The 57,671-nt window shown below is 36.0% G+C and carries 50 protein-coding genes and 2 pseudogenes (1 of these 52 running past the window's edge); 17 read left to right on the plus strand and 35 right to left on the minus strand.

Annotated features, from left to right (window positions below; genetic code table 11):
* Positions 1 to 79: 79 nt before the first annotated feature.
* Complete coding sequence (locus GX497_02140) at positions 80 to 826, minus strand: MerR family transcriptional regulator (protein ID HHY72029.1); 747 nt, start codon at positions 824 to 826, stop codon at positions 80 to 82.
* An 87-nt stretch (positions 827 to 913) separates the two neighbouring features.
* Here GX497_02140 and GX497_02145 point away from each other — a divergent pair, with 87 nt between their 5' ends.
* The gene (locus GX497_02145) at positions 914 to 1,378 is read left to right on the plus strand and encodes a GNAT family N-acetyltransferase (protein ID HHY72030.1); all 465 of its coding nucleotides are present in this window, start codon (positions 914 to 916) and stop codon (positions 1,376 to 1,378) included.
* Between the two features lie 23 nt (positions 1,379 to 1,401).
* Positions 1,402 to 2,046 carry a GNAT family N-acetyltransferase gene (locus GX497_02150; GenBank protein ID HHY72031.1) on the plus strand — a complete coding sequence of 215 codons (645 nt, stop codon included), beginning with the start codon at positions 1,402 to 1,404 and terminating at the stop codon, positions 2,044 to 2,046.
* A 605-nt stretch (positions 2,047 to 2,651) separates the two neighbouring features.
* Here the strand turns inward: GX497_02150 and GX497_02155 are convergent.
* From GX497_02155 to GX497_02165, 3 genes are all read right to left on the minus strand, one after another.
* Entirely contained in the window at positions 2,652 to 2,888 is a 237-nt protein-coding gene (locus GX497_02155) for an MGMT family protein (protein ID HHY72032.1), read from the minus strand.
* 2 nt (positions 2,889 to 2,890) lie between these two features.
* Positions 2,891 to 4,666: a hypothetical protein gene (locus tag GX497_02160; protein HHY72033.1), complete on the minus strand. Its 1,776-nt coding sequence runs from the start codon at positions 4,664 to 4,666 to the stop codon at positions 2,891 to 2,893.
* Positions 4,667 to 4,933: 267 nt separating this feature from the next.
* Positions 4,934 to 7,195, minus strand: a complete 2,262-nt coding sequence (locus tag GX497_02165; protein HHY72034.1) for a DEAD/DEAH box helicase family protein — start codon at positions 7,193 to 7,195, stop codon at positions 4,934 to 4,936.
* Between the two features lie 368 nt (positions 7,196 to 7,563).
* Here GX497_02165 and GX497_02170 point away from each other — a divergent pair, with 368 nt between their 5' ends.
* Together GX497_02170 and GX497_02175 are read left to right on the plus strand one after the other, a co-directional pair.
* On the plus strand, positions 7,564 to 7,824 hold the full coding sequence (locus GX497_02170; protein HHY72035.1) for a hypothetical protein: 261 nt from the start codon (positions 7,564 to 7,566) through the stop codon (positions 7,822 to 7,824).
* On the plus strand, positions 7,808 to 8,113 hold the full coding sequence (locus GX497_02175) for an aspartyl protease (GenBank protein ID HHY72036.1): 306 nt from the start codon (positions 7,808 to 7,810) through the stop codon (positions 8,111 to 8,113). The genes GX497_02170 and GX497_02175 overlap by 17 nt, the downstream gene beginning before the upstream one ends.
* 537 nt (positions 8,114 to 8,650) lie before the next feature.
* On the opposite strand, the gene GX497_02180 is transcribed toward GX497_02175, so the two are convergent.
* The 7 genes and pseudogenes from GX497_02180 to GX497_02210 form a co-directional block, all read right to left on the minus strand.
* Entirely contained in the window at positions 8,651 to 10,309 is a 1,659-nt protein-coding gene (locus tag GX497_02180; protein HHY72037.1) for a DUF3788 family protein, read from the minus strand.
* A gap of 73 nt (positions 10,310 to 10,382) precedes the next feature.
* Positions 10,383 to 11,969 (minus strand): annotated as a pseudogene (gene terL, locus GX497_02185) (phage terminase large subunit).
* A gap of 59 nt (positions 11,970 to 12,028) precedes the next feature.
* The gene (locus GX497_02190; GenBank protein ID HHY72038.1) at positions 12,029 to 12,238 is read right to left on the minus strand and encodes a hypothetical protein; all 210 of its coding nucleotides are present in this window, start codon (positions 12,236 to 12,238) and stop codon (positions 12,029 to 12,031) included.
* The gene (locus GX497_02195; protein ID HHY72039.1) at positions 12,231 to 12,845 is read right to left on the minus strand and encodes a DUF3990 domain-containing protein; all 615 of its coding nucleotides are present in this window, start codon (positions 12,843 to 12,845) and stop codon (positions 12,231 to 12,233) included. The genes GX497_02190 and GX497_02195 overlap by 8 nt, the downstream gene beginning before the upstream one ends.
* A gap of 171 nt (positions 12,846 to 13,016) precedes the next feature.
* Positions 13,017 to 13,403: a phage integrase family protein gene (locus GX497_02200; protein ID HHY72040.1), complete on the minus strand. Its 387-nt coding sequence runs from the start codon at positions 13,401 to 13,403 to the stop codon at positions 13,017 to 13,019.
* 57 nt (positions 13,404 to 13,460) lie between these two features.
* Positions 13,461 to 14,486 (minus strand): HNH endonuclease, encoded by a 1,026-nt coding sequence (locus tag GX497_02205; GenBank protein ID HHY72041.1) that lies wholly within the window; start codon positions 14,484 to 14,486, stop codon positions 13,461 to 13,463.
* 423 nt (positions 14,487 to 14,909) lie between these two features.
* On the minus strand, positions 14,910 to 15,179 hold the full coding sequence (locus GX497_02210; GenBank protein ID HHY72042.1) for a hypothetical protein: 270 nt from the start codon (positions 15,177 to 15,179) through the stop codon (positions 14,910 to 14,912).
* A gap of 144 nt (positions 15,180 to 15,323) precedes the next feature.
* Between GX497_02210 and GX497_02215 the strand changes: the two genes are divergently transcribed.
* Positions 15,324 to 15,794 carry a transposase family protein gene (locus tag GX497_02215; protein HHY72043.1) on the plus strand — a complete coding sequence of 157 codons (471 nt, stop codon included), beginning with the start codon at positions 15,324 to 15,326 and terminating at the stop codon, positions 15,792 to 15,794.
* Positions 15,766 to 16,896 (plus strand): transposase, encoded by a 1,131-nt coding sequence (locus GX497_02220; GenBank protein HHY72044.1) that lies wholly within the window; start codon positions 15,766 to 15,768, stop codon positions 16,894 to 16,896. The genes GX497_02215 and GX497_02220 overlap by 29 nt, the downstream gene beginning before the upstream one ends.
* Positions 16,897 to 17,242: 346 nt before the next feature.
* Here the strand turns inward: GX497_02220 and rlmD are convergent, their stop codons facing one another.
* From rlmD to cax, 5 genes are all read right to left on the minus strand, one after another.
* Positions 17,243 to 18,751, minus strand: coding sequence for a 23S rRNA (uracil(1939)-C(5))-methyltransferase RlmD (rlmD, locus tag GX497_02225; protein HHY72045.1), 1,509 nt, complete (start codon positions 18,749 to 18,751; stop codon positions 17,243 to 17,245).
* A 215-nt stretch (positions 18,752 to 18,966) separates the two neighbouring features.
* Positions 18,967 to 19,770 carry a delta-lactam-biosynthetic de-N-acetylase gene (gene pdaA / locus GX497_02230; GenBank protein ID HHY72046.1) on the minus strand — a complete coding sequence of 268 codons (804 nt, stop codon included), beginning with the start codon at positions 19,768 to 19,770 and terminating at the stop codon, positions 18,967 to 18,969.
* Between the two features lie 164 nt (positions 19,771 to 19,934).
* A complete protein-coding gene (locus GX497_02235; GenBank protein HHY72047.1) occupies positions 19,935 to 21,482 on the minus strand; it encodes a fumarate hydratase in 1,548 nt (515 codons plus the stop codon).
* Between the two features lie 185 nt (positions 21,483 to 21,667).
* A complete protein-coding gene (locus GX497_02240) occupies positions 21,668 to 22,504 on the minus strand; it encodes a hypothetical protein (GenBank protein HHY72048.1) in 837 nt (278 codons plus the stop codon).
* A 60-nt stretch (positions 22,505 to 22,564) separates the two neighbouring features.
* Entirely contained in the window at positions 22,565 to 23,623 is a 1,059-nt protein-coding gene (gene cax, locus GX497_02245) for a calcium/proton exchanger (GenBank protein ID HHY72049.1), read from the minus strand.
* Between the two features lie 219 nt (positions 23,624 to 23,842).
* Here cax and GX497_02250 point away from each other — a divergent pair, with 219 nt between their 5' ends.
* The gene (locus GX497_02250) at positions 23,843 to 25,264 is read left to right on the plus strand and encodes an FAD-dependent oxidoreductase (GenBank protein HHY72050.1); all 1,422 of its coding nucleotides are present in this window, start codon (positions 23,843 to 23,845) and stop codon (positions 25,262 to 25,264) included.
* A 371-nt stretch (positions 25,265 to 25,635) separates the two neighbouring features.
* Positions 25,636 to 25,797: a BH0509 family protein gene (locus GX497_02255; protein HHY72051.1), complete on the plus strand. Its 162-nt coding sequence runs from the start codon at positions 25,636 to 25,638 to the stop codon at positions 25,795 to 25,797.
* 71 nt (positions 25,798 to 25,868) lie between these two features.
* On the opposite strand, the gene GX497_02260 is transcribed toward GX497_02255, so the two are convergent.
* A complete protein-coding gene (locus GX497_02260; GenBank protein HHY72052.1) occupies positions 25,869 to 26,804 on the minus strand; it encodes a DMT family transporter in 936 nt (311 codons plus the stop codon).
* 297 nt (positions 26,805 to 27,101) lie between these two features.
* On the opposite strand from GX497_02260, the gene cadA reads away from it, so the two are divergent.
* On the plus strand, positions 27,102 to 29,015 hold the full coding sequence (gene cadA, locus GX497_02265) for a cadmium-translocating P-type ATPase (GenBank protein ID HHY72053.1): 1,914 nt from the start codon (positions 27,102 to 27,104) through the stop codon (positions 29,013 to 29,015).
* Positions 29,016 to 29,250: 235 nt separating this feature from the next.
* Here the strand turns inward: cadA and GX497_02270 are convergent, their stop codons facing one another.
* Together GX497_02270 and GX497_02275 are read right to left on the minus strand one after the other, a co-directional pair.
* Positions 29,251 to 30,060 carry a YihY/virulence factor BrkB family protein gene (locus GX497_02270; protein HHY72054.1) on the minus strand — a complete coding sequence of 270 codons (810 nt, stop codon included), beginning with the start codon at positions 30,058 to 30,060 and terminating at the stop codon, positions 29,251 to 29,253.
* Positions 30,061 to 30,067: 7 nt separating this feature from the next.
* Entirely contained in the window at positions 30,068 to 30,388 is a 321-nt protein-coding gene (locus tag GX497_02275) for a YtxH domain-containing protein (protein ID HHY72055.1), read from the minus strand.
* 235 nt (positions 30,389 to 30,623) lie between these two features.
* Between GX497_02275 and GX497_02280 the strand changes: the two are divergent.
* A pseudogene (locus GX497_02280) lies at positions 30,624 to 30,869 on the plus strand (sodium:alanine symporter family protein).
* A gap of 2 nt (positions 30,870 to 30,871) precedes the next feature.
* Positions 30,872 to 31,135: an alanine:cation symporter family protein gene (locus GX497_02285; protein ID HHY72056.1), complete on the plus strand. Its 264-nt coding sequence runs from the start codon at positions 30,872 to 30,874 to the stop codon at positions 31,133 to 31,135.
* Positions 31,136 to 31,160: 25 nt separating this feature from the next.
* Here GX497_02285 and GX497_02290 read toward each other — a convergent pair whose 3' ends face one another.
* Positions 31,161 to 32,264, minus strand: a complete 1,104-nt coding sequence (locus GX497_02290; protein HHY72057.1) for a hypothetical protein — start codon at positions 32,262 to 32,264, stop codon at positions 31,161 to 31,163.
* A gap of 241 nt (positions 32,265 to 32,505) precedes the next feature.
* Here GX497_02290 and GX497_02295 point away from each other — a divergent pair, with 241 nt between their 5' ends.
* Positions 32,506 to 34,062: an ABC-F family ATP-binding cassette domain-containing protein gene (locus GX497_02295; GenBank protein HHY72058.1), complete on the plus strand. Its 1,557-nt coding sequence runs from the start codon at positions 32,506 to 32,508 to the stop codon at positions 34,060 to 34,062.
* 44 nt (positions 34,063 to 34,106) lie between these two features.
* On the opposite strand, the gene GX497_02300 is transcribed toward GX497_02295, so the two are convergent.
* The 4 genes from GX497_02300 to GX497_02315 all read right to left on the minus strand — a co-directional run bounded on the left by GX497_02300 (position 34,107) and on the right by GX497_02315 (position 38,800).
* Entirely contained in the window at positions 34,107 to 35,798 is a 1,692-nt protein-coding gene (locus GX497_02300; GenBank protein HHY72059.1) for a formate--tetrahydrofolate ligase, read from the minus strand.
* Positions 35,799 to 35,974: 176 nt separating this feature from the next.
* Positions 35,975 to 37,540 carry a peptide chain release factor 3 gene (locus GX497_02305; protein HHY72060.1) on the minus strand — a complete coding sequence of 522 codons (1,566 nt, stop codon included), beginning with the start codon at positions 37,538 to 37,540 and terminating at the stop codon, positions 35,975 to 35,977.
* Positions 37,541 to 37,631: 91 nt separating this feature from the next.
* Positions 37,632 to 37,862, minus strand: coding sequence for an excisionase family DNA-binding protein (locus tag GX497_02310; protein ID HHY72061.1), 231 nt, complete (start codon positions 37,860 to 37,862; stop codon positions 37,632 to 37,634).
* A gap of 35 nt (positions 37,863 to 37,897) precedes the next feature.
* Positions 37,898 to 38,800: a LysR family transcriptional regulator gene (locus tag GX497_02315; GenBank protein HHY72062.1), complete on the minus strand. Its 903-nt coding sequence runs from the start codon at positions 38,798 to 38,800 to the stop codon at positions 37,898 to 37,900.
* 185 nt (positions 38,801 to 38,985) lie between these two features.
* Here GX497_02315 and gdhA point away from each other — a divergent pair, with 185 nt between their 5' ends.
* On the plus strand, positions 38,986 to 40,371 hold the full coding sequence (gene gdhA / locus GX497_02320) for an NADP-specific glutamate dehydrogenase (GenBank protein HHY72063.1): 1,386 nt from the start codon (positions 38,986 to 38,988) through the stop codon (positions 40,369 to 40,371).
* A gap of 218 nt (positions 40,372 to 40,589) precedes the next feature.
* A complete protein-coding gene (locus GX497_02325; GenBank protein HHY72064.1) occupies positions 40,590 to 42,623 on the plus strand; it encodes a methyl-accepting chemotaxis protein in 2,034 nt (677 codons plus the stop codon).
* 60 nt (positions 42,624 to 42,683) lie between these two features.
* Here GX497_02325 and GX497_02330 read toward each other — a convergent pair whose 3' ends face one another.
* Positions 42,684 to 44,132: a tryptophanase gene (locus GX497_02330; protein ID HHY72065.1), complete on the minus strand. Its 1,449-nt coding sequence runs from the start codon at positions 44,130 to 44,132 to the stop codon at positions 42,684 to 42,686.
* 412 nt (positions 44,133 to 44,544) lie between these two features.
* On the opposite strand from GX497_02330, the gene GX497_02335 reads away from it, so the two are divergent.
* Complete coding sequence (locus GX497_02335; protein ID HHY72066.1) at positions 44,545 to 44,961, plus strand: Hsp20/alpha crystallin family protein; 417 nt, start codon at positions 44,545 to 44,547, stop codon at positions 44,959 to 44,961.
* 34 nt (positions 44,962 to 44,995) lie between these two features.
* Here the strand turns inward: GX497_02335 and GX497_02340 are convergent, their stop codons facing one another.
* The 8 genes from GX497_02340 to hflB form a co-directional block, all read right to left on the minus strand.
* Positions 44,996 to 46,015 (minus strand): hypothetical protein, encoded by a 1,020-nt coding sequence (locus GX497_02340; GenBank protein HHY72067.1) that lies wholly within the window; start codon positions 46,013 to 46,015, stop codon positions 44,996 to 44,998.
* A 109-nt stretch (positions 46,016 to 46,124) separates the two neighbouring features.
* Positions 46,125 to 46,730: a methyltransferase gene (locus GX497_02345; protein HHY72068.1), complete on the minus strand. Its 606-nt coding sequence runs from the start codon at positions 46,728 to 46,730 to the stop codon at positions 46,125 to 46,127.
* A gap of 71 nt (positions 46,731 to 46,801) precedes the next feature.
* Positions 46,802 to 47,521, minus strand: coding sequence for a YebC/PmpR family DNA-binding transcriptional regulator (locus GX497_02350; GenBank protein ID HHY72069.1), 720 nt, complete (start codon positions 47,519 to 47,521; stop codon positions 46,802 to 46,804).
* Between the two features lie 113 nt (positions 47,522 to 47,634).
* A complete protein-coding gene (locus GX497_02355) occupies positions 47,635 to 49,161 on the minus strand; it encodes an acetyl-CoA hydrolase/transferase family protein (protein ID HHY72070.1) in 1,527 nt (508 codons plus the stop codon).
* 175 nt (positions 49,162 to 49,336) lie between these two features.
* Positions 49,337 to 50,020: a phosphoribosylaminoimidazolesuccinocarboxamide synthase gene (locus GX497_02360; protein ID HHY72071.1), complete on the minus strand. Its 684-nt coding sequence runs from the start codon at positions 50,018 to 50,020 to the stop codon at positions 49,337 to 49,339.
* A gap of 251 nt (positions 50,021 to 50,271) precedes the next feature.
* Positions 50,272 to 51,762: a DHA2 family efflux MFS transporter permease subunit gene (locus tag GX497_02365; protein HHY72072.1), complete on the minus strand. Its 1,491-nt coding sequence runs from the start codon at positions 51,760 to 51,762 to the stop codon at positions 50,272 to 50,274.
* 158 nt (positions 51,763 to 51,920) lie between these two features.
* Complete coding sequence (locus tag GX497_02370) at positions 51,921 to 52,688, minus strand: enoyl-CoA hydratase (GenBank protein ID HHY72073.1); 768 nt, start codon at positions 52,686 to 52,688, stop codon at positions 51,921 to 51,923.
* A gap of 96 nt (positions 52,689 to 52,784) precedes the next feature.
* Positions 52,785 to 54,599 (minus strand): ATP-dependent zinc metalloprotease FtsH, encoded by a 1,815-nt coding sequence (gene hflB, locus GX497_02375; protein ID HHY72074.1) that lies wholly within the window; start codon positions 54,597 to 54,599, stop codon positions 52,785 to 52,787.
* A gap of 207 nt (positions 54,600 to 54,806) precedes the next feature.
* Here hflB and GX497_02380 point away from each other — a divergent pair, with 207 nt between their 5' ends.
* Both GX497_02380 and GX497_02385 read left to right on the plus strand, forming a co-directional pair.
* On the plus strand, positions 54,807 to 55,253 hold the full coding sequence (locus tag GX497_02380) for a hypothetical protein (GenBank protein ID HHY72075.1): 447 nt from the start codon (positions 54,807 to 54,809) through the stop codon (positions 55,251 to 55,253).
* Complete coding sequence (locus GX497_02385; GenBank protein ID HHY72076.1) at positions 55,241 to 55,528, plus strand: YxcD family protein; 288 nt, start codon at positions 55,241 to 55,243, stop codon at positions 55,526 to 55,528. The genes GX497_02380 and GX497_02385 overlap by 13 nt, the downstream gene beginning before the upstream one ends.
* A 41-nt stretch (positions 55,529 to 55,569) precedes the next feature.
* On the opposite strand, the gene GX497_02390 is transcribed toward GX497_02385, so the two are convergent.
* The gene (locus tag GX497_02390; GenBank protein ID HHY72077.1) at positions 55,570 to 56,541 is read right to left on the minus strand and encodes a proline dehydrogenase; all 972 of its coding nucleotides are present in this window, start codon (positions 56,539 to 56,541) and stop codon (positions 55,570 to 55,572) included.
* A 78-nt stretch (positions 56,542 to 56,619) separates the two neighbouring features.
* A protein-coding gene (locus GX497_02395; protein ID HHY72078.1) for an HlyC/CorC family transporter crosses the window boundary here: on the minus strand, positions 56,620 to 57,671 show its 3' portion. Its footprint extends 274 nt past the window's final position; only the last 1,052 of its 1,326 coding nucleotides appear in the window; its start codon lies off the right edge, out of view; it ends in the stop codon at positions 56,620 to 56,622.

The following is a 57,671-nucleotide window of genomic DNA, read 5'->3' on the forward strand; positions in this document are numbered from 1 at the left end:
CAAGCTATCTAAATAATACCCCAGTCCTCGGCCTTGTAAAAGGTGGGGACTATTTGTCTTGGAGTATCTTAATAATAACTTAATCCTCATCTACGGAGTAGGTGGGGATAGTTTGACGCTTACCTTTAAAAAGCCGTTTATATGTTTTTGCTATAGTTTTTTCTAACCCAATATGATAACCAATAAGAAAATTTCCTTGAGTAGTTTGAAAATAGGGATATCCTTGCTTAGGATTAGGTTGTTTCATATATAAATAGCTGTAATTTGTGAATTCACCTTTTAATATTTGTTCACGCTTTGTTATGCCACCTATTGGGTATCCTGTATCGAGTTGGGACAGATATAATTCATCAATAAAATCAGAAACAACCTCTACAAACTTTTCATCAGATATATCTTTAATATTTCTACTCAAATAGAGTGTAGACTGTGGAAAGTATTCCAGTGTTATTTGATCAAAATTTAGATTTGACGCTTCTTCCATTAGACTAATCTTTGCCTCAATAATCTTTTCATTCATTTCAATTTCTTGCTTTTTTTGTGTGATTTCTGCTTTTTGCTTATACATCAAAGCTAAAAATTCTTCAGGAGATTTATTTTGAGTGTATTGTTGAATTTCATGTAGAGACATCCCTAAATCCTTCAACAAATCAATAACATTGAATAAATCTAACTGCCGAATTGAATAATACCGATATCCTTTAGAGTTCTTTAAAACAGGTGATAAAAGTCCAATTTGATCATAATAAAACAGTGTTTGCTTATTAACTTTACACAGCTTTGCAAATTCACCTGTTGTAAAATACTTAACGTTATTTTCTTTCATGTTTTTCAACTCTCCTCTTGACTATATAGTTACTATATACAATAAGATAAATTTGTAATCAATAATTTTAAGAAAGGTTATGACATTATGTTTAGGGAAATTCGAGACATCACAAGCTCGAATAAGAAAGAAATTTTGTTATTAAATATTGCTGAGGAACAACGCGGTTTTATTGAATCAATCCCTCAATGTTTAAAAGAAGCTAGGGAAGACTATCGTTTTGTGCCTGTTGGCTTATATGAAAATGGCACAGCGGTTGGCTTCGCAATGTATGGGAAGTTTGAAGAACAAGTTTGGTTGGATCGCTTTTTAATAGATGAGCGATTCCAAGGTAAGGGGTTAGGTAAATACTTCCTTCAAGAAATCATCCTATTTTTAGAGGAGAAATTTACGGGTCATGATATTTATTTAACTGTTTTTAAGGACAATACTCGTGCGATTCAATTATATAAACGATTTGGCTTTTTCTTCACTGGCGAAAAATATAAACGAAATGAAGAAATAATGCGGAAGAAAGTTGACATTGGGGGCAGTCCCCCTATTACGTTGTAAATACTCTAGCTGGAGGGTTTAAAATGAGTAATTTGGGTTACAGAAAGATTAGAACAAGTGATTATAGCAGGGTGAAAGAACTAATTAATGAAGCATTTAAACTTGATCACTATACTTCAAATCCAAACATGTTAGATATTGTTTTAGAAATGTATTTAAGAGGCTGTCTTCTTGAGCAAACCTATACTGAAGTTGTAGAAGAAAATGGAGAAGTGATTGGTTTATTATTTGGAAAAGTAAATGAGAAAAATCATGTTCTAAAAAATGCACCTCACCTCTGGGCTTTGTTTATCTGCAGAGTAAAACTATTATTTACGAATAAAAAAGAGAAAGCATCCTTACATGATTACAAAAAAATCACGAATTCCTATAGTCATCTAATAAAGGAATGCCATGATCATTTTGACGGAGAGGTCGTACTTTTTATCGTTGGCGAAAAATGCCGAGGCAAAGGGATTGGTAAAACGCTTATGAAACATTATTTAAATTTTTGCAAGGGGAAAGAGATTAAAAGTTTGTACCTATTTACCGACACAAAATGCAACTATGGATTTTATGAAAATAATGGCTTTATAAGAAGAGGTCAAAAGCTGATTAACATTAATACAATCAACGGACCATCTGATCTAGGCGTTTACTTATACTCTTATAGAATGAACGAAAAATAATTGATCATTTATAAAAAGTGACTTATCTAGATAGACAGTATTAAAAAATCCTTACAAATGAACACAAAGCCTATCGACCATTTCCATAGGGTTTTTACTTATTTCATCCATGGAGGCTTGCGCTGCTTTACGTATTTCATCGACGGATGAAAAAAATATATTATAGATTACAGATTTCTTTAACCATCCACATAGTCCCTCGACTAAATTCAGTTGTGGACTATGTGGATGATAGACAAGCCGTATTCTGTCTTTGTTTTGCTCCAAAAATGGCTAAATTCAATTCGCATGATGAATACGAGCATTTTCCAAAATTAATACCGTTTTTCCGTAAAGAAAAACGCAATGTCTGGAAACCCTTTGTTTATTAGCTTTTTCAGCCCTGCTATTTCTCCACCCTTGACATCAAGACAACACACTCGACGTGGCTCGAGAGGACATGATGAATGTCATTTGAGTTTGTCCGTTCTCGGAAATATATCCACTGCGTTTTTGGAACTATCGGTAGACGGGAACATATCGACTATATCGTATAAAAGAAAGATGCGTCTTAACTTCAAATTTAGATTGTACTTATAATCTCATTGACAAATTGGAATTTGTCACTATAATTCAAAGAGCACATTTTCATAGTTTTGAACGTAATATTTAATATTCTTCCTGCCCTTTTGAATAACTGTATGTCTCTCTGATTCCAGCATCTTTCTCTGCTTTTCCACACCACCAGGATACTTTGGATTCAATTCACCATTTGCTTTTAATGTTCTCCAATATGGTGTTTCATTCTCACTTCTTTGGTAACTTGCCCATTCAAAGCTGTCGTTGCTGAATTTATATAAAATCTTTAATCAATAAATTCCTTCAATGCTCCTCGGAAAGCGGTGTGCCGTGGGTATCTTTCCAAATACCTATTTATAACTATACTTTTTGCCATCCTCATGCCTAGAGACTCTTTTACTTCTCCCAATGCAGCTGCCAACAAAGCAACATCATTGTATTTATTTCTGTATTTTCCACCTACAATACCATCTATTCTTTTATCAATTATGGATTCAAGCCACTCAACATGTGAATTCAGGTCTTCCACAGTTATTACATAATTTAGTTTCCATAAACGAAAGATATTCCAAAATATTTCTTCACCTTTTTGCACACTCACTTCAGTTTCAAATAAAGAACTTTCTTCCATGAACAAAAGGTTTTTGTTCTCATGAAATCCTATTCTTCTTAAAACCCGGGTTGATATTTTTTTGCCTGCTTTTCTTAGATTATGATCCGCATATAGATACAATAGCATCAAATCTAACCCATGACTGATAAAATTACCACTCCAGCCCAAGGGATTTTTCTGTTCCGTACACCATTTTTGTATTTTATCAAAATATCCCGAAAAAAAGCATAGATATTTATACTCTATTTCATTAATATTATTTTTAGCTGTTTCAGATATGTGATTGTAGTGATTATTTGATATGCTCAAGGTTTTTATTCTTTTTTCTGCAAGATCTTTATATTCCCTTGTAACTTCTTCGTTCACAAAAATTCTTAAATAATTCGGTATCGTTGAATTGGAGTAAAATGCTTCATACCAACATTTTCTCATGAATTCAATATCATTGACACAATGTGATGCTTGGGCAGTCTTAATAGCAATTTCACCGCGTATTTTCAAATCATTTTCTATTCTATCAAGCGCCTCTTTTCCAATCTCTTTCATTTTCTCATAATCATGAGTCTTTTCATATTCCAATAGGGCTGCCAGATAAACGGATGGATGCTCTTTGTAGCCTTTTCTCGCCATTTCCAGCAAACCCTCTGTCCCTTTATAATATAATAATCCTTCCTTTAATAAACGTGCCGAAACCTCTCCGCTCTGTTTCATAAGAAAATTAATCCACGACTGAAAAAACAGATCAGTTTCTCTTAACTCTTCTCTACCTATCGAGAAAATGTCTTCAATATGAATCTCTTTAAAATAAGGGTATGTGAAATATGAATACAAAACACTTGCGCGTTGAACAGCCGCATGTAATTGATAATTTGAATACAGTACATCCAGTGCAAGCACCTTTAAGTTTACTCCAACCAATTTTTCATCGACCATTTCTTCAAGGTCTAATTCAAAAGAATCGCCGCCATCCTCATCTTTAACAAATATTGGGGTATCCATTACCAATTTAAGAATTGTCACTGCTTCTTCATATCTGCAATCATTCATACAGTCATGCGCAAATAAAACTGCTTCCTCAATTATCCTGCCAATACCCTCATTGTCCTCATATTCCCACATCCATTCACTTGACCAATATCCATTAGAATAATCTTCATATCCTTGGGCCGTTAAACACAATTCGCCATTTTCTATATCAGTAAAAATTTGCTTTATATCATTTATCTTTTCTTTTACTTTCTCATTAGGTATTAGTCTTTTATGCTGAAGCTTCTCCTTACTATCTTCCCGTTTATCTTGATTATAGCAATCTTCAAGTAGCTGTAGAAAAGACTTTCTCTCGCTTTCGGGTGTTTTCCTCGCAATATTATTTAGACATCTCCTTAATTCCTCTATGCCCATACTGTTTAATATTTCATTTGACTTCTGAACAAATATTTTCTGTTTCATTTTGCCCCCCATGTATCCCTCTGCTTCATATTTATCATAAAAATCTATAATTTTCTGCATCACATAATAATTAGCCAGTAATTCTTGTGATAGTTTCGTATCCCTTAATTAATACAACGTTTCATTTTTGCAAAATACCCCGCCAAAACGGTTGGAATCTCAATTACCGCCCAGTTGCATCCATTAGGTTTTTCCACACTACTTTTCCATTTAATTTAATAGTGATTGCCCGGACATGGCAACATAAGCATTAAATGCGTGATGATACTAAAATAACCTCATCTGCTCCGAAACTGATTTACTATTCTCAGTTACATACCCCATCGATTTATACCCGGCTAACCTTTTTTCATACATTGCCTTTAATACTGGGACATTTACGTCTACATAATCATACACTTGAACTTCTTGTTTACTATGGAAATGACGGTGAAGCCGACCAACATATTGTTGAAGAGTTCCCTTCCAAGATATTGGCATTGTTAAGAATAAAGTATCTAACCGTGCATCATCAAAGCCTTCTCCAATGTATTTTCCAGTTGCAATCACTAACCGCTCCTCATCTTTTGGAATAGCTGATAGACGTTCAAGCTCCTTTTTCTGATTTTTTTTCTTCATGTTTCCCGCTAACACAATGATGTTCTTAGCGAATCCACTAAATTGATTTTTCAATCTTTCCAGATGGTCGAGCCGTTCGGTTAAAATAATCGGAGAACGTCCCTTTTCCAGTGACTGTAATACGTCGTCAAAAATTTGAAGGTTTCTGTTTGAATCTGATGTGAGCTCCTCATATATCTCATGAAATTCAGTTTTCTTTGTACTAAAATTGGTTTCCTTCAAAATTAGCACATGGCTAAATGGACGAATTTTCGCCTGGTTTTTCTCATCAATCTTATAACGAATAGGCCCACACTGCATCATAATAATTGGGTGCATTCCATCTTTCCGTTTCGGTGTAGCTGTCAGTCCCAATACATATTTTGGGCGGATCTTTTTCAACACATTTTCAAAAGTGATTGCTGAAATGATATGGCATTCATCCACAATGATTTGTCCATATTGGGTAATAAAGGATTTTAACTGACCTCCGTAATTCAAACTTTGTATCGTTGCGACATCTACCCTTCCGGTTATTTTATTTTTCCCTCCACCAATTTGTCCGATCTCACCTCTTGGTATATTCAAAAATTCCGAAAGCCTCTCTACCCATTGCTTCATTAATTGATTCCGATGCACTATTACAAGTGTATTCACCTTTCTCTCTGCAATAATCGCTGTGGCAACAACCGTTTTACCGAATCCAGTAGTCGCGGACAGAGTGCCCAGATTATCTGCTAACAATGTATTTACGACCTCATTTTGTTGCGACGATAATGTCCCGTGAAAATTAACATCAACACTTTCGCCCTCATATTGATTGTCCACAATATCTAGGTTGATTGATTGCCCCGCAAGAAAATCAATTAACTCTTTCAAACATCCCCGCGGCAATATCAAGGAATCCTGTTCATCATCTGTGCATTGAATCCTACTCGGTATTTCGTGTGTAGATAACCTTTTGGCTTTTGCTTTATAATACTTTGGGTTATTAAATGATGCGATATTAGCCATTTCAGATAATAAGGCTAGAGGAATTCCAGTCTTCTTAATATGAATACCGTTTTTTAGTTCAATTTTTATTTCTCTAGGTGGCGATACTGGTGTTTCAACTTCATTTTTAAGAACGGAAAGAATACTATCCTCTGTCATTTTTCGTACTGTTGATAAATACAACCATTGGTCCGGATAAGGAATAAAATGCTCATCAACAAATAAACTATTTCCATTTCTCCTAGGTACCTTCTGAAGCGGAAGCGCAATAAGATTCCCGAAACCTCCTTTTGGCAAATTGTCTTGGTTAGGAAACATCCGATCAAATGATTCCAGAAGAAATCCATCATTTTCTTCCTTTGTTTTCTTTAACAGAACGATTCCCAATTTCCTTGTGATTGTTGCAGAAACCATTGACGAAAAGAAAATCCATATATGGGCTCCATTACCAGATCTGGACCTTTCAATGTGAAAAGGAATCCTCATCCACTTGCAAGTTTCAGAGAAAGCAATTACATCTTGTTCCCATTGCTTTTTATCAAAATCAACAGCCAAGAACGAGCAAGTTCCATCTGGTAACAATGGATAGATCCCAATAGTCTTTTTACCATCCAAATGGTCAATATATACTTGATCAGTCAGAGGTAGCAGTTTGCGATGTTGGCTCTGTTCACTTTGAACATCTAATCTTTGGAAGGTTGTTTTTTTAAACTCACGTGCAGGCATGTACCTTTTATTGCCATCTGCCGATTCCCAGCGTAAAGCATAGACATCTGTCCTGCCTTTAAATAAACCTTTCAGCAACTGTACTTTCTCTTCTAAAGATGATTGTTTCGTTACTATTTTACTAGTGTTAGCCGTGGTTTGATTATGCATCATTTTCGTCAATAATTGCTTCAGATAATGATTTTCCTTTTGCAATCGTTCGAATTCATTCATAATGATCCCTCGGAATTAGATTATGATTAATATCATTATAACCAATTTGTGTGAGAGAATATCAAACGAAAGCGAAGGATGAAACTAAAAGAGCCTAATTCTTCAACCGGAATTGGGCTTTGTACAACTTTTTCACTTTACCCATTTTGCATATCATAAAAAAACATCAATTTTAATTTCAACTGACACCTTTAACTAAATCCTATCCTATCTTCGATTATTTAAATAGTCGATTATTGGAATGTATGTTTTTAACTAATTTTTGTACATTTTTAGTGACACTTTTTCCAAAGTATCTTAAATATTGTGATAGCTGTATTGAAGGATGTTATAATAATGCTAACAATGAAAGGATGTGAGATAAATCCATGAAATGGACAGATGTTAGAAAATTGTATCCAAATCAATTTGTGAAACTTAAAGTGTTATCGTCCTATATTAAAAATCAGCAAGAAATTATTGAGGATGTAGCTGTTATAGCACCTGTATCGGACGAGTTGGCAACGAAAGAACTGTTAAAATCTAAAGGTGATGAATTGGTTTATCATACAATTCATGAGAGTATTATTCTTGAAATTCGTCAAGATGTGGGTATAAGGAGATTGGACTACCATGAAAATCAAGTATGAATCCGGGTTACTTCTATTAGATATCACTTTAACATTTAACGGAAAGAGTAAAGTAATTGAAAATATGGTGTTGGACACGGGAGCTGCTAAAACGCTTATATCCCAAGATGTTGTTGAAGATATTGGTCTTACAGTTGATTTAAATGACAGGATTGTTACCTACTTCGGAATTGGAGGGAAAGAACATGCATTCAGAAAGCAAGTTGAAACTATTGAAATTGGCGATTTTACCGCTGAAAATGCAGAGGTAGATTTCAATGATTTTGGATATAAAGACATTAATGGATAACTCGGATTAGATTTGTTATTGGAAGCCTGATTCATTATTGATTTATTCCAATTAAAGATGAACAGAAAAAATTAGTAATGTTCAAAAATACACTTCTGCCCCATGAGCCCCATAAGAATATCCACTTTTTTGGTTGATCCAATTTTCCAGATTCAACAATATTTATTAAAACGAATATAAGATTATTTTATGTCTTCTAGATATTTACTCCCAACATTGGTTAGAGCCGGCAACGAAAAAAAATCCCCGCTCTCTGCCACATCAGGCTAAAGCTAGGGTGATTTTTTTATTTATTGTTTCATAAAAGGAATTAGCGAAGATTATTATTTTAATTTTAGCAACACACAGCACTCAACATGGCTCGAGAGGACATGATGAATGTCATTTGAGTTTGTCCGTTCTCGGAAATATATCCACTGCGTTTTTAGAACTATCGGTAGACGGGAACATATCGACTATATCGTATAAAAGAAAGATGCGTCTTAACTTCAAATTCAGATTGTGCCCATAATCTCATTACAAATTGAAATTTGGCAATCACTTTTTATTAGGTCTTCTTTTGATAAGCAACAATTTTTCCATATCTGCAAATAAAGAAGTATCTATTAATTCAAACATCATCCATTTTCCGTCATGATAGGTCTTGGTCTCATCATAGACTTTTTGCACTTCAAGGGAATAATTTTGTTTATCTGTTTCAAATTTTGTCCGTTCATGTTTTCCCAAAATAACCATAAAGCCAAAGCAATTTTCTTTCGCATATAATGCACAAAGCGTTTTTCCACATCTGCGATATTTGTACTCATATTCCCATGCTTTGCCTCCATTGTTCCATAAATGTTCCATGTCATATTTTTGTTCAATCATGCCACATAATGCTGTCCAAACTTCAAATAATGGTTTCCCGATTAAAGCAATCAAATCCTCACTTGTGGGTACTTTATCCATTATTAACTGTTGACGTGAATCATAATACTGTGTTTTAGGAAAAGACGGGGCAATCTCAATGGCTGCCATTGAACCTTTTAATACAAGGAAACCATTATCCATAATTATTCCTTTCGCCTTCGCTCCTCTAGCCGCATGAATATAGAAATATCGTTCTTCCTCAATTGTCCAATTAACTTGAATATTGTTTTCTCTAACTCTTGACCTTTTACCGTAAAACGCCATCAAGCAAGCATTTTTAAAAGACTGCCATTGATTATCATTTAAATTTAAAATCTCATCCATCGTAAATCTTAAAATTTCACAATTGAAACTTTTAAAAATCCATTCTTCCGAATTTCCCCTTCGTTCTTCTGGCAATATTGAAACTAAATTTTCAACTTCTTCACTTGGATAAATTAATTGAACAAGATTTTCTTTGGTATATGGTAACAAAAATAATCTGTAATTCATAATATTACAGGCTATATTTGCTTTATTATTATTCAATGAATAACGGAAAGCACATTGTTCCCTTACTTCTTCAGGGATGTTTCTTTTTATCATCTCATATACAATTCTTATTTTTTCGGCATTCTTTTCACTTAAATTACACTGCTTGATTACAATATTTAATGCTTCGATTTCATCTAATATTTCTGTTTCATTAATTGCATTAACTTTTGATTGCAATTGATGGCTCATTTTTGGATTAATAATTTTCTTATTAGCGGTATCCAATTCTTTTTTTACTGTTGAAGCCACTTCCTTTTTAGCACCAACAGTTAAAAGTTCATTTTCAATATTTAACAACAATTGCTGATCTACAATTCCAGCACGATCCCACAACGAAGATAAATCTTGTGAAATCTGTTCAATTCCATCTTTAACTAAAACCCCATATTCGAGATTATGAAATAAGCCATTAGGTGTAAAATTAGCCGATGTAATAACAGCTTGTTTATTATCAAATAAATAAACTTTTGCATGTAGATTTGAAAAGTAGCGTATTTCAACATGATTTAGTTCCAGTAAATTGTAAATAGCATCTAAATCAGATGCATTTGTGAGAAAATCATGCAAGGATAACCTAGTTAAAACTCTAATTTTCCCCACCCTAAAATCGGACATCTTTTTAATCAAAGAATTCATTGAGATATAGGGTGCAACAATAAAAATTTCAACTTCCGATTGTTCAAATAGTTGTTCTAATTTTTCTCCAATATAATTATCATCATTTTTATGATTAGTTAAGAATTGTACAGTCATTCTGAAAACTCCAATCATTTACTGTGTGTAATATTATTTTCAACAATAACTGCAAAATCCCTTTCTTCATTTATCAAAACAACAACTTCCTATCATAAAACTTCAAACTCTTTACCGACTGTACTAATTGAACAGCACCATATAAACTATCTGGAGCATCGTCATGCTTGCAATGTTTGTTATAATCCTTTATTTGGTTACTATACCTTATATTTGAAGTATTGAATAGAATGTGTCCCTTCTTCACATCTGGCTCTAAACTTATGATTCTCTCATGTTTCTGCCCTTTCGTTTGCACACTTTCAATCGGTAAATGAATCTTGGCTTTCCACAATTCCTCTTCAAATTTCTGCTTCATATAACTTTGTGCTTGGTTCGTTTCAAAGCCAATTTTTTCAACAGGATATGTATTCAATTTATTAATCACTTCCTGAAATAAATCGTCAGGTAACATCTTATAAATACTGCCATCCACAACATATCGTTGCTTCGTTTTTCGATGTTGTCCTAATATCGTGATTGCTGAGTAATCATTTTTCTTCCCTGCTTTAATGGCTGGGTCAATATACATGACCACTTCCATTTCCTCAAATTCAGGCAACTCACTCCAATACTCCAAGTTCTGAAATATGTAATCATCGGTTGACCGTGGATCATTCTGCATTTCCTTATAGAATGACTTATCACCCATCGCTTGTTTCTTTTGCATCAAATAATAATAATCCAAATATTCATTCCATAAAATTTCTGTCCCCTCAAGCATCTCTTCTTTATGAGCATTAAAAAAAGACAGGGCTGTGTTTATCCTGTCTAAGTCTGATAAATCATTATAAAGTTTCTCCCATTTAGACCAGAAATCATCTCGTTCTGACCATTGAATAATCGCTGCCTTCTTAATACTTCTAACACCTGGAATTCTTCCTTTTAACAAATCGGACATTAAATCTTCTTCATGCAGAATTGTACCGACAACAAGAATATTCGTATCCCTAGTGCCAATTGGAATAACTACATCCCGAAATGTTGATTTAACTTGTTCACGTTTTGTTTCCGATTTTGCGGTATCATCTTTAAGCAAGTCATCCAGTAATACTAGTGTTGGTCGATGATGTTTATAATGGACACCCCGAAGCGAGCCATCAATTCCACGAATCATTATGCAACTATCCAAGCCACTTCTAGACTTAATCCAAATCTCATTGTTGTTCCAGCGGTTGCCTTTCTGAATACCAAAATCATCAATGAACAATTGGTTATTTTCTAACTCATCCTTAATCATATCGAGAAATGGCAAAGCAATTTGTTCTGTTGCTGAAATGATCAATGTGAATTGTGATTTATCATAAAGTGTGGCATATAGCGGAAATAAAAAAGAATTAATCGTACTTTTGCCATGCTCACGAGGTAAGCCAAAAGCGTTGATTAATCCTTTGTTATTAAGCATATATCATAATTCTGTAAATAGTTCCTGATGGAATTGACCAAATTGGCGATCAAAGTATTTAGGAAAATAGCATAATGCAAAAAATTCAATGTCCAACTCACCAAGTAGTTTACGAAGTTCTAAGAATGAAAATTCTTCGATGAGTAGTTTGATTTTATCATTATTGAAATGCTTTTGAAGATATTGCTTGAGAAGTTGATGTCCATCATTTTTCATAACGTATATGTCACCCCCATAATAAAAAACTCCTCCTAATGTAAAAATTAGAAAGAGTTTTAATGTACATATCCATTGACTTCATTGTTAATTCTTCGTGCCCAATATTCATCATCATAGTGCATAACATACTCTGGATTTTCATTTAAAGTTTTTATAAAACTTGAATTCCCAACGATTTTTTCAGCTTCACCTAAATTACAGTTAAAAAGCATTGCATAAGATTCCACCACATAATTTTTCATTTCTAAAATAGCTTGTTTACTCATTTATTACCTCACCCCACTTCATATATGAATAGCTTAAACAATTAATAGCTTCTGCTGTATGCAAAGAAACTTGATTGTACTTTTCTTTTGTAAATCTGTACGGCTGGATTCCCTTTTTAAATTCTTCCCAACTAATCAAACCCAAACTATACTTTTTAATCGTTGGAAACAAATTTGTATCTGCAACATCACCATAAACATAATCAAACATTTGATTCCAATTGTGATAATCAGATTTAACTTTATTTGCTCCTATACGATTATTGTAAATAAATTCAGCCCATTTGTCACTAACATGGGTAAAATATTCACCAGTTAATTTTGACAATTTATGGTCATCTAAATTATACGCTATTACTAAAGGAACTGCAAACGCTCGCTCAATATGTGGATTGTTTTGTCTAATTTGTCTGATTTCATTATTGTAGACCCCTGTTTTAACTTCTGCAAATTTCATAGCCTGTTCAAAATTTAATGTAACATAAAAGCCCCTTCCAAAATCAGTGTTAGGATTACTTTTAGATAAATCAATCCCATTTTTTAAGCTATGAAAATGTTCTGATACTGTACCATGATAGACGGTATTTGGCAATGTTATTTTAGTCACTTTATAACCCCATTTCTCCAATACTATTCTAACATCTATAAATAATACGAACTAGCCAAATAGATTAATTTCCCCATAAAATCATCAAAAAAATTTTCACACCTGTTGCTACCAACCACTTTTTTCAAAATAGAAGCACCCCACCCCTAGAACAAAAAAAGAGTGGCTTGTTTACCACTCAATATGCTCTAGGGCTTGCTCAACTTCCTTTGCTGTTGTTACTGTATAGATATTCGTTGTCTGGATATTCGAATGTCCAAATATTTGTTGGATCGTGGTCAGTTCCACTTGTTGTTTCACCAAAGTATATCCCAGAGAGTGCCTTATTTGGTGCGGAGTTACCTTTATATTTGTCCTGTCACCGTAATATTTCAATATTAGGTTAATGGCATTCCGTTTCAATGCTCCACGTTGACCAATCAATAGGTGTTCTTCGTCTGTTATCGGTCTAACTGCTAAGTATTGCTCAATGGCTTTCCTTGCATCTTTATTCAATGGTAGTGTTCTTTTTACATTACCTTTGCTATCACTATTATAAATACAACAAATTAAGAAGATTCTGTATTTTTAACAGGTATACGTCCTTCCCAGATGTTAAACCCCTAGGATATTTAACTATAAGATATTCAGGACAGATATTACTTTTCTCTTCTTTTGATTGATCCATTTTCTTGACATATCATGTGCTAAATTGTAGAAAACAATATCTCTTCTATTCTCTTTATCTCCTAGATATTGTATTGATAATGCTGTTTTTGGATATATAACGGTTACTAATAATGTCAGTTCTTTAATTTTTCTGATTACTGAATTATATATTGGGTTAACTTGGCTATCTGTATATAGTAAGTGCTGAATATGATTAACATCTGAATAGATTGTGATACTTCTAAGATGTATGTATTCGCTACGATTCTTTGTATCAACTAAATGATTCAGCGCATAAACTATAGCTAATAATTCTCCGTAAACGGAATTAACTGCCACTTCGACACTGAATACCTCTGATATAGTCCTTATTGACTGATTTTTGATAAAAACTAATCCAACACCAATCTTTTCCTGACTATACATTGAACAATCACAAAAAATTTTCAAAATCCTATTATCCCAAGAAGGTCTTGCTCTACTTTTTCTGATTCCTATTATTATACTTTCATCATTCTTACTTGGGTTGATTATTTGTTCACACTTTTCGCAAATACAGTGTAAGTTTAATGGTGTTCTTTTCCCACCATCTCTACTTGATTTTATCATTTCGATGTTATGACTCTCTTGTCCGCAAAATTGGCATCTGTAATCAGCTCTTGCTAATACTAAATCCCTTAGTTCTTCCTCATTAAATTGTTCAGAAATAGTTGACTTATCTTTAATAATTGCTCTACCTTGTTTAACATACAGTTTGGCATCGCTAATTTTTATTTTCCGTTTTTTCCCATCCTTTGTTTCCAATGTTATGACACCTTTTAATCGTTTTGTTCTGCGATTATAAGTAACCCCTTTATATATAAACGTTGTATTTCGGCTAGTAATCTTACATATATTACAAATGCGTGACCTCGAAGAAGTAAATTGGCTAATAAGTCTGTTTTTATTACAATTTATACATTCTTTTCTAAACTTAAGTTTTTCTCTAATCACTGGTAATCACCATCCTACATAGTATGCGATACCTGTCGGTTTCCTTTTACCATTAATTGTAGCATGTTTTCACTAAGAAAAGTTTATTGGTTATATATAAAACAAAATTCATCTACGAAAGCCTTATTTATATACCTCGTTTATCAGCTAGCGGCATTAAACATGCTTGCTAAAATTCAACATTACGTCTGATTGTTTTAATCAGTCATAACCATGACAAAAAGCACCTACATTTCTGCAGATGCCTTTATCACAACTAAATTACAATTCCGCTTTTACTTTAATCTCATTTTTTGATCTGTATACTCGTCATGCTTTAGCACTACGGAACATTTTCTATATATCATAAGACGATGAAGGGGGATATATCCATCCTAACATCTAATTGTGAATTCTAAATCCTCTGTCCACTTTTAGAAAACGCTATTTCCTTTTTAAAGATTGTATTTCTAATTCTAAACATTCAATTTCTAGACATAATTTAGATTTTTCTAGACATAATTTTGTTTTTTCCAAATCACATTCTTCTTTTCTTAATTTTAAAATGTTTATTGAATTTTTTAAATGAACTAAAATTACAGCAAAAAGAAACAATATAACACCAAAAGCTAGATAATCAATATAGCTAATATTCGAGAAATCAATTAATATAAAAGTAATTACAATCCATAAACTTAAGACAAAAATATGCATTAGCTCACACCCCTATTAACATATTATTCCACCCAAGTTTAATTATAACGTAATATTCCAAATTGGCTCTTACGACCTTTTGGGGAAGGCTCAAACTACACCTTTTGTGATATAATAATAGTAGCATGAAGGGAGGAATCTACCATGATTGAAATCCTTCATAGACTTGATAGGAATTTGAAATTGTTATATTCATTTCAAGGGGAAAATCGCCTAACCCTTATTTTAGAACTTGAAACAAAATCGGCGGCTTGTCCTTATTGCGGTCATTTTTCTTCACGCCCCCATAGTTCCTACACTCGGTCCGTTCATGATTTACCAATTCATGATCAAGAAATTTCTTTAATTATTCACTTGCATAAATGGTTCTGTGATCAAGAAAGTTGTCCTACTAAAGTCTTTACAGAACGGCTAAACTGGTTAAGCCCTTATCGCCGAAAGACCATTAGATTAGAAGAAACCTTGCGTACCCTAGCTTTCTCAATGAGTTGTCTTCAAGCTGAAAAAGTATGTCACCGTCTGCATATGCCAGCTAGTCATGATGCATTGCTAAATTTAATTAAAAGTACGGACATTCAATCTGAGCATGAAGATTCTCCCTTTTGTAGCTATTGATGATTTTGCTTTTCGTAAGGGGAGCTACTATGGTACATTATTTTGTGATTTAAAAACGGGACAACCTATTGATTTACTTGAAACAAGAAAACAGGAAGAAGTAACGCAATGGATTAAAAACCATTCGACTATTATGTTTATGACAAGAGATGGTTCCACTATCTACCGAAAGGCCATTGATTCTGTTGAACGACCAATTGTGCAAGTCATGGATCGTTTCCATTTGCTTCAGAATCTTCATCGGTATATGGTAAACGCATTACAACGAATGCTCCCTCAACGTTGGGAAAAGATTGAACAAAAAAATGAAGAAGCAGCTACAGAAAGAGATAATAAACAAGAATTCCCCCAACTAAATCCAAAACAAGAAAGGAAGTGGCAATTAATTCAGAACATCCAACTAGATCATCAAGCTGGAATGTCTTTTCGTGGACTTTCAAAGAAATACAAAATAGATCGCAGAACAATCTCCAAGTATATAAAAATGGAGAGTTTCCCCATTCAGAAAAGAAGACCACATCCTTCAATGTTAAATCCTTATTTAGAAACTATTTACCAAATGGTAAGAAACCATTCAACCTCACGTCAAATCTATGAATATATAAAAAAGCAAGGATTTAAAGGTGGCTTTGATTCAGTCCGTCGACGGGTAACATCAATCCGTAAGGAAATGCTGAAGACAGATCAAGTTCCACCAATTGTAAAATCTTGTCATCGGAAAGCTATTATGCATCTTTATTGGAAATTGCATCAACAATTATCCGATGAAGAACGTCAAAATCTTAATTATGCTCTAACCGCATTTCCTAACACTAAAGAACTATATGGATTTGTTCAATATTTTCGTGAAAATATAAACCAAAACGACTCCCAGTGCATTAAAAAACTTATTTCATCTATCAATAACCACATCACTCCAGAAATTAAAAGTTTTATAAACTATTTATACAAGGAACTTGATTCAATAGTACTATCGATTCATTACACATACAGTAACGGAGCAATAGAAGGGCAGATCAATAGATTAAAGACCATTAAAAGGTTGCTCTACGGACGTGCAGGTTTTCGACTTCTTAGAAAACGAGTGTTATATAGATGGTAACGATATTCTAGAAAAATAATTTCTTTTCTTATAAAAGAACTCCTACATTTTCACCAAAGTATCGTAAGACCCTCCAAATTACTCCACTATACATTGACATAAATAGTATATTATTACCTTACAAAATTTTGACTACAAATTCCTGAAAACCTCTTCATTTTTCCTTGCAATGATTTATTTATATCCTCATCCTACTTTTCAATCCAAAAATAAAATGCTCTGGCAAGGGAATTCCAATTTTCGCCACCAATGTACAGCACCTGCTATTATCAAATTACTTTATTTAATATAATCAACATAAAAAGCACCTACCTTCATCAAGTAGATGCCCTTTATCTTGCCTATATTACAACTCAGCTGCCACTTCAATCTTCATTTCTTTGCCTGTTTCTTCGTCTTTATAATCCTTATGATATAGCACTACGCAACATTCTATATGAGATGTATGCGGAAACATATCCACCGGCTGAATATATTCAACTTTATATGCCTTGCTTAAAAACTGAATATCTTTAGCAAGCGTTGATGGGTTACAGGATACATACACCATCCGCTTTGGTTTTAGCTTTAACACGGTTTGAAGAAAGTTTTGGTCACAGCCTGTTCGCGGTGGGTCTACTACGATAACGTCTGGACGCCATCCTTCTTTTTGCCATTTAGGTAGCCAATGTTCAGCCTTGCCTACGACATAGGTTGCATGTTTGAAATTATGTCTGGTTGCATTTAGTTTTGCGTCTTCAATCGACTCTGGGATTGTGTCCATGCCGCGGATTTCTGCTGCTCCATCTGCCAGCCAGAGACCGATTGTGCCGACACCGCAGTAGGCATCCACAATTTTTTCTTTCCCTGTTAATTGCGCTGCTTTTTTTACTTCATCATATAGCTTCACGGTTTGCTCAGGATTCAACTGGAAAAATGCCCGTGCTGAGAGTTCAAATGATAAATCCCCTAATGTTTCTTGGATGACTTCCTCACCTTCAAGATGGATTGTTTCCTCGCCAAATATAAGGGACGTTTTTTCCCCATTAATATTTTGCAAAATGGATTTGACTTCTGGTAGCTGCTTTTTTACTTCTGCAACAAATAGCTCTTTTTTCGGAAACTCCCTTTTTGCTGTAACGATGACGAGCTGAATCTCCCCTGATTGAAAACCAACTCTAGTGACAATTGTCCGTACAAGTCCTTGCCGTTTTCTTTCGTTATAAATTGAAATATCTAGATTTTGTAATATTCCTTTGACTACTTGAGTGACTTTGTTTGTACTTGGATGTTGAACCAAGCAATCGGAAATATCAATGAGTTGATGTGAGTTAATCCCATATAAACCAGCTAAAATTTTTTGGTCTTCACGCCCTACCTGTAGCTGACTTTTATTCCGATAACCCCATGGATGTTCCATCCCAATTGTTTCACGAATATCAAGTTGATCAATGTTTAGATTTGTGTGTCGTTCCAATGCTTGAATGACGATATCCCGCTTCTCTTTTATCTGCTGTTTGTAATCTAAGTGTTGTAACTGACAGCCACCGCATTCTTCATAAATGGGACAGAGCGGTTGAATGCGGTACGGTGATTTTTGACGGATTTTTTTTACTTTTGCCTCTGTATAATTCGGAAGAACCTTTGTGGCAACCGCGACGATGACCTCACCTGGTAATGCCCCTGGTACAAACACAGCTTGTTTTTTGAAAAAGCCAACTCCTTCACCGTTTATACCTAATCTTTTAATCGTGAGCGGAAATTCCTGTCCGACCTGTAGCTGTGCTATGTTTGTCTGATTGTCTTTAAATGATTTTGATTGGGGCCTTTTTTTATCGGTTTCGAAACTTTGCTTGTTTTGCTTTAACTTGGACATATTCTTTCTCCATTTCTTTATTGTCTATCCTCATTATATGTTGATTTTTTATATGCAGGCAAATTCTTGTTTTTTATTAGAAAAACCAGTAATAGGATGAAGCCCTAGTACTGGTTCTCTGTTTACGGAAAGACACTTATTGTCCAAGTTTGACCTATTATTGGCCGGAATCCATGTTTTATTGTCTGATTACCTTTTACTACCAAAAAACTCCGCTATTTCATATAATTCTGATACAATAACGGTTTTGGCATTGACTTTTCCAACATTAAATCATCTAAGCTTTTAAACGTATATCCTTTCTCCCTTAAAGTATCGATAACTTTTGAGAGAGCTCTAGCGTTATCCTCCGATACGGTATGCAAGAGAATAACAGCTCCAGGATGAATTTGGCCCACGATATTATCATATGCATATTTCCAACCCTTTTGGTTGTTAACGTACCAATCAACAAAAGCAAGAGACCAAAACACATTTACATATCCCAAATCTCGCGAAAGTTTTAATGTTCGTTCACTAAAAATGCCTCTTGGTGGCCTAAGGTACATCATATCTGTTCTGCCTGTTACTTTTTCATACTCCTCTTTAATAAGCTGCAGCTCTTTTTTTAGGCGAATATCACTTGCTTGTGTTAGATCGGGGTGGTGCCAAGAGTGGTTGCCAACAATATGTCCTTCATTCACCATTCTTTTTACAAGGTCTGCATTTTCAGTTATATAATGGCCCGTTATAAAAAAAGTTGCCGGTACTTTCTTCTTTTTCAACACATCTAAAATATCTGCTGTGTAGCCATTTTCATAGCCATTATCGAACGTTAAATAAATTTCTTTCTTTGATGTGTCACCTAAATAAAAGGAACCGTATTTTGCTAGGACATTTTTAAATAATTCTCCCGCATCAGCAGGCTCTTCATTCCGGCTTTTTTTCATTCCCCAATGATAAGGTTTGTTCGGAACCGTTTCTGCTTCAGCTTGTATAGTAAATGTACAACTTAACAGTAATAATATAGCTATAACCATCTGCACTATTGTTTTCAATGTACCTTTCATCAAATGTGCCCCCTTTTTTGACAACTGTTTAAATATATTTTTTGACAGGGGCACAGTTTCATACCAAACATGATTTTCCATTAGAAAAAGAAGAGTACCTTCAAATAGCACTCTTCCTCCATTAATAAATTAAATTAGTTAAATACTTTCTCTTTAAATTGGGCAAGCTTTTCTAGAGATGATTTTTCAACATCTTCGTGCAAGCTGTTACCATGTGAATCCATTGTTACAACTGCTTTAAAGCCCTTAACACTTAAATGCCACATTGCTTCCGGTAGACCGAACTCTAATAAATCTACACCATCAACACTTTCAATACAATCCGCATAGTATTGTGCTGCACCACCGATTGCATTTAAGTAGACACCGCCATGCTCTTGTAATGCTTTTAATGTTTTTGGTCCCATTCCGCCTTTTCCAATAACAGCACGGATACCAAATTTCTTCATGATATCGCCTTGGTAAGGCTCCTCACGAATACTTGTTGTTGGTCCTGCTGCTTTAACATGCCATACGCCTTGATCATCTTTTAACGTAACTGGGCCACAGTGATAAATAATTTGACCATTTAAATCAACTGGTGCATCGTGGTCCATTAAATGATGATGGATAGCATCACGGCCTGTGTACATTCTGCCGTTAATCGTTACAACATCACCAACTTTTAAAGAACGGATTTGTTCTTCAGTTACTGGTGCCTGTAAAACGACTTCTCTTGGTCCATCAGTAGTTTCTGCTGCTGCAGCAACTTCTTCTTGAGGTTGTTTCGCAAAATCAACATCATCACCTTCTTGGTAATGCCATTCAGTGATTGCACCAGTTGTAGCGTTGATTTTTACGCCTTGACGACGGTATGCCCAACAGTTATAAGCAACTGATACGAAGAAGCTTGCTGGAAGGCGATTTGCTACACCGATTTTACAGCCTAGTAATGTAGTTTCACCACCAAAGCCCATCGTGCCAATACCAAGCTTATTCGCATTTTCCATTACATACTCTTCAAGTTTACGTAAATCTTCAATTGGATTTACATCGTCTGCATTTCTAAAAAGCTGTTCTTTGGCAAGGTCATAGCCTGAACCGCGGTCCCCGCCGATACCAACGCCGATAAAGCCGGCAGAGCATCCTTGACCTTGTGCTTGATAGACAGAATGCATAATACATTTGCGGATACCATCTAAATCACGACCTGCACGTCCTAAACCTTCTAATTCACATGGTACACTGTATTGAATATTTTTATTTTCACAACCGCCGCCTTTTAAAATTAGGCGAACATCGATATAATCTTGATCCCATTGTTCAAACTTTACGACAGGTGTTCCTTCCCCTAGGTTGTCGCCAGTATTGCTGCCAGTTAAAGAATCAACTGAGTTTGAACGAAGTTTTCCGTTTTTTGTTGCTTCTGCAACCGCTTTACGAATCACTTCTTTAATTTCCATTTGATTTACACCAACAGGAGTTTTTACTTTAAATGTTGGAAGACCTGTGTCTTGGCAAATTGGTGAGATATTTTCCTCAGCCATAATAATATTAGTAGAAATAGTGTCTAATGAAATTGCTGATCTTGTGCCAGCACTTTCACTTAATTTTGCCTTGTAAATGGCACGGCGTGCGTCTTTTGGTAACTTTGTAGATGTTTCAACAACTAATTTGTACATACTTTCAAATAATTGTTCCATTCTAGTTCCCCATTCCCCTCTGACATTTTAGAAAAAAACGTAAACTTCCAACACTATTATAAGCCTTGTCGATTTTTTTCGAAACCCTTAAATAGAAGGAAAATTATGATTACCTCAGTTTTTCCAAATAAAAAAGGACCATATATAGAAAAACATCTCTACTTTCCATGGTCCTTTTATGTTGTTCATTTCGGTGTTCCACTTGTTACAAATTTAAAGGATAAATGATCTTGGACTGGTATCCAAGCGCCAATGCCTTGTTGAGTAACATTTTTAATATTAAGCTTAGCTTTGCTGCCTTTAAATTCTAGGTAAACTTCACCAAAGGTTACTTTTCCCTTTTCATTGACTGCTGGAGCAAACGCATAAAGATATCCCAACTTTTTAGGTGAGATGTTATAAACTTGATCCTTTTTTGTTCCTTGTCCAATCACTGTTTCAAAAGCTAAAGGCAGCTCCGTTTTTTTCATTGCTGTTAACATCATCATCTTTTGGACTTCTTCAGCATTATTAATTCTTGAAGTTAAACCACCTTTAATGACGGTTTCTGTTTCTTGAAGATAATGAATTTTTTGTGGGGCATTGCCACCACGATTATCAAATTTATTTGTGTTCACTGGTTTATACTCCCAATTAATATTCGTTTCAATCGATTCATAGCTTAATGGCCATTGGCCAAGATAGATTGTTGCCCGGAATCCAACAGCTGTAGGCGTTGTATTAATAGAAGATTCATTTAAAATGCGGATAAGATCCGGGTTTTGAATCGGTACATCTGTTGTTTCGAGCAAGGTTTTTGCTAAATCACTTGGTTGCAGATAAGGTAGATCTTGGGTCGGATTTGGGTATGTGTTTTCTTTTGTAATATCAAGAACTGAGTCGGGAACTTTAATTTTAGTTAGTTTATTTGACTTTGAATTTTCTGCGCTAGTTGTGCTTTGAAAACTTAACAACGTAAGCATAAGGATTGTTACTATTATAACAGTACTTTTTAGCGCCTTCACAATGGTGACCTCCTTCATAATACTTAGTTGTATTTTTTTCGAAAATTTGCTTGTTTATCCATAAAAGTAGTTGGGAATTTATAACAAATAAAACCCAATCCCCATAATCGAATAGGCTGCAAGCAATGTTGCACCTTCAAACCAGTTTGTATCACCATCATTTGAAATCACAATTGTTAATAATACAGCAGTAACCATCGAGATTAACTCTGGCATCGTGAAAACAAGTGGCATCGATGTTTCAAAAAACAGCGAAATTATAACTAAAAGAGGCGCAACAAACATTGCTACTTGGAGCGTTGAGCCCACAGCAATTTCCACGGCAACATTCATTTTATTTTTATAAGCCATAATGATCGCTGAGGCATGTTCTGCTGCGTTTCCAACAATCGCCACGATAATGACCCCAATAAACAATTCGCTCCAGCCAAAAGTCTCCGCTACTTCCGCAAATGTATGTACTAATTTTTCCGATACAAAGGCAACTGCTATAGTTGCAATTAATAAAACCACAAGTGCTTTTCCGATACCCCATTCAGCTTTCTCTTCGTGTTCGACATTCTTATCAGCCTTATGCTGATATACACCTCGATGAGTAACAAGTTTAAAGAAAAGTGCCGCTAAATATAAAATGATTAAAATGATTGAAATTCCCGTACTTAGAGCTAGTTTTTGAGATTGTACCATCCCTTGTGAAAAAACCTCTGGAATGACAAATGCGACGATTACAGCAAAAACTAACAGACCTGAATTATGCCTTGCATCATAAACATTAAACGCTTGGCGCTTATATTTCAAACCGCCAACAAAAAACGACAAACCAGCCACTAATAGTAAGTTACCTAAAACCGAACCAGTTAAAGATGCAAGCACAACACCAACTAAACCAGCCTTTAACGAAAAAATCGAGATAATTAATTCAACGGCATTCCCAAAGGTTGCATTTAATAAACCACCAATCCGCTCACCTGCGAGCACAGCTAAACTCTCTGTTGCTCGTCCCATATAACCAGCTAAGGCAATAATTGTTAAGCAATATATAGCAAACATAACCGTCGTTGGAAAGTGGAACATACTTCCTGCAACTGATAATGGCACCCCAACTAAAACCAGAATCAGGAATAATTTTTTTACCATAAAAACGAACCAACCCCTCATAGTTAAAATCTAAAAATATCAACCCCCTATTATAATTTCCAAAAACAACATAAATATTTTCAGCCAAAAATTCGACAAATTTGATATGTTGAATTTTGCAAATTTTTTAAAATATAAGTAAATTCCTCTTCCCTGAATACCTAAGTAGGTATATAATGTATTTAAAATACACTGGTAAGTGCCAAAAGGGGGATTAAGATGGCGAAGATTGTCGTTTTAGGAGCTGGCTTTTCGGGACAAACAGCAGCATTGTATTTACGAAAAAAGTTAGATAAGAAACATGAAGTAATTGTTATTAATCCATGGCCAAGATTCACTTATATACCTTCATTAGTCTGGGTTGGCGTAGGTCAAATGGAACCTGAAAAAACAATGTTTGAATTAGCACCTGTTTTTAAAAAGAAAGGAATCACATTTATTCAAGCTTGGGCTAGAGAAATCCATCCAGATGAACAATTTGTAATGACAGAAGCAAAGGATGGGACAACACAAAAAGTGGAGTATGATTATTTAATCAATGCTACTGGACCTCATTTAAATTTTGAAGGAACAGAAGGATTAGGGCCTGACAGCGGACATTCACATTCCATTTGTAATATCCACCACGCCAAAATGGCTAGAGATGCTTATTTAGAAATTGTTGAACGCATGAAAAAAGGAGAAAATGTTAAAATTTTAATCGGAACGGGACATGGACAGGCTACTTGTCAAGGAGCGGCATTAGAATATATTACAAATGTTCATAGTGACCTTGTAAAAAGAGGATTAAGGGAACGCGCCAAAATTATGTGGATTTCAAACGAACCAGCTTTAGGCGATTTAGGCGTAGGCGGTATTTATGCCCAAAAACACGGATACATTATGAAATCTGAAGCTTTCACCAAATCCCTTTTTGCTGAACAAGGCATTTATTATCAAGTACAGACAGCCGTTAAAAAGGTTGAAAACGGAAAGGTCACTTGGGAAAATTACGCGGGAGAAGACGGAGAAACAGAGTTTGATTATGCAATGTTAATTCCACAATTTAGAGGAGCAAAAATTAAATATATAGATAAAGCGGGGCATGAGATCTCTTCTAAACTAACGAATCCTGGGGGTTTTATGTTAGTTGACGGTGGCTATGGGAAACAATGGGATGAATTGAAAACTTCAGATTGGCCTTCAACATATCAATCACCATTTTACCCTAACATGTTCGCAGCCGGAATCGCCTTTGCACCACCTGGTTCAATATCAAAGCCACATGTTACGAAAAATGGCACAGTGATAACCGCAACTGCACCGCGTACAGGAATGGCAGCTGGAATTATTGGTAAAATAGTTGCATTAAATATTATTGATATGATTGAAGGAAAAGCCCCTTCCCATTATGAATCAATGACAGAAATGCCTGGTGCGTGTATTGCTTCTCTCGGAAAATCAACATGGAATGGTTCAGCTGCTTCAATTTTGATGTATCCTGTTACACCAGATTACGAAAAGTATCCTGAATATGGAAGGGATCTTAAAGTATGTGATATGGAAATTGGACTTGCAGGTGCTTGGATAAAACGGACTTTACACACAATGTTCCTATATAAAATGAAAGGAAACCCTGGCTGGAGTATGATTCCCGAGTAAATTAAACGAAAGGATGATAACTTATGATACTTCCCAATGAAATGAAGCCAACTAAACGAACATTGTTTATAAGAAAATGTAAAACCTATCAATTTACTAGGTTTTTAGCACTAAATTTAAAAATTTTAAAAGTAGCCTTATTCCCACCCCATAAAAAACATTCATAATTTAGTTATACTTTTTTATCTGTATAAAAAAGCTGGGCATATAAGCTCAGCTTTTTCAGTTTTTTTATATAAAACGCCCTTTTCGCAAAACTTTCAAAAAATCCCATTGACCATCTCGCTTGTACTGTTATATAATACAATTAACAAATGAATAACTGTATTATTACAGTAACCTATTATATATAATTCTAGGAGGAATTTAGGATGAATAGACAAGAACGGAAAAACATGATTGAATTTATTACTAAAAACAGAAGCTTTGAAAATGAAAAGCTAATGTATATGACCGACGAAGATATCGAGCACATTTACAACAGCACATATTATCAATACGAAGAATTTATTGAAGACAACATCATTCAGTAATAAGAATGGGGTAGTTCATAAGTCGATTTTCTGGCTTAGAACTGCCCCTTTTACAAATAAAGAGTTTATATTCATTTCGCATGAGCGAGATTTTCTTGTTTTTTACGATTAACAATAATAATCCCCGTTGTTACAAAAATAAGTCCTACTAAAACATAGGCATGCATCTGTTCCCCCAATAACATTGATGAAAGAAAAACACCAAATACGGGAATGAAAAATAAATACATCGATACTTTCCCTACTTCATTATATTTCATCACATTATTCCAAAGTATAAATCCTGCTGCAGATAAAAAAGACAAATAAAGAAGCATCCACAATGCTTTAATGGAAAAAACAAATGGTGCAAAACCGATGAACATTGCCCCAGACACTAATAAACCAATCGAGCCGAAAAGCATTTGGTAGGCAGTTAAATAAGCAACATCGATTTTCATGCTGCCATTACGGGCAAATAAATTTCCGAGCGCCCCAGCCATCGCTGATAACAATAGAAAAAACTCTCCCAAGCCAAACTCCAATACAAATGTCCCTTTTGTCAAATTAACAATCACCACACCTGTAAAACCGACAATCAAACCAATCGATTTTCGGAAGTTTATCGCCTCATCTTTATACATAAAATGGGCAAATAGTATTTGAAAAAAAGAAGTAGTTCCCGCAATAATCGAGCCTTGAATGCCAGTACTTAAACTTAAGCCAATATAAAAGAAAACATATTGGATAAATGTTTGGAAAAAACCAATTTTCAGTACTGGTTTTAACGTCTCCTTTTTAAATATTGCTTTCTTTTTTGTAATCACTATAAAAATTATGATGAATAGACTGGCTAAGAAGAAACGATAGCCCGCAAACAATAATTGCTGAGCTGTTTCCCCACTTTCTATATCCAGCTCATGATAGCTTAACTTTATAAACGGAAAAGCACTTCCCCAAAGAAAGGTTGCTAGTAGTGCTGCAATAATAACCCCATACTTGTTTGTAAAAAATTTTTCCGCAGCCAATTTAATCTCTTCCCCTCAAAAATAATCTAAGTTTTTATTTTATATCGTTTATGGTGATTTTCCAATAAACAATATTTTTTATATGCCATAGCTACAAAAATTGTAAAATTTGCTTTTCATCCTAACCATTGAATGATATAATTTATTTATAATAACTATAAACTAAAATTTAAAATAATTATTGACAGGCTGTCACCAATCGTGGCAGTTTTCGTCTTTTATTCAAGTGTTGATCATGATTATAGTTATCAATTAGAATTTTAAGGAGGCATTAAATTGGGAGGAAATTATAATGTAATAGATAACAATTCTCAATTAAAAGAGCAAGGGAAACAGTCTAGTTTTCTAAACAAATTGACCGAGCATTGGGAATTAATCGCTGCAATTGTAAGTGGCATCTTTATTGTGACTGCGTGGATTTTTTCAAAAATCGGCATGGAATCTACATCGATTGCTATCTTTATCCTCGCCTTTATCATTGGAGGTTATGCTAAAGCAAAAGAAGGAATTACTGCAACAATAAACCAAAAGGAACTTAACGTTGAAATGCTGATGATTTTCGCCGCTATTGGTTCTGCTATTATTGGTTACTGGGCAGAAGGGGCGATACTAATTTTTATTTTTTCATTAAGTGGGGCGCTTGAAACATATACAATGAATAAAAGTAAAAAGGAAATTTCGAGCCTTATGAGTCTCCAGCCTGAAGAAGCATTGCGGGTTACAAATGGTACCGAAGAAAAGATACATGTATCCTTATTAAATATCGGTGATCATATTTTAGTGAAACCAGGTGAACGTGTCCCTTCAGATGGAACGATTATCCGTGGTGAAACAACTTTAGATGAAGCGGCGATTACAGGAGAGTCTATTCCTGTAAGTAAAAGTACAAAAGATGAAGTTTATGCTGGAACGGTTAATTTAAACGGCTCGATTGTCGTTGAAATTACAAAGGAAAGCTCCGAAAGTTTATTTCAAAAAATTATTAATCTTGTCCAAAATGCTCAAAGTGAAAAAGCACCGTCACAGCTATTTATTGAAAAATTTGAAGGAACATACGTTAAAGTTGTATTAGTTGTTGTTGTTCTTATGATGTTCCTTCCTCATTATCTTTTAGGGTGGAGCTTTCAAGAGGCCTTTTATCGAGCAATGATTTTGTTAGTTGTTGCATCGCCGTGTGCGTTGATGGCAGCCATCATGCCAGCAACATTATCAGCCATTTCAAACGGTGCGAAACATGGTATTCTTTTTAAAGGCGGTATTCATCTTGAAAAACTGATAGCGCTAAAAGCAATTGCTTTTGATAAAACAGGTACATTAACGAGAGGGAAACCAGAAGTAACAGATGTTTGCATACGACCTGACTTGACGGAAGAAGAATTTTTATTTGCAACAGCATCAATTGAAAATCATTCAAACCATCCGTTGGCACAAGCGATTGTCCAATTTGCAAAAGAAAAGTATTCATTCACATTTGAGGAGCCAGCGCAATTTAAGGATGTTGCTGGTTGGGGTGTTGAAGCTTGTATTCATAATAAACAGTGGAAAATTGGTAAGAAGGATTTTGTCGGTGTTAATGAAGCGGAAAGCTTCCAGAACGGCATTGCTAAAACTTTAGCTAGTGAAGGCAAAACAATCGTTTATGTAAAAGATGAAAATGGCGTTGCTGGCATTCTAGCCTTGAAAGATGTTGTTCGTGATATTACGAAACAAGCCATTCAGACTTTAAAAATGAATGGTATTCATACTGTTATGCTTACTGGGGACAGCCAACATACCGGTGCAGCCATTGCTAAAGAAAGCGGAGTAGATTATTTTATTGCCGAATGTTTACCTGAAACGAAGGTTGAACACTTGAAGCAACTTCAAAAGAAATACAAAGAAGTTGGCATGGTTGGAGATGGTATCAATGATGCCCCTGCCCTTGCTACAGCAAGTGTTGGCATTGCCATGGGTGAAGGTTCCGATGTTGCTTTAGAAACGGCTGATATTGTCTTAATGAAAAATGATCTTACAAAAATTGCTGAAGCCATTACATTATCAAAACGAATGAACAAGATTATTAAACAAAATATTATTTTTTCAATTTCAGTCATTATGCTATTAATTGCTTCCAATTTCCTACAAGTCCTTGACCTTCCTTTTGGAGTAATTGGTCATGAAGGCAGTACAATACTAGTCATTTTAAATGGACTGCGCTTATTAAAAAACTAATACCGACAAAAAGGGCGGCCTTATGCTGAGGGGCCGCCCTTCTATCATTAGTGATAATTATTCTTTTTATTCGCACTGCTTGAAGTTTTATGCTTAGAACCACTTTTCTTTTTATTTTGATTTTTACCCATCGTTGACGCCTCCTTCGATGATGAAAGCGAAATGCTTTTCAAAGATAGTATGGCATCTTACATAACACTATATAGTAATAAAACTTCACCAATCTTTGTATTAATTACCTCGATTTTTTATCAATCCGCATCATTGCATTAATTTCCCCGCCCAAAATAATAACCATCGCCGATAAAAAAAACCATATCATTAAAATAATAATTCCAGCCAAGCTTCCATATGTAGCTGTATAATTTGCGAAGTTCAATACAAAATAAGAAAAAGCAAGCGAAACAAGCTGCCAGCCGAATGTTGCAAAAAACGCCCCATACCATACTTCTCTGATTCGAAGTTTTTTATTCGGTGCAAAATGATATAACACAGCGAGCACAATGACCATGACAAAAAAACTAATGAAAATTCTGAAAAAGTCCCAAATAGCGATAATAGACTGCGAAACTCCAAAATAATTAGAAAGAAATAAGCCAATCGCCTTTCCAAAAACGGGCAACAACAAAGCAATGATGATGGCAGCAATCATGGCGATGGTTAAGATGATTGCTATTAGCCTTGATAGTAAGTATGGCCTGCTTTCTTTCACACCATAGGCACGATTTAAGGCACGGATAATAGCATTAATGCCATTGGATGCTGACCAAATTGTCGCAATCAGACCAAAAGATAACAAGCCACCTTTTGGCCCCTCCATGATTTGCCGTAAATTCGTTTCTATTAAATCCATTGCTTCGCCAGGTGCAAACTGGCTTACAAGCCCGAGCAAGTCATCAAGGGATATAGGCAAATAACCGATGAGTGTAATTAGAAAAATTAAAAACGGAAAGATAGATAATAGAAAAAAATAAGCTAATTGCGCCGACAAACCGATTACTTCATCTTGAATAAAGCGATTAAATAGTTCTTTAATAAAGTTCATTTATTAACTATCCTCTTCCATCTCCATCTTCGACATTTTTATTAGTCATTAGCAAGCAATTACCTGATTGTTTAATGTCATTCACTTTTTCAACGATAAAAGCTAGGTCGTCAGTTACTTCTTCTACTTTTTGTCTTGTTGCCGATAGCTTATTAGAAACGTTGTCAATAAGAACGGATGGATTTTTACTATAAACCCACACCTTTCTACTACAATCCTTTATTTGCAAAACTGCTTTTTCTCTCGTTTGACGGTCTAACAAAGATATAGCCGCACCAAGAACAGCACCATATAGCATCCCTTTTACTAATTTATTTTGCTCTCCCATTTATGTACGCTCCTTCTTAATAAATAACATCACTTCTATTATATCCAATTTTAAAAAAGCAGATGAAATTAAATCGCCGTAATTAATTATTATTCAAATATTATTATTTTTCATGTATAATTTCTTATCATTACGATTAGCACTATCTCACTCCCACTTTTTTGAAAAATTGGGCTACTTTTCTGAAAAGTCTTCATATAATTATAATACCAAATTTTAGATTGGGGGAACACGAATGGAACCATCTTTTACTTTTTTAGATTTAATTAATAAAATTAGCGATTGGATTTGGGGGCCGCCCCTACTAATTCTAATAGTAGGAACAGGAATTTTTTTAACGCTTCGCCTAGTTTTTTTACAAATTACTGCCCTGCCCTATGCTCTTAAGCTAGCATTCAGTAAACATCAAGATCATACTTCTAATGGGGCTATCTCTCATTATCAAGCACTTATGACGGCTTTAGCGGCAACGGTTGGAACACAGTGCTTGGCTGGGCATACTATGGTGAAAAATGTTTCTCCTATCTATTTGGAAATAGCGCAATAAAATTTTATCGCTTTATATTTGTAATAGCCGTTTTTATCGGCGCAGTTTCTACACTTGATGCTGTATGGAGAATCGCGGACATCATGAATGGCCTCATGGCCTTCCCTAACTTAGTTGGATTACTTGGCTTATCAGGCGTAGTAGTTGCTGAAACAAGGAGATTTAAAAAGAAGAGGCAGGAAGAAAGAGGTAGGGTCTGACTCTTTTGGCCAGCCCTATTTTTTGTTACTTTTTAACGATTTCCTCCATTCTCATTATTTCATTTCTGATGCCCTCGTATTTTCTATCTAACACACTAAAGTCAATCGCCGCTATATAAATTTTTTCCAATTGATCATGTAGTTGTTTTGCTTTTGCAAGATAGGATGTTGCTTTTTTCATTTTTGCTGAATATCTTTCTTTTATCTCACTTATTTCAGTAGCGTATTTCTCATCTATTCCTACTGGTAGCGTTCTAGTAAACACGTCGATAACTTTATCATTTTTTCTGTCTGGAAAATGCTCATGTGGCGCTGTGCTGTCAAATATGGCAATACCTATTTCCCTTAAAATAACCATATCTACGCTTCTTGGATCAAAACCACAATGATATATTTCGACATCATAGCCAAGGTCTTCCGCACTTGCGGCAATTTTTTTCAACATCGTTGATTTTCCGGAACCTGGCCGCCCTTTTATAAAATAGCGGTTTTCGATGCCTTCTGTTAAATTTTGAATAAAATCAATTGGGCCTATTGGTGTCGCCGCACCTAAAAAACGATGCCTAACGTTAGCCTTCTTATTTAATTTGACGCCCCCCAAAAGTTGTTGAATTAATTCTTTCGTAAATTTATTGGCTTCCGCAAAATCCATGTTTTTAATATAAATTCCTTCCCACTCATCATGAATTTTTAGACCTTCGGCAAATAAACTATAAGCGGTTTGAAATGATTTAGATATTTGCTCTGAGAGCTGGAGAATATCTTTCTTATGGACTGCCAGTTTATCGGAATCCCATGCTTCTCCTAAATTAACATATTCCTCAATTGCGCCAGGTGCTTTTGGCTCAATTACATGCGGTGCTGTGCCATCAACGATTCCCACCTGCAAATCTCTAATAATAACACCATCAATCGAATGATTATCTGATGAACAATGTAAATATTCAATATTGAAGCCTTTATTCAACCATTCTTCCCCAATTTTTTTCATTAAAAATGATTTTCCTGTTCCAGGACCACCTTTTAATATGAATAAACGTTCCAAATCTTTAATATTTGAATCAAATAAATTGTGGAAGCCTCTTGCTGTATTTCCTCCAGCATAATAGTTTATAACTTTACCAGCCATTTATTTTACACTCCCTACAAGCATTTTTGGAAAATTCCCGTTCTTAATACAATATGTTGAAAAGCTTAATAGGTGAGTGCCTATATGCGGAACTACTATGTGTTTGCAGCTTTGCCGTAAATGTCGATTCCCCGGGAAATACGTATTGGGAAAAAAGTTTTCTTCCATCCAATTGTTATGTCATATATAATCAGTTATGTGTGAAAACTTCTGAACGTCCAGTAATAATATGGAGGGAATTATGAGCATTTTAACTGTCAAAAATTTAAGCCACGGCTTTGGAGACCGCGCCATTTTTAATAACGTCTCCTTTCGGCTTTTAAAAGGAGAGCATATTGGCTTAATCGGTGCCAATGGTGAAGGTAAGTCTACCTTTATGAATATTATTACGAGAAAACTTGATCCTGATGCTGGTCAAGTAGAGTGGTCAAAAAATGTCCGCGTCGGCTATTTGGACCAACATACTGTTCTTGAAAAAGGATTAACAATTCGTGATGTATTAAAAAGTGCGTTTCAATATTTGTTTGACCTTGAGGCTGAAACGAATCAAATTTACGAGCGGATGGCGGATGCCTCGCCTGAAGAACTCGAAAAGCTACTAGAGGATGTTGGCACAATTCAGGACCTTTTAACGAATAATGATTTTTATATTATTGATGCGAAGGTAGAGGAGGTTGCCCGCGGTCTAGGCTTGCAAGATATCGGCCTTGAACGTGATGTTACTGATTTAAGTGGCGGACAAAGGACAAAAATTTTGCTTGCGAAATTATTGCTTGAAAAGCCAGATATTTTACTTTTAGATGAGCCGACAAACTATTTAGATGAGCAGCACATTGAATGGTTGAAGCGTTACTTGCAAGAATATGAAAATGCGTTTATCTTGATTTCGCACGATATACCGTTTCTTAATAGTGTGATTAATTTAATTTATCATATGGAAAATCAAGAGTTAAACCGCTATGTTGGTGACTATGACAATTTCATATCTGTGCATGAAATGAAAAAACAGCAGTTAGAAGCTGCCTATAAAAGACAACAGCAGGAAATATCAAAATTAAAAGATTTTGTTGCTCGTAACAAAGCTAGTGTCGCAACAAGAAACATGGCGATGTCCCGTCAGAAAAAGCTTGATAAAATGGAAGTTATTGAATTAGCAAAAGAAAAACCAAAACCAGAATTTAATTTCAAAGAGTCCCGCGCCTCTGGTAAGGTTATTTTTGAAACGAAAAATTTGGTAATTGGTTATGATGAACCATTATCAAGACCTTTAGATTTGCGGATGGAACGCGGGCAAAAAATTGCACTTGTCGGAGCAAATGGGATTGGTAAGACAACGTTGCTACGAAGTATCTTAGGCGAAATAAAGCCGCTTTCAGGAACCGTTGAACGTGGGGACTATTTACACATCGGCTATTTTGAACAAGAAGTCAAAACAAAAAATAATAATACTTGTATTGATGAGATTTGGAATTCGTTTCCCCACTTTAATCAATACGAAGTACGTGCAGCTCTTGCAAAATGTGGTCTGACAACAAAGCATATCGAAAGTAAGGTTGAAGTATTGAGCGGTGGCGAAAAGGCAAAAGTTAGATTTTGTAAGCTAATTAATACGGAAACTAATTTACTTGTTTTGGATGAGCCGACAAACCATCTTGATGTTGATGCAAAAGATGAGTTAAAGCGTGCTCTTAAGGCGTATAAAGGCAGCATTTTATTAATTAGCCATGAGCCAGAATTTTATAATGAAGTTGTCACAGATGTATGGAACTGTGAGTCTTGGACAACGAAGGTGTTTTAATTAAAAGAAGCCCTCTGCAGAAGTAGCAGAGGGCTCCATTTCATTTAGAACAATCCAATCGCTCTGCCGTCAACATCAACATCCATATTTAATGCGGCAGGTTTTTTCGGTAAACCAGGCATTGTCATCACATCGCCTGTTAATGCAACAAGGAAGCCAGCCCCGATAGACGGGCGTAATTCCCTTACCGTAATCGTAAAGCCTTCTGGTCTACCCAGCTTTGCTGGATCATCAGATAGTGAATATTGTGTTTTCGCCATACAAACTGGTAACTTATCCCAACCGAAAGCTGTATATTCTTCAATTTGCTTTCTTACTTTTGGAATAAACTCAACACCAGCTGCACCATACACCCTTTTAGCGATTGTTTCAATTTTCGCTTCAATTGAATCATGTAAATCATATAATGGCTTATAGTTGCTTTCTTGTTTATCTAATACTTTTAGAAGTTTAACAGCTAAGTCGATGCCACCTTCGCCGCCTTTTGCCCATACTTCAGATAAAGCAACGTCGTAATTTCTTTCCTCACACCATTTCTCAATGAATTCAATTTCTTTCTCAGAATCTGTAATAAAGCGGTTAATTGCGACAACGAATGGCAGCCCAAAGCTTTGTACTGTTTCAATATGCTTTTGAAGATTCCCCATCCCTGTTTTTAGGGCATCTACATTTTCTTCAGTAAGATTTGCTTTGTCAACACCGCCATGCATTTTTAAAGCACGAATCGTCGCAACAATAACGACGGCTTGCGGATCAATATTTCCTAAACGGGATTTAATATTTAAAAATTTTTCTGCACCGAGGTCAGCACCAAAGCCAGATTCGGTCACAACAAAATCACCAAGCTTGCTCGCAAGTTTTGTTGCAATAATACTATTACAACCATGGGCAATGTTTGCAAACGGACCACCGTGAACAATTGCTGGTGTATTTTCCAACGTTTGCACTAGATTTGGCTTAATAGCCTCTTTTAAGAGTAGTGTCAAGGCACCTTGAACACCTAAATCTTTTACTGTAACTGGTTGCTTTTCAAAGTTATAGCCAACAACAATATTAGATAATTTCTCCTTTAAATCTGTAAGGTCCTTTGCTAAACAAAGAATCGCCATAATTTCAGAGGCAACAGTAATATTAAAGCCATCTTCTCTTGGGACACCTTGGATTGGGCCGCCAAGCCCTACGACGACTTGTCGTAACGCACGGTCATTTAAGTCTACAACCCGCTTCCATGTAATTCTTCTTGTATCAATTTGACACTCATTGCCTTGGTGAATATGGTTGTCGATAAATGCTGCTAAAGCATTGTTAGCTGTCGTAATCGCATGGAAGTCACCTGTAAAATGAAGGTTAATATCCTCCATCGGCATTACTTGAGAGTAGCCACCACCGCTTGCCCCACCTTTAATTCCCATTGTTGGTCCAAGTGAAGGCTCTCGCAAAGCGACAATCGTCTTGTGTCCGATTTTATTTAATGCTTGTCCTAGTCCAACTGTAACTGTTGATTTTCCTTCTCCAGCTGGTGTCGGGTTGATCGAAGTTACTAAAATCACCTTTCCATCTGGCTGGCCTTGAAGACGCTTCATCACATCTAAGGAAATTTTAGCTTTGTAACGGCCATATGGCTCCCACTCATTCTCTTGTAAATTTAGCTGTTCAGCAATATCTTTAATGGGCTTCATAACTGCTTCTTGAGCAATTTCAATGTCTGATTTTACTTTTTTTGATTGTACACTCATACTATGTCTCCTATTTTTTATAATATTTTTATTTCTATTTTATAAGAACTTGTCGGAAAACTCATCCTTTTTTGGAAATGTTAATAAATTTGAAACTTTTATCAATTACTAAATAATAGAGGGCACCCAGCAATGTGAGTCCCCTCATCTCGTTATTTTATCTTTAAAATCGAAAATTACACGCTTTTATAGTCATTAGCCTCAAACAAATCAATTAATTCAACATCCTTATTCTTATCTTGAAAATATCTGAGCGTAAAATCGTTTTCAAAAAGAACAGCATATCTGTCGTAACGGTCTTGAACAAGCAGGCTTCTTGAGTCGAACAACCGACGATCCTTTGGCGGCTCGGCAAGCCACCTTGGGATCCGTTCCCCTAAAGGTGCAAATTCTACATCAACATTGTATTCAGCCTTCATTCGGTACTCAAAAACTTCAAACTGCAACTGGCCGACTGCACCGAGAATCACATCGTCGTTTGATTCTTGTTTAAAAAGCTGAATCGCTCCTTCTTGGACAAGCTGTTCGATTCCTTTTTTAAATTGCTTTGATTTCATGACGTTTTTCACGCGAACTTTGCGAAACATTTCCGGTGGGAACTGCGGCAATTCCCGGTAGTGAATATCTTCTTTTCCAGCTGTTAGTGTGTCACCGATTTGATACATGTTTGGATCATAAATTCCGATAATATCTCCAGCATAGGCTTCGTCTACCGTTTCACGGCTTGATGCCAAAAATTGCTGTGTTTGATTAAGATTGATCGTTTTATTTGTTCTCGTTAATCGAACACTCATACCGCGTGTGAATTTGCCTGAACAAATTCGTAAGAAAGCAATCCGATCACGGTGGGCTGGATTCATATTCGCTTGGATTTTAAAAATATAGCCTGTAAACGTCTCTGAATCTGGGCTCACAAGACCATCATCTGTTTTTCGAGGCTTTGGTGCTGATGCAAAACGGATAAACGTATCAAAAAACGTGTGAACACCGAAATTGGCAAGCGCACTTCCAAAAAAGACAGGGGTCAACTCCCCTTTCATGACGCGCTCCTCGCTAAATTCATTCCCAGCCTCATCAAGTAGCTCCAATTCATCGAAAACCGCTTCAATCGCAGGGCTTTTCGATTTGTCCAGCTGCTCGAGCGGTGTGATTTCTTCATTTTCATCACCTAAAAAATGAACAAACTGATTGTTAAAGCGGTCAATAATACCTTCGAATCTTTTACCCATGCCAACTGGCCAATTCATCGGGTATGATTCGATGCCAAGCACCTCTTCAATTTCCGCCAAAAGCTCAAGTGGGTCTTTCCCTTCACGATCCAACTTATTAATGAAAGTGAAAATTGGGATACCTCTCATTCGGCACACTTTGAAAAGCTTAATTGTTTGCGGCTCCACACCCTTTGTTGAGTCAATAATCATCACTACACTATCTACAGCAGTTAGCGTCCGATACGTATCCTCACTAAAGTCCTCATGTCCAGGTGTATCTAAAATATTAACGTAATAATCTTTGTACGGAAAACTCATTACACTTGATGTAACTGAGATTCCTCTTTTTTTCTCAATTTCCATCCAGTCTGATGTCGCAAATTTCCCTGACTTTTTCCCTTTTACTGTACCAGCTTCACGGATAATATTCCCGAAAAGGAGGAGCTTTTCAGTCATCGTTGTTTTCCCAGCATCTGGATGGGAGATTATTGCAAACGTCCGTCTATTGTTTACTTGATCTTTTACACTCATCATTCATTTCCCCTCTTATTTTTCACTTTTTTACTATATCACATTGAAAATATGAAGGAAAAGAACAAAATAAGGTGCTTTGTAATGGAATTTAATCCTCATCCTTAACGTCAATATCCTCAGGTATAGGCTCACTATTTATTTCTTCTATAAATTGTTTGTACTTTTCCAATTGTTCAAAATGAGTATTAAACTGTTCTTTATTAATTAAATAAATGTCACCGTCGTATATGGCGCGGATTCTTTTTTCGTGGATTAAGCTTTCAACATACGTTTCCGGCATTGACAGTAATTCAGCAGTATCTTTAATTGTTAGGTACATAAATTTATTATCCTTCCTACATAATATATGTTTCTTTAATAGTACCCATCTAATACTTTAAAGAAATCCTTCAAAAAATCATAAAATACTTTTTCAGTTGGCAATAAATCTCGTTCACTAGGCGTAATAATGCCAACCGTCCGCGTCACTTCAGGGTCAACAATGAATAATTTCTTTGTTGCGCGCGGCTTGCTATCAATTAAACTAATCTCCGGAATAAGAGTAACACCAAGACCTGCAGATACTAATCCTTTTATAGCATCAATGTCCTTACCTTCAAAAGCAACCTCTGGTTCAAACCCGTTTTGACGGCACGCATTCACCACTAGTTCATGCAGCCCAAATCCAGTTGGGAACAATACAAACGGGTCATGGCGCAGCTGATGTAGCTTAATTTTGTCTTGGATTGCAAGCGGATGGTCTTCCGGCAATAACGCTACAATTTTCTCCAAAAATAATATTTCCGTTTTTAACTTATTATTGTTTTTTGGTAGTGGACCAATTAAGGCCATATCTACTTTTCCCGTTATGACGCAATCAATCAAATAATGGTAAGACCCTTGTCTAAACTTAAATTTAACATTCGGATGTTTTGCCCGAAAAGCGGAAATACATGTAGGTAACGTATAGTTGGCCATACTGCTTGGGAAGCCAATCCGGACAGTCCCTTGCTCAGGGTCTAGAAATTCATCAACTTCTCTTTTAGCTTTTTCAAGCACTTCCATTGCTTCCTCTACATGATTCAAAAAAATTTCTCCAATTGGGGTAAGTCTAACATTTCGACCTTCCCTAACAAAAAGATCAACCCCAAGCTCCTGTTCCAAATTAAAAATTTGTCGACTAACGGCAGATTGTGCAACATGCATCGCATTAGCAGCCTCGGTTACGTGCTCTCTTTTGGCGACTTCAATAAAATAATGAAGCTGTCTTAATTCCATGTTATCACCATCTTTCTTAATACATATCATTTCGGCATTGATATTATCTAAATAATATATTGGATTAGATTAATTTTCGAGTATAAAATAAAACTACATAAGTTACGTTAAATTATTCAAATCTTAATTAATGAAATAATCATTTCAAATAAAAAATATTATAGAAAAAAGGAGAATGTACAAAAATGACTATTTTACAACCAACACCGAGTGAAGCTCAAACACAGATTGCAAAGGATTACGTGAATGGAGTAATTGAAACGGTAAAGAAGCGTAATCCTAATGAACCTGAATTTCATCAAGCGATTAAGGAAATTCTGGATTCGCTTATACCAGTTTTTGAAAAGCAGCCTAAATATATGGAAGCTGGTATTTTAGAGAGAATCGTAGAACCTGAACGTCAGATTATCTTTAGAGTACCATGGGTTGATGATAATGGCAAAGTCCAAGTGAACCGCGGGTACCGCGTTCAGTATAATAGTGCAATTGGCCCATATAAAGGCGGAATAAGATTCCACCCTTCCGTTAATTCAAGTATTATCAAATTTTTAGGCTTTGAACAAATCTTTAAAAATGCTTTAACTGGCCAACCAATCGGCGGTGGTAAAGGTGGTTCTGATTTCAATCCAAAAGGGAAATCAGACGGTGAAATTATGAGATTTTGCCAAAGCTTTATGACTGAATTATATAGACATATTGATCAAGATACAGATGTTCCTGCTGGCGACATTGGCGTAGGTGGAAGAGAAATTGGCTATATGTTTGGACAATACAAAAGACTTCGCAACACATATCAAGCAGGTGTATTAACTGGTAAAGGCGTAGGCTACGGTGGCAGCTTAGGAAGAACAGAAGCAACTGGCTATGGCACGGTTTATTTCGTCAATGAAATGCTTAAAGAAAAAGGTTCAGACTTTGAAGATAAAACAGTCGTTGTTTCTGGCTCAGGCAATGTTGCGATTTATGCAATCGAAAAAGCGCATCAATTCGGAGCAACGGTTGTTGCATGCAGTGATTCTAATGGATATATATATGATAAAAATGGCATCGACCTTGAAACTGTAAAACGTTTAAAAGAAGTTGAAAGAAAAAGAATCTCTGAATATATTAAAGAACACCCCTATGCAGAATATCATGAAGGCTGCTCAGGCATTTGGACTGTTCCTTGTGATATCGCTCTACCATGTGCAACCCAAAACGAAATTGATGAAGAAAGCGCAAAAACACTTGTAAATAATGGAGTAATGGCAGTTGGTGAAGGTGCTAACATGCCATCTACATTAGAAGCAATCGATGTATTTATTAATAATGATGTGCTCTTTGCCCCGGCAAAAGCTGCCAATGCAGGCGGTGTTGCTGTATCTGCACTAGAAATGGCACAAAATAGCGCTCGTCTTTCTTGGTCATTCGAAAAAGTAGATAGAAAATTACATGGAATTATGGTTAATATTTACCAACAAAGTATGAAGGCTTCTGTAGAGTACGGCCACCCTGGAAATCTTGTCTACGGTTCAAATATTGCTGGATTTTTGAAGGTTGCCGATGCCATGTTGTTCCATGGCGTCATCTAAATATCAATATTTCGGAAGTAGAAGAACCCCCCTGCTTTCCTAAATAACCATCGTAATTGCTCATAATAGCAAATTACGATGGTTATTTTTTACTAAAAAATGTTTGCAAAACAGGAAAAAAGTCCCTATAATAACTTTTAAATACATTTTTTATATTTTTTCTATAAAAAATTTAATAGAAAGAAAAATTTACTACACAAAGAATAGGGGTTGGGGCTATGAATTTAAAATTAGGGCCGAAGTACACAATAATGTTAACAGGATTTATCGCTATTATTATGTTCATTATTATTCTAATAGCAAATAACATCGTTTATAAAAACACCTTTAAATCAACTGACTCCCTCGTTGAAGATAAGGTAAAGACGGATGCTGCCGTTTTTTCAGATATGGTGACAAAGCATTTTCTTGAGTTAAATATATATGCTAGAGATACTGAAATTTTCAAAGGGCCTGAAGATGAACTTATTACATACTTGGATAAAATCACCTCCCAACATTCCGAACTATTTGAAAACGTTTTCTACTCAAATAAACAAGGGATAGCGACTTTAGGTAATGGGATGAAGGTTGATTTAAATGAAAGATCCTATGTAAAGAAAACATTTGAAACAAAAGCAAATATTATTAGCGAACCTGTTATTAGTAAAAGTACAAACAACCCAATCGCTGTTTTAACCGCTCCCGTTATCGACAATGGGGATTGTATTGGTTTTTTTGCAGCTAGCTTAAAACTGGACAAGCTTTCTGAAATGATAGCTTCTGTAAAAGTAGATCACCCAGATTCATACAGTTATATTGTTGATAATAAAGGGCTAGTAATTGCCCACATGAACAAAAATTATAATTTTAAAGTAAACATTACAACTACTGAAAAAGTCGATCTTGGTAACGGCGAAACAGCGCAAATGACTCAAAGTTTAGTCGACGTAAGTAATGAAATATTAACAAAGCCTAGTGGTGCTGTAAAATATGATTTAAACGGCGTAACATCGTATAACTATTTTACCGAAATCCCTAGCACTGATGGTTGGAAAATTATAACAAAGGTGCCTGAAGAATATATTACCAAAGCAGCTGACGAGATTAACAAGACTTTAACTATTATTGGTATTATTACAGCTTTATTATCTGCATTTGTTGCCTACGGTATGAGCAAAATGATTACGCGGCCTACAAATCAGCTCGGACAACTCGTTCTTCAGACAGCCGATTATGATTTAAGAGTAACGAGGGATTATGAAAATTTAAAAAAGAAGCAAGATGAAATCGGTGCAATGACGAATCATATTTTCACACTTCGCAAAAACTTTAGGGAAATTTTAAATAATATTAAAGCCCACTCAGAAAAAATTAATGAAGCAATGGAGCAAAATATGGCGGCTGTTGAAGTTTTAAACACATCCTCCGAAGAAACAAGTGCAACATCGGAAGAACTGCTCGGAAGTATGCAGGAAGTAAATGCCTTCACTAATGATGTAAATGGCTCTTTAAATAATCTCGTTAAAATTATGAATGATTTGTCTATGCTTATTGACGAAGGTAATGATACAGTTTCAGAAATTAATACAAGAGCTGAAAAACTAGAGGAAGATTCCTATCAATCTAAAAAATTAGCTGATGAAATTGGACAAGAAGTTAACGCAGAGCTTTCATCTGCCATTGTAGAAGCGAAGACAGTCAATGAAATTAGCAATCTAGCCAACACAATCAAGGGCATTGCTGACCAAACAAATTTATTAGCTTTAAACGCCAGCATTGAAGCAGCTCGTGCAGGAGAATATGGAAAAGGCTTTGCAGTGGTAGCTGATGAAGTAAGAAAACTAGCAGAAGAAAGTACGGTTGCAGTTGGTAGCATTCAGCAGCTAACAGAAAAAGTGATTACGGCTGTTGAAAAGTTAATTCATTACACTGAAAAACTGCTGCAATTCCAAAGTGAAACAGTATCCAAAGACTATGATAAATTGATTGAGGTTGCCGATCAATACAAGGATGATGTCGAAAATATTAAAGGCATCTTTAATAATATTGACCAATCTAGTGAACATATTCAGAATGCTGTAGAAACATCAAGCACTCAGCTCAAAGAGCTTCTTTTAATTATTGAAGATAGTACAAATGCCATTGAGAATATTGCTACAAAAAATATGCAGTTGACAAATGAAGCAGCAAATATTAAAAATCAAACATTAAATACATCGCAAAATGTTAATGAAATGACGAATGAAATTAACAAGTTTACATTATCATAACTAGTATAGCTACATAGCAAAAAGCCCCAACCACATTTTGTAGTTGGGGCTGAAATCGTTTTACAAACTATCGCCAAAATCTGCACGGAATTTTTCTAGTAGCTTCAATTCCCAATCAGTTGTTGTTTCTAGCTTACCGAAGAAGAAGCGCAATACAGATGGCTCTTCTACAAATTTCAAACCACCGATTAAATGGCGATTTTCATACAGCCAATGAATGCGGTCAACCGCATATTTCACATGTGAAAGCGAGTAGACACGGCGCGGCATCGCTAATCGTAAAAGCTCCATATGTGATAAGACTTCGGTGCCGTCTTCATTACGCTGTTCTGATAACGTTCCACGCTCCATCCCACGAACACCACTGACTAGATAAAATGCAGCGGCCAAGGCACCGGCTGGATATTCATTTTGTGGAACATGGTCGACAAACCGCATTGCATCAATATGGCATCCTAACCCACCTGCTGGTGTTACCACTGGAACTCCTCTTTTTACAAGTTCATTGACCATATATTCAATAAATTGCGGGCCTTGATTAATCATATTTTCATCCATTGTTTCTTCTAAACCGACAACAATAGCTTCAATTTCACGAACAGACATCCCGCCGTATGTAAGGAAACCTTCATATAAAGTGATTAACTCACGCATTTTCAAATAAGCTTCTTTGCTGTTTGTGCAAATACCACCACCACGGGCACAGCCTAGTTTACGGGCTGAGAAATAGATAATATCAGCTAAATCAGAAATTCGGCGAGTAATCTCGCGAATGCTCATATCCTTGCACTGTTCTTCACGCTCTTTAATAAAATATAGATTATCAGCTAGCAAACTAGCATCAAACACGAGCATAATACCATATTCGTCACATACTTTACGAATTTCTTCCATATTTTCAAGAGAGTGTGGCTGGCCGCCGATTAAGTTTGTACCTGCTTCAAGACGGACAAAAGCAATTTTGTCAGCACCATTTGTTTCGATTAAATCTCTTAATTTAGCAATATCCATATTTCCTTTAAATGGATGATTACTGTTTATTTTTAATGCTTCATCTGTAAAAATTTCCTCAACCGTACCACCGTTTAAAACGACATGTGCCTTTGAGGTTGTAAAATGGTAGTTCATTGGAACGATTGTGTCAGGTTTTACATATACTTGCGAAATAATATTTTCACAGGCACGTCCTTGATGGGCAGGCAGGAAATATTCCTTCCCGAAAAGCTCTTTAATTTTTTGCTCTAATTTTGTAAAAGTAACAGACCCAGCATAGCTGTCATCGGCTTCTAGCATTGCTGCTTGCTGCTTATCGCTCATCGCATTAACGCCGCTATCTGTTAGCATATCCATAAAGATATCAGTATTTTTAAGCAAAAATGTATTATAGCCTGCTTGTTTAATAGCTTCTAGGCGACGCTCAATTGGTTGAAGATTAATTTTTTGAACAATGCGTGCCTTGTGCATCTCAAGCGGTATATTTTCACCATAGAAAAACTTTACATTTGCCATTTTTACAAAACACTCCCTTAGTTACTATTCAAAAATAATTTCTAAAATATAAAACTATCTATTCTATTCAATTTTGCTAAAGGGATTATACGGACTATTTTGACAAAAGACAACACAATTTAGTAAACTGGGTTTAAAATTGCTAGTTTTTTATCAATTTAAAACAAAAACGCTTTCATGTGGTGAAATATGAAAGCGTTTAAGCAGAAAGCTAATATAATAATTCATATTTTTTTATTTTAACAAATGGTATAAATTTCATCTATAATATCCATCACAAAAACCTCTATTTTCAACAAGCTGTCAATCCTTTTATACAATTTTGTGAACTCACATCATTTCTACTTTTAATGAAAACTAATTTTGTTAGACTATAAATCGGAAGTGAAAATTTTTTTGGAGGTTGATTCATATGCCGTCTCTTCATGATTTACTACCAAAACTTTGGAATAAGAGAAGTCAGGAGTTAGAAGAATTCTTTGAAAATCCATGGCCGTGGAGTAAGGTTTTTGATGTTGATGTTAAAGAAAATGAAAAATCAATCACCATTCAAGCTGATTTACCTGGATTTAACAAAGAAGAAATTGAAATTGGAATAGACGACTATTCCCTAACAATTAAAGCTTCTCGTTCCGAGGAAAAGGAAGAAAAAGGAGAAAAGTATTACAAGCAGGAACGTACTTATGGTAAAGTTGAACGCACAATCCCTCTTCCTGCTGAGGTCATCGTTGATTCATCAAAAGCCAAGTATGAAAATGGGGTATTAAATATCACATTAGAGAAGAAAAACCCATCGTTACCTGAGCGCAAATATATTTCAATAGAATAAAAATAAAGGAAGCAGGGGACCGCTCTCTTGCTTCCTATATTTTTCCAACGTGCACGCGTGCTTTTGCTGCAACCACCTCGGGAATTGGATAGGCAAGCGGCTCTTGATGCAATGACTGAAAGAAATTAATATCACTTGTATTAAGCAAACCAATCGTTAACCGTGGAATAAGACGTACATGTATAGGTTCTTTCCCTTTGCGATCTACTGGTATATTTACCATTAGATTAAAGCTTGCAAAGCCTTGTTCTGCTAGAGTAGCAAAAATAGCCTTTAAACTCTGCGCGAAGTTCTGCCAGTCATGTTCATTAATATCATAAATGGAGTAGGATTTGGTAAAAATAGCGATAAAATCATTATGACCTTTTGGCGCAAACGCATGCAGCCAAGCAATATTCCCTAATTCACCAATCCATCTTTCTTGAGTATATTTTTCAGTTTCATACAAGCTCATGAAAAATTCTTGTTCAAACTCGCGCTCATAAGCTGCGGTTTTTTCATTAATTAAAGCTTGGTAGTTCGTTGGTGACTCCGATAAAATAACTTGGATATGGGGATGAAGGATACTTCCCCCTGATGGCGGCAAGTAGTTCCAGTTAATTGATGCATTACGTGCTTTTGAATCAGCTGCAATTACGTTTTGAGTATATATTTGCGCTGCCATAAAGGCATTCTTAATCATTTCCACCGTAAACTCTTCTAATTTCATATAATGTTGACCAGAAAAAATAACAACACCATTGTGTTTGCTATAAGGAAATAAATTCGGGAATACAACCGCTTCCCCTTGAGTAATCCTTCCTTCTTGCGAAATTTCTTTCGGAAAAACCGGGGTCAGATTATGTAAATTTTCTGAGCAAAATGGACATTTAGCGCCTCCTGTCTTTTCCGCCAATTCAGAATAATCTGGTGGTGTAACAACCATGCCTGCATCAAAAATTAACCGGGACGATTCACCTGTCAACGGATCAAAGCGAACCTCCGTCTTTCGTTTAATTAAATTGCCTTGATTATCATAAAACGTAAACCATTCCTCTTTTTTTCGAAACTTCATCGTTATTTTCGCCCCCTTTCATATGAATATACCACTTCAGATAATTATTGTCAGTATATTCAGACTAACCTTCCGGAATCAGGGGACGGTTCGGTTCTTCTGCTTCCCTTTATACTAATTGGTAAATTAAAAACCTCTCATAGGAATCATTTTCATATAATTCTGGCACAATGATTTCCTTTTTTAATTCAAACACCGTATGGTTTTCTAAAAAATAAACATAATCCTCTGATGGATAATACAAAATCAGCTCTATTTCCCTTTTTGATTCCGCTACAGAAAGAAGAATATTAATTAACACGGCTATAAAGATTTGAATGGAAAACGGGTTAAAGAAGTAAAAGCGGTTATCCAGCGGATCAATTTCATAGTCCTGTGCCAGGCGGCACTGAAATCGAATCTTCTCTTTATTTCTATTGTATTTTTTAAAATAACTAGTTTGGTTTTCAAGCGCCTCTTTGTAAAAAACCTCGTTCATTTCAATTCCGGTAGCTGAGGCTTGAAAAAAATAATGAATATAAAAATTCAAACGTCCTTTGCCGCAGCCAAAATCAACATAATGGTCGCTCTTGTTTACTTCATAATCATTAAATAACGCCTCTAAAGCACAGTATGGCGTTGGTTCATAGCGGTGATAGTGAACAGATATACTCTCTTTCTTTTGGACGCCCCCTGTTTTTATGTTCAGCAATTTATCATAATAATGTTCCTTCATTGCAATTACTCTCCCCATTTAACAACTGGAAGCAGGGGACGATTCGAACCGTCCCCTGCCTCCTTTCCCACTTATTCTCCTAAATCAACATTATGATAAACTTGTTGAACATCATCACAATCTTCCAAAGCATCAATCATTTTTTCAAATTGTGCCAAGGACTCTTCGGGAAGTACCACATCATTTTGTGCAAGCATTGTTAGTTCAGCTACAGTAAATTCATTTATGCCCGCATTTCTGAATGCTTCTTGAACGGCATGGAACTGTTCAGGCTCTGCATAAATGATAACCGCTTCATCTTCTTCGATAATGTCACGGACATCAATATCCGCTTCCATTAAAATTTCAAGTGCTTCTTCCGCTGTCTTGCCTTCAAGACCGATTACAGCTGTTTTATCAAACATATAGGCTACAGACCCACTCACACCCATGTTACCACCATTTTTACCGAATGCCGCACGTACTTCTGATGCCGTGCGATTCACGTTATTTGTCAATGCATCAACAATTACCATTGAGCCATTCGGTCCAAAGCCTTCATAACGAAGCTCAGCATAGTTTTCGTCAGAGCCTCCTTTTGCTTTTTCAATCGCGCGGTCAATAATATGCTTTGGCACATTGTAGGTTTTTGCCCGTTCAAGAACAAACTTTAAAGCCTGGTTTGATTCTGGATCAGGCTCACCCTGTTTTGCAGCTACATAAATTTCCACTCCAAATTTAGCATAAATACGACTAGTGTTGGCATCCTTAGATGCTTTCTTATCTTTAATATTGTTCCATTTACGCCCCATCTTGTTCCACTCTCTTTCAACATCGTTTAACTCTATTATTATACACGTAAAATTATAGATTTAAAAATAAAAATGAACCAGCAATAATTAGCATCGCTGGTTCATCGAATCCATCACTTTGTTTCTTCCACTTTTTCTTCAACTTCTGGTTGCATCGTTCCATATTTCCGTAAATTATCGTGCCAAGATAATGCCTTTTCGATGACATGCGGTGTTTGTCCACCTCTAGTCAATGCCTCAGTAAAATAATCCCAAAGCTGGCTACGGTACATTGGATGCACGCAATTATTAATAATTCTTTCAGCGCGCTCTCTTGGTGCTAAACCACGAAGATCCGCATAACCTTGTTCTGTAACAACAACATCAACATCATGCTCTGTATGGTCAATATGGGAAGCAAAAGGAACGATACTCGAAATCTTTCCACCTTTTGCAATTGATTTTGTTACAAAGATACCTAAACGTGCATTTCTTGCAAAGTCACCTGAACCACCAAGACCATTCATCATATGTGTACCCATTACATGGGTAGAGTTAACGTTCCCATAGATATCAAATTCTAGGGCTGCATTTATCGAAATTAAGCCGAGACGGCGGATGATTTCTGGGTTATTCGACATTTCTTGCGGACGCAATAAAATACGATCACGATATTTATCAAAGTTTGAATACACATCTTTCATTTTCTCTTCCGATAAAGTGATCGCACAAGTAGAAGCAAATGTAACCTTACCTGCATCCATTAAATCGAAAACAGCATCCTGTAATACTTCTGAATATAATTGTAAATTTTCAAATTCTGAATCTAATAGTCCAGCTAGTACTGCATTCGCAACAGAACCTACACCCGATTGCAATGTCGGAAGCTGTTCTGGCAATTTGCCTGCGACAATTTCCTTCCGTAAAAAGTCAAATAAATGATTGGCCATAACGTTTGTTTCTTCGTCAGGTGGGACGATAGCTGATGGTGTATCTGGTAAATTAGTAAATACAATCCCTTTAACCTTATCAGCATCATACGGTATTCCAACTGTACCCATTCGATCAGATGGTTTTGTTAATGAATGCGGCTGTCTTTTTCCTTGTTCGCCTGGATCATAAAAATCATGCAACCCTACCATGCTTAATGGATGTGCAATATTTAATTCAATAATGATATTTTTAGCATGATTGGAAAATACTTGGGAGTTTCCTCCAGATGTAGTAGGGATAATCATGCCATCTTCGGTGATAAGACAAGCTTCAACAATTGCATAATCAATTGGATCAATTGCCTTATTGCGAACTAACTCAGCAACATGTGAAAGATGAATATCAGTATATAGTACGTCACCATTATTAATTCCTTTTCTCATTGTACTGTCAGATTGATATGGAAGACGTTTTCTAATGATGCCTTTTTCAGTAAATAGCTTATCAATACCTGAGCCGATGGAAGCACCAGTATATAAGTTTACTTTAAAAGATTCTGTATCGGCACGTTTTACTAAAGCTAACGGAACTGCCTTTGCGTCACCAGCTGAAGTAAAACCACTGATTCCTAATGTCATTCCATCCTGAATCCATGATGCAGCTTCTTCTGCTGTAACAACCCTATCCTTTAGTCGCGGATCTCGAATTCTGTCCATATGTCTCTCCATACTTCTACCCCACCTTAAACGATTTTAAAGTAATTATATATGTAAAATCAGTAAAAATTTTCATTTCGCGACAAAAGACGGAATTTTCTAATAAGCCAGCTAATTTCTCTACCGAAACAGTAAAAAAGCATCCGCACTCTGTGTTGTGGATGCTTTTACTTACAGTATTTTTTTATTATTCTTCAAGCATAAGTTGTTCCAATTTTAATGGTTCTATATATTCACCATTTTTGTAAGCACGCATATTTCCACCTGAAATTTCATCAATTAAAACAATCTTTTTGTCTTTTAGTCTTCCAAATTCGAATTTAATATCATATAACTCAATATCTTTTTTTGCTAATTCTGCTTTGACAAGATCCGCAATTTTTCTTGTCAATTCTTTTAATTCTTTATACTCACTTAACGTTAAAATTCCAAGCATATGAAGCGCATCATCACTAATCGGTGGGTCTTGACGCTCATCGTCCTTAATCGTAACTTCAACAAATCCATCGAGCGCTTGACCTTCTTCAGCGTACATTCCATAACGACGTAAAAAGCTACCTACAGCCCTGTAGCGACAAATGACTTCAAGTCCATTACCAAATACAGTCGCTGGTTTGACGGTCATTGTTGCATTTTCAATGTCAGCATCAATATAATGGGTTGGAATGCCCGCTTCAGCTAATTTTTCAAAAAAGAATTTCGTTAATCTAAGCCCTGCTTTACCTGCCCCTTCGATTGTTAAACCGACAGTGTTCGCGCCTGGGTCGAAAACGCCATTTTCTCCTGTTACATCATCCTTGAACTGCAGCAAATAATTTCCGTCCCTAAGAGCATAAACATCCTTTGTCTTACCAGTATAAATGAGTTCCATCGTAATGTTCCTTCCATTTTTAAATTCTTTAGTAATTCCATTATGCCTCGATTTTTGTAAAAATGGAAGCAGGAGACGGTTCAATATTACTGAAAAAGTAGCCTTCATAATGCACATATATTTCAAGTATATGGCAATCGGACAATAAATGGCCTTGGGCGGACATTAAGTTACCCAAACTCGACAATAAATGACTCTTATTGGACAATAAAAGTGATTCTAGGACAATAAGTTTGAAATGGCTCAATTTTTTAAGTGGTCTCGGACGGTTCAACTAATTTTTGTACAACCTTTTGAACGGTAGAATTGCGTATGCCCGGGTCTTCTGCTGGTGTTGCTCTTTGGATAAAGAATGCGAGAATGAGGGCAACAGCAGAAATAAAAGTGGCAATTAAGAAAGCATAGTTAATTCCTTTCAGCATTGCTTCCATTTCAATTTGCTGCCTTATTTGAGCTATAGCTGCCGCTGATGGCTGACTAGCTGCGCCGGCATCGTACATCGCATCTGCCGCTAATTTCTTCGCAACAGATTCCATTCGATTAGACATAATCGTAATTAATAAGGCTGTGCCAATTGCCCCTGATACTTGGTTTAATGTATTATTCATCGCTGTCCCGTGCGGGTAAAAACGGGCTGGCAGTTGATTTAAGCCATTTGTTGCGACTGGCATCATCACCATTGACATTCCAAATGCACGGACCGTATATAAAGTGATTAAATATGTATTTGTAGTTTCCAACGATAATTTGCTCAATTCATAAGTTGTGATTGTTAAAATAGCGAGCCCAACCACCGCTAATATACGTCCACCTACCTTATCAAATAAACGGCCTGTAACAGGAGACATAAGGGCGCTAATAAGTGCACCTGGAAGCAGCATTAATCCAGCGTCCAATGGGGTAATCCCCTTAAGCGTTTGCATATAAATGGGTAGAAGCAGAATACCGGAAAACATCGCCATATTAACAATCATTGTAATCGCCGATGCCAATGCATACATAGGGTATTTAAATACAAAAAAATTAAGCAATGGGCGTTCTTTCTTTACTTGGCTTGTTATAAAACAGACTAGAGAAATTACACCAATGATTATCGATAAATAAACTTGCGGGCTATCCCAACCTTTATTTCCTGCAGAACTGAAGCCATACATCAACCCGCCAAAACCAACGCTTGATAACAGTATTGATTCGAAATCTAAATGAATATTGACCTTTGCTTTTTTATCCCTAAGCAAGAAAAAGCCAATAATTAATACAGCGGCTGCAATTGGAGTAACAAAATGAAAAAGCATTCTCCAGTCATAATGTTCAACAATCCAACCGGATAAAGTCGGCCCGATGGCCGGTGCAGCCATCAAAATTAAACCAAAAACGCCCATCGCCGTCCCCCGTTTTTCGACTGGAAAACTAACTAACATCACATTCATTAATAACGGCATCATAATCGCCGAGCCCGATGCTTGAATCATCCGTCCTGTTAATAGGACTGGAAAAACATGGGCAACCCCAGCAAGGATTGTTCCTGCTGTAAATAATCCCATCGCCACTAAAAATAAATGGCGCACCGAATATTTTTCAATTAAAAACGCTGTAATTGGAATTAAAATTCCGTTAACTAACATAAAGCCTGTTGTGAGCCATTGTACAGTTGCTGTATTTATTTTTAAATCCTTCATAATCGACGGTAAAGCAATATTTAATAACGTATTATTTAAAAAAGCAATAAAAGCACCAATCATTAAAACCGAAAGAATTCCATATGGTGCCTGTTCCTTTTTAATATCTTGATTCACCGCTGTTCCTCCTTTAGACACACTCTCTGAAGCACAAAAAAACCGAAATATGACTTTTTATAGTCTTACTCCGGTTTTTAATTCTATACGATTATTCTTATTTTTTACTGATTCCAAACAGGTTTTCTTTTTTCCAAAAAGGCGCAAATTCCTTCTTGTGCGTCAGGATGTTTAGTGTTCAAAGAAATGACCTGTGTAGCATATTGCAGCGCTTGGAAATCTTCCATGTTAATTTGTTGATAAAACTGGCGCTTCCCTAATTCAATGATGTTTAGGCTTTGTTTTGTAATATCTTTTGCTAATTTTTCGGTTTCTTCGTCCAACAGCTCAACAGGTACAACTTTGTTTACCAACCCATGCTGCAATGCCTCTTCTGCTGACATGAAGTTACCAGTAAACAACAGCTCCGCTGCCTTTTTCCGACCAATATTGCGGCTTAAAAATACGGCTGGTGTGCTGCAAAATAAACCGCTATTTATGCCCGGTGTTGCGAACTTGGCCTCTACACTCGCTACCGCTAAGTCACTTGCTGCCACTAATTGGCAACCCGCTGCAACAGCTGCACTCCGTACCTTTGAAATGACAATCTGTGGCATTTCTCTAATCGTGCGCATTACATTCAGACACGCTTGAAATAGCGCTAATACTTCAGTTTCTGTCTTTGATTGAATTTCCTTTAGGCTGTGGCCAGCAGAAAACACTCGATCCGACCCCTCAATCACAACGACTTTTGTTTCCCTTTTTGTGGCTATTTCTTTTAATAAAGTATCAAGTTCATCAATAAGCTGCATCGTTAACGTGTTAAACTCTTTAAGATTTTCTAACGTAACATATGCAATTCCTTCTGTTTGTCTGAATGATAGTAATTCCATGCTCCTCTCCCACTCCTCTTTTTTTGAACTTCACTTTCAAATTCATGCTGTCTATTTTTTAGTTTGAGTGTTCAGACAATTTTAGTCAACAAAAAATTATAATAATGCCATAAATTCCTCACCAGTAATCGTTTCCTTTTCAAACAGATATTCAGCCAATTCATGTAGCTTCTCTTTATTTTCCTCTAAAATTTCAGTTGCCCGCTGATGGGCAATTTTAATAATTTTCAAGACTTCAGCATCAATTTTGGCGGAAGTTTCGGCTGATACTAATAATGTGGTATCTGTCCCTAAATAAGGATTATTGACAGTTTCCAGCGCCATCATATCAAACTCTTCACTCATTCCATACCTTGTCACCATATCGCGCGCAATTCTAGTTGCTTGCTGAATATCATTTGCCGCCCCGGAAGTAATCGTTTGAAAGACAATTTCTTCTGCAGCCCGGCCTCCCATGAAGGTTGTAATTTTATCCATTGCTTGCTCTTTTGTAAGCAATACTTGTTCCCTCTCTTCAATCTGCATTGTATAGCCTAAAGAGCCGGATGTTCGCGGGATGATGGTAATTTTATGTACTGGTGCAGAGTGATTCTGTTTGGCTGCAACTAAGGCATGGCCAATCTCATGGTAAGCAATCGTTAATTTATCCTTCATCGGAATGACCGCATTTTTTCTTTGATAGCCTGCTATGACCACTTCGACAGACTCCTCAATATCACTTTGAGAAACAAAATTACGGCCCAGTTTAACTGCACGGAGAGCACCTTCATTAATAATATTAGCTAAATCAGCTCCAGAAGCACCTGGCGTTGCTCTAGCAATTGCATTTAAATCAATATTATCCTCAAGCTTTACCTTATCAGCATGCACCTTTAAAATCGCTTCCCTACCTACCAAATCAGGCAATTCCACAGGAATTCTGCGGTCAAATCGGCCTGGTCTTAAAAGTGCTTTATCAAGCGTTTCCGGCCGGTTCGTTGCCGCTAAAATAACAACTCCTTTACTAGCGTCAAACCCGTCCATTTCCGATAAAAGCTGGTTCAATGTTTGTTCCCGCTCATCATTGCTGCTAATGCCCATTGAATTACGACTCTTACCAATGGCATCAATTTCATCAATAAAAACAATACATGGCGCCTTTTCTTGAGCCTGCTTAAATAAATCCCTAACCCTTGCTGCCCCCATCCCAACAAACATTTCAACAAATTCAGAGCCTGAAATGGAGAAAAATGGTACCTTTGATTCCCCTGCCAACGCCTTAGCCAGCAATGTTTTCCCTGTTCCCGGAGGGCCAACTAACAGCACTCCTTTTGGAATCTTAGCGCCTATTTCTTTATATTTCGTGGGATTATGTAAGAAGTCAACAATTTCTTGCAAAGCTTCTTTTGCCTCATCTTGCCCCGCCACATCTGCAAAGGATTTTCCTGTTTCTGCTTTAACATATATTCGCGCATTACTTTTGCCGATGCTTAATGTTTGACCAGCGCCCCCGACTTTCCCCGCCATCTTGCGAATAAACATTTGGCTAATCCAAATAAATAACAATAATGGCAAAATCCAAGTTAAAATAAAATTGATAAATGATGAATCATCACGTTTAATTGTCGACGTAAAAGGAACCTTCGCATCATATAGACGATTTACTAATTCCGGGTCGTCCATGCGGCCCGTCACATATGCTCTTTCTTCGCCTTTTTTATTAGTAGCCATATAGGAGATTTGATTTTCTGTAATCTTGACTTCTTTAACATTCCCCTTGTCAATTTCTGTTAAAAACGTTCCATAATCAACCTCAATAATTTTCTGTTCTAATATTGTTGGGAAAATGACCGTATTCAAAACCAGCACAATACTCATAGCAATGAGGAAATAATATATCATTGGCTTCCCCGAATTCCGTTGTATTTTCATTGTATATTTCCTCTCCCTTCCAGCCCTTTTCATAGTTACCCACATTCTACCACTTTAAATAGTATTATCCTTCTGAAAAAATTGTCGTTTGTGTGAAACAATGACAAAAGTCGTAATGAAAAAATAAAAAAAGTGAAACTTATTTCATTTTTTAACGTAAATACTATAGAATGGTGTATAACAGGAAATTATGGAGGGATTTTTTTAATGAAAAAACTATTAGCAGCGATCATTACGGCAACACTTATTTTTACACCGTTAGGAACTGTCATTTTTCAAGACCAGCCGACAACGGTTGATGCAAAAAAATACAGCTCAGGCAAGAAAGGGTTTAACCTCAATAAAAATCAACCAAATAACAACAATAACAACTCTTATTTCCAAAACAAAAAACCTGACTCACCTAAAACAAATAAGTCTGCTGCTACACCAAATCAAACTAATAAAGGCGGCCTCATGAAGGGCTTAATGCTTGGAGGTTTGGCTGGTTTACTTTTCGGAAGTTTATTCGCCAATATGGGATTTTTGGGATCAATTCTAGGCTTGTTAATTAATGTCCTTGCGATTGTTGTCTTAATTGCAGTGATACGCGGTATTTTCAACTACTTCAAAAATAAAAAGAAAAAAGAGGATATTAATCCATGGAGAGGCTAGTCATTTCGGAGCAAGATATTATAAATGCAACATGCATTTATATTTCCCGTAAAAGGCAAGTAAAGCCTGAAGAGGTAGAAGTAGAATTGCAGTATGATGATGATTACGGCTTTTCTGCGGAAGTTTATGTTGATGGACGCCAGCAAATCCTAACAGCTGGAAACTTAATTGAAGCTCTGCGCCTATGGCTTGAAGAATTTCTTAACAGCGATCCTTATGCCGGTATTCAGCTCGTGCTTGATGATGATGAAGGAATTATTGCTGTTATTAATTGATGGGCCAAAATCGTTAGAAAAAGCTGTCGGTTGACAGCTTTTTATTTTTTCCTCTTACTCATCCTTCCTAAAATAAACGCACCTGCTGTTAAACCGATTATTGTATTTGTTTTCTTATTAAAGATTGATTTAGCAACAAGATTGATGTTTTGCGGCCTTTCCGCCAAGCGGCGCATGAAATAACCATACCAATCCTTTCCAAACGGCACATACGTACAGAAGTTGTAGCCTTCTTCCGCTAGCTGTAGTTGTAATTCTCTTCTAAAGCCGTAAAGCATTTGAAATTCATATTTATCTTTCGGGATATTATGTTGCTCCACAATTTTTTTCAAATGGTTAATAATATGATGGTCATGTGTAGCAATTGATGTGAATTTACCGTTTAATAAATGCCATTCGGTAATCTTAATATAATTAGCATCGATATCTTTTTTGTCTTGGTACGCAATTTCGGCCGGTTCTTTATAGGCACCCTTTACAATCCGAATGCGTAAATCTTTATATTTCTCAGTATATTCCTGTGCTTTATGGAAATAAGCTTGAACAACTGTACCAACATTATCAAAATCCCGCAAAAGCACATCGAGAGCATCATAGGCAGGCTGAAGATGGCCTGAATCTTCGATGTCAAAGTTTACAAACATATTGTAAGTCTTTGCCTTTTCGAGAATTTCCCATAAATTCGCTAAAGCGAAATCAAAATCAATATCTAACCCTAATTGCGTCGGCTTTAATGAAATATGGGCGTCAACTTGATTTTCATGAATCGCTTCAATTACTTTGAGAATATTTTCTTTTGCTTCAATTGCTTCTTCTTTTTTATATACAAATTCCCCGAGATTATCGACCGTACAAGAAATCCCATTGGAGTTGAGCTCTTTAATACTTTTAATGACTTCTGGTATATTTGTACCCGCTACGACACTTTGCGCACCTAATTTTAACCCATATTTTTTGGCAGCATTATTTAAAAATTGGTTTTGCGAAAGGCCAATAAAAAATTCTTTTAACATAGCGTTTACTCCCTTACTCAAAAATAAGCCCGCTCCTATTAAGAAATGGGCTACTTCAACGTCAGCCATTTAACTCCATTATTCTCCATCTCGTACAGCTTCTTTTACACTAACCTTCACTTTGATGATGCGCCGATTATTCATTTCCTTAACAGCAAACTCAATATTTTTATACTCAATCACTGGTCGCTCATGAACTGCTGGGATATAGCCAAGCTGTCCAATCATAAATCCACTCAACGTATCATAATCGTGCGTTGGCAGGTCGACATGAAGGATATCTTCTACTTCATAGAGATTCATTGTCCCAGCCATTATATAATGAAATTCATCAATTACTTCAACCTCATTTACATCCAGCTCAGGCTCATCATATTCATCAAATAATTCACCAACAATTTCTTCAATCAAATCTTCAATCGTAACAATCCCATCTGTCCCGCCATATTCATCAATAACAATCGCCATATGGGTGTTACTTTTTTGCATATCCCTAAATAATTGATCAATTTTAATCGATTCTAAAACGTAATAAGGCTCACGGACTAAATCACGTAAATTGAAATAGGTTTGGTTATCACTCTCAATAAATTGGAATAAATCCTTAACATGCAAAATGCCAATAATTTTGTCAATATTCTCCTCGTATACAGGCACTCTTGTATATTTTTCAACATTTGCAATATGAAGTGTTTCTTTCAAACTAAAGTCAGCGGGAATGGCCACAATATTTGTCCTATGGGTCATAATGTCAGAAACCGTTTTATTATCAAACTCAAAAATATTATTTATCATTTCTTTTTCAGCTTCTTGAATGGTCCCTTTTTCTTGTCCTACATCGACCATCATCCGAATTTCTTCCTCTGTAACGTCTTCATCATCGGCATTAGGGTCAAGGCCAAACATCTTTACAATTACATTTGTAGACAATGTCAAAAACTTAACAAAAGGATAGTTAACTTTAGATAGCACCGTTAATGGAGTGACTGCAATAAATGAAATCTGCTCTGCCTTTTGTAAAGCAAGTCTTTTCGGAACGAGTTCACCGAATACTAACGTGAAATAAGATAAAACCAATGTAATCACTACAGTAGAAATCGTTTCAAGTGTCCCCTTAGCAATCGGCATTC

The organism is Bacillus sp. (in: firmicutes) (assembly GCA_012842745.1).
Lineage (GTDB): Bacteria > Bacillota > Bacilli > Bacillales > Bacillaceae_J > Schinkia.

Coding starts and splice junctions, on each gene's coding strand:
- GX497_02140 (HHY72029.1), bottom strand. CDS start 826: ATGAAAGAAAATAACGTTAAGTATTTTACAACAGGTGAATTTGCAAAG.
- GX497_02145 (HHY72030.1), top strand. CDS start 914: ATGTTTAGGGAAATTCGAGACATCACAAGCTCGAATAAGAAAGAAATT.
- GX497_02150 (HHY72031.1), top strand. CDS start 1,402: ATGAGTAATTTGGGTTACAGAAAGATTAGAACAAGTGATTATAGCAGG.
- GX497_02160 (HHY72033.1), bottom strand. CDS start 4,666: ATGAAACAGAAAATATTTGTTCAGAAGTCAAATGAAATATTAAACAGT.
- GX497_02165 (HHY72034.1), bottom strand. CDS start 7,195: ATGAATGAATTCGAACGATTGCAAAAGGAAAATCATTATCTGAAGCAA.
- GX497_02170 (HHY72035.1), top strand. CDS start 7,564: ATGAAATGGACAGATGTTAGAAAATTGTATCCAAATCAATTTGTGAAA.
- GX497_02175 (HHY72036.1), top strand. CDS start 7,808: ATGAAAATCAAGTATGAATCCGGGTTACTTCTATTAGATATCACTTTA.
- GX497_02180 (HHY72037.1), bottom strand. CDS start 10,309: ATGACTGTACAATTCTTAACTAATCATAAAAATGATGATAATTATATT.
- GX497_02190 (HHY72038.1), bottom strand. CDS start 12,238: ATGAGTAAACAAGCTATTTTAGAAATGAAAAATTATGTGGTGGAATCT.
- GX497_02210 (HHY72042.1), bottom strand. CDS start 15,179: ATGCATATTTTTGTCTTAAGTTTATGGATTGTAATTACTTTTATATTA.
- GX497_02215 (HHY72043.1), top strand. CDS start 15,324: ATGATTGAAATCCTTCATAGACTTGATAGGAATTTGAAATTGTTATAT.
- GX497_02220 (HHY72044.1), top strand. CDS start 15,766: ATGAAGATTCTCCCTTTTGTAGCTATTGATGATTTTGCTTTTCGTAAG.
- rlmD (HHY72045.1), bottom strand. CDS start 18,751: ATGTCCAAGTTAAAGCAAAACAAGCAAAGTTTCGAAACCGATAAAAAA.
- pdaA (HHY72046.1), bottom strand. CDS start 19,770: ATGGTTATAGCTATATTATTACTGTTAAGTTGTACATTTACTATACAA.
- GX497_02235 (HHY72047.1), bottom strand. CDS start 21,482: ATGGAACAATTATTTGAAAGTATGTACAAATTAGTTGTTGAAACATCT.
- GX497_02240 (HHY72048.1), bottom strand. CDS start 22,504: ATGAAGGAGGTCACCATTGTGAAGGCGCTAAAAAGTACTGTTATAATA.
- cax (HHY72049.1), bottom strand. CDS start 23,623: ATGGTAAAAAAATTATTCCTGATTCTGGTTTTAGTTGGGGTGCCATTA.
- GX497_02250 (HHY72050.1), top strand. CDS start 23,843: ATGGCGAAGATTGTCGTTTTAGGAGCTGGCTTTTCGGGACAAACAGCA.
- GX497_02255 (HHY72051.1), top strand. CDS start 25,636: ATGAATAGACAAGAACGGAAAAACATGATTGAATTTATTACTAAAAAC.
- GX497_02270 (HHY72054.1), bottom strand. CDS start 30,060: ATGAACTTTATTAAAGAACTATTTAATCGCTTTATTCAAGATGAAGTA.
- GX497_02275 (HHY72055.1), bottom strand. CDS start 30,388: ATGGGAGAGCAAAATAAATTAGTAAAAGGGATGCTATATGGTGCTGTT.
- GX497_02290 (HHY72057.1), bottom strand. CDS start 32,264: ATGGCTGGTAAAGTTATAAACTATTATGCTGGAGGAAATACAGCAAGA.
- GX497_02295 (HHY72058.1), top strand. CDS start 32,506: ATGAGCATTTTAACTGTCAAAAATTTAAGCCACGGCTTTGGAGACCGC.
- GX497_02300 (HHY72059.1), bottom strand. CDS start 35,798: ATGAGTGTACAATCAAAAAAAGTAAAATCAGACATTGAAATTGCTCAA.
- GX497_02305 (HHY72060.1), bottom strand. CDS start 37,540: ATGAGTGTAAAAGATCAAGTAAACAATAGACGGACGTTTGCAATAATC.
- GX497_02310 (HHY72061.1), bottom strand. CDS start 37,862: ATGTACCTAACAATTAAAGATACTGCTGAATTACTGTCAATGCCGGAA.
- GX497_02315 (HHY72062.1), bottom strand. CDS start 38,800: ATGGAATTAAGACAGCTTCATTATTTTATTGAAGTCGCCAAAAGAGAG.
- gdhA (HHY72063.1), top strand. CDS start 38,986: ATGACTATTTTACAACCAACACCGAGTGAAGCTCAAACACAGATTGCA.
- GX497_02325 (HHY72064.1), top strand. CDS start 40,590: ATGAATTTAAAATTAGGGCCGAAGTACACAATAATGTTAACAGGATTT.
- GX497_02330 (HHY72065.1), bottom strand. CDS start 44,132: ATGGCAAATGTAAAGTTTTTCTATGGTGAAAATATACCGCTTGAGATG.
- GX497_02335 (HHY72066.1), top strand. CDS start 44,545: ATGCCGTCTCTTCATGATTTACTACCAAAACTTTGGAATAAGAGAAGT.
- GX497_02340 (HHY72067.1), bottom strand. CDS start 46,015: ATGAAGTTTCGAAAAAAAGAGGAATGGTTTACGTTTTATGATAATCAA.
- GX497_02345 (HHY72068.1), bottom strand. CDS start 46,730: ATGAAGGAACATTATTATGATAAATTGCTGAACATAAAAACAGGGGGC.
- GX497_02350 (HHY72069.1), bottom strand. CDS start 47,521: ATGGGGCGTAAATGGAACAATATTAAAGATAAGAAAGCATCTAAGGAT.
- GX497_02355 (HHY72070.1), bottom strand. CDS start 49,161: ATGGAGAGACATATGGACAGAATTCGAGATCCGCGACTAAAGGATAGG.
- GX497_02360 (HHY72071.1), bottom strand. CDS start 50,020: ATGGAACTCATTTATACTGGTAAGACAAAGGATGTTTATGCTCTTAGG.
- GX497_02365 (HHY72072.1), bottom strand. CDS start 51,762: ATGATTGGTGCTTTTATTGCTTTTTTAAATAATACGTTATTAAATATT.
- GX497_02370 (HHY72073.1), bottom strand. CDS start 52,688: ATGGAATTACTATCATTCAGACAAACAGAAGGAATTGCATATGTTACG.
- hflB (HHY72074.1), bottom strand. CDS start 54,599: ATGAAAATACAACGGAATTCGGGGAAGCCAATGATATATTATTTCCTC.
- GX497_02380 (HHY72075.1), top strand. CDS start 54,807: ATGAAAAAACTATTAGCAGCGATCATTACGGCAACACTTATTTTTACA.
- GX497_02385 (HHY72076.1), top strand. CDS start 55,241: ATGGAGAGGCTAGTCATTTCGGAGCAAGATATTATAAATGCAACATGC.
- GX497_02390 (HHY72077.1), bottom strand. CDS start 56,541: ATGTTAAAAGAATTTTTTATTGGCCTTTCGCAAAACCAATTTTTAAAT.